The 57,671-nt window shown below is 44.8% G+C and carries 57 protein-coding genes (1 of these 57 only partly in view); 23 read left to right on the top strand and 34 right to left on the bottom strand.

From position 1 onward, the window contains the following. On the bottom strand, positions 1-613 hold the start of the coding sequence (locus tag QQ041_RS14895; protein ID WP_146492113.1) for a DUF2066 domain-containing protein. 644 nt of this gene lie to the left of the window's left edge; 613 of the gene's 1,257 nt are visible here — the first part of the coding sequence; the start codon lies at positions 611-613; its stop codon lies beyond the left edge, outside the window. A gap of 277 nt (positions 614-890) precedes the next feature. Here QQ041_RS14895 and QQ041_RS14890 point away from each other — a divergent pair, with 277 nt between their 5' ends. Continuing rightward, positions 891-2,129: a uracil-xanthine permease family protein gene (locus QQ041_RS14890; RefSeq protein WP_146492112.1), complete on the top strand. Its 1,239-nt coding sequence runs from the start codon at positions 891-893 to the stop codon at positions 2,127-2,129. A gap of 162 nt (positions 2,130-2,291) precedes the next feature. Here QQ041_RS14890 and upp read toward each other — a convergent pair whose 3' ends face one another. Beyond that, complete coding sequence (gene upp, locus QQ041_RS14885) at positions 2,292-2,918, bottom strand: uracil phosphoribosyltransferase (RefSeq protein WP_017060716.1); 627 nt, start codon at positions 2,916-2,918, stop codon at positions 2,292-2,294. A 169-nt stretch (positions 2,919-3,087) separates the two neighbouring features. Between upp and purM the strand changes: the two genes are divergently transcribed. After that, positions 3,088-4,128, top strand: coding sequence for a phosphoribosylformylglycinamidine cyclo-ligase (gene purM / locus QQ041_RS14880; RefSeq protein ID WP_102464690.1), 1,041 nt, complete (start codon positions 3,088-3,090; stop codon positions 4,126-4,128). A 132-nt stretch (positions 4,129-4,260) separates the two neighbouring features. Further along, on the top strand, positions 4,261-4,935 hold the full coding sequence (gene purN, locus QQ041_RS14875; RefSeq protein WP_285954324.1) for a phosphoribosylglycinamide formyltransferase: 675 nt from the start codon (positions 4,261-4,263) through the stop codon (positions 4,933-4,935). A gap of 125 nt (positions 4,936-5,060) precedes the next feature. Here the strand turns inward: purN and QQ041_RS14870 are convergent, their stop codons facing one another. Beyond that, positions 5,061-5,906 carry a class II glutamine amidotransferase gene (locus QQ041_RS14870; RefSeq protein WP_108156394.1) on the bottom strand — a complete coding sequence of 282 codons (846 nt, stop codon included), beginning with the start codon at positions 5,904-5,906 and terminating at the stop codon, positions 5,061-5,063. A gap of 67 nt (positions 5,907-5,973) precedes the next feature. After that, the gene (gene lpcA / locus QQ041_RS14865) at positions 5,974-6,549 is read right to left on the bottom strand and encodes a D-sedoheptulose 7-phosphate isomerase (RefSeq protein ID WP_017063379.1); all 576 of its coding nucleotides are present in this window, start codon (positions 6,547-6,549) and stop codon (positions 5,974-5,976) included. 329 nt (positions 6,550-6,878) lie between these two features. On the opposite strand from lpcA, the gene fadE reads away from it, so the two are divergent. Continuing rightward, positions 6,879-9,344 (top strand): acyl-CoA dehydrogenase FadE, encoded by a 2,466-nt coding sequence (gene fadE / locus QQ041_RS14860; protein WP_285954323.1) that lies wholly within the window; start codon positions 6,879-6,881, stop codon positions 9,342-9,344. A gap of 111 nt (positions 9,345-9,455) precedes the next feature. Here fadE and QQ041_RS14855 read toward each other — a convergent pair whose 3' ends face one another. Together QQ041_RS14855 and dnaQ are read right to left on the bottom strand one after the other, a co-directional pair. Further along, positions 9,456-10,703, bottom strand: a complete 1,248-nt coding sequence (locus QQ041_RS14855; protein WP_285954322.1) for a TIGR03503 family protein — start codon at positions 10,701-10,703, stop codon at positions 9,456-9,458. 9 nt (positions 10,704-10,712) lie between these two features. After that, a complete protein-coding gene (gene dnaQ, locus QQ041_RS14850; protein ID WP_017060722.1) occupies positions 10,713-11,480 on the bottom strand; it encodes a DNA polymerase III subunit epsilon in 768 nt (255 codons plus the stop codon). Positions 11,481-11,536: 56 nt separating this feature from the next. Here dnaQ and rnhA point away from each other — a divergent pair, with 56 nt between their 5' ends. Beyond that, positions 11,537-12,001, top strand: coding sequence for a ribonuclease HI (gene rnhA / locus QQ041_RS14845; protein WP_017069372.1), 465 nt, complete (start codon positions 11,537-11,539; stop codon positions 11,999-12,001). Between the two features lie 118 nt (positions 12,002-12,119). Here the strand turns inward: rnhA and QQ041_RS14840 are convergent, their stop codons facing one another. Further along, positions 12,120-12,902, bottom strand: a complete 783-nt coding sequence (locus QQ041_RS14840; protein WP_146492106.1) for a class I SAM-dependent methyltransferase — start codon at positions 12,900-12,902, stop codon at positions 12,120-12,122. Positions 12,903-12,955: 53 nt separating this feature from the next. Between QQ041_RS14840 and gloB the strand changes: the two genes are divergently transcribed. The 3 genes from gloB to QQ041_RS14825 all read left to right on the top strand — a co-directional run bounded on the left by gloB (position 12,956) and on the right by QQ041_RS14825 (position 16,039). After that, on the top strand, positions 12,956-13,714 hold the full coding sequence (gene gloB / locus QQ041_RS14835; protein WP_146492105.1) for a hydroxyacylglutathione hydrolase: 759 nt from the start codon (positions 12,956-12,958) through the stop codon (positions 13,712-13,714). Between the two features lie 70 nt (positions 13,715-13,784). Beyond that, positions 13,785-15,356 carry a LysM peptidoglycan-binding domain-containing protein gene (locus QQ041_RS14830; RefSeq protein WP_285954321.1) on the top strand — a complete coding sequence of 524 codons (1,572 nt, stop codon included), beginning with the start codon at positions 13,785-13,787 and terminating at the stop codon, positions 15,354-15,356. Then, a complete protein-coding gene (locus QQ041_RS14825; RefSeq protein WP_061018600.1) occupies positions 15,353-16,039 on the top strand; it encodes a YIP1 family protein in 687 nt (228 codons plus the stop codon). Before QQ041_RS14830 ends, QQ041_RS14825 begins: the two co-directional genes overlap by 4 nt. Before the next feature lie 40 nt (positions 16,040-16,079). On the opposite strand, the gene QQ041_RS14820 is transcribed toward QQ041_RS14825, so the two are convergent. The 21 genes from QQ041_RS14820 to rpsB form a co-directional block, all read right to left on the bottom strand. After that, positions 16,080-16,922, bottom strand: coding sequence for an endonuclease/exonuclease/phosphatase family protein (locus tag QQ041_RS14820; protein ID WP_146492103.1), 843 nt, complete (start codon positions 16,920-16,922; stop codon positions 16,080-16,082). A gap of 61 nt (positions 16,923-16,983) precedes the next feature. After that, positions 16,984-17,322, bottom strand: coding sequence for a nitrogen regulatory protein P-II (gene glnB, locus QQ041_RS14815; protein ID WP_004738609.1), 339 nt, complete (start codon positions 17,320-17,322; stop codon positions 16,984-16,986). A 130-nt stretch (positions 17,323-17,452) separates the two neighbouring features. After that, positions 17,453-17,764, bottom strand: coding sequence for a cytochrome c (locus QQ041_RS14810; protein ID WP_285954320.1), 312 nt, complete (start codon positions 17,762-17,764; stop codon positions 17,453-17,455). A gap of 58 nt (positions 17,765-17,822) precedes the next feature. Beyond that, positions 17,823-19,160, bottom strand: a complete 1,338-nt coding sequence (tilS, locus tag QQ041_RS14805) for a tRNA lysidine(34) synthetase TilS (RefSeq protein WP_285954319.1) — start codon at positions 19,158-19,160, stop codon at positions 17,823-17,825. Between the two features lie 126 nt (positions 19,161-19,286). Then, the gene (gene accA, locus QQ041_RS14800) at positions 19,287-20,246 is read right to left on the bottom strand and encodes an acetyl-CoA carboxylase carboxyl transferase subunit alpha (protein WP_017060731.1); all 960 of its coding nucleotides are present in this window, start codon (positions 20,244-20,246) and stop codon (positions 19,287-19,289) included. A gap of 45 nt (positions 20,247-20,291) precedes the next feature. Next, on the bottom strand, positions 20,292-23,771 hold the full coding sequence (dnaE, locus tag QQ041_RS14795; protein ID WP_019821617.1) for a DNA polymerase III subunit alpha: 3,480 nt from the start codon (positions 23,769-23,771) through the stop codon (positions 20,292-20,294). Positions 23,772-23,913: 142 nt separating this feature from the next. Continuing rightward, entirely contained in the window at positions 23,914-24,534 is a 621-nt protein-coding gene (gene rnhB, locus QQ041_RS14790; RefSeq protein ID WP_048606660.1) for a ribonuclease HII, read from the bottom strand. A gap of 33 nt (positions 24,535-24,567) precedes the next feature. Continuing rightward, entirely contained in the window at positions 24,568-25,764 is a 1,197-nt protein-coding gene (lpxB, locus tag QQ041_RS14785; RefSeq protein ID WP_146492101.1) for a lipid-A-disaccharide synthase, read from the bottom strand. A 130-nt stretch (positions 25,765-25,894) separates the two neighbouring features. Further along, the gene (gene lpxA / locus QQ041_RS14780; protein WP_146492100.1) at positions 25,895-26,683 is read right to left on the bottom strand and encodes an acyl-ACP--UDP-N-acetylglucosamine O-acyltransferase; all 789 of its coding nucleotides are present in this window, start codon (positions 26,681-26,683) and stop codon (positions 25,895-25,897) included. Position 26,684: 1 nt separating this feature from the next. Further along, positions 26,685-27,137: a 3-hydroxyacyl-ACP dehydratase FabZ gene (gene fabZ / locus QQ041_RS14775; RefSeq protein WP_009847408.1), complete on the bottom strand. Its 453-nt coding sequence runs from the start codon at positions 27,135-27,137 to the stop codon at positions 26,685-26,687. A 93-nt stretch (positions 27,138-27,230) separates the two neighbouring features. Then, positions 27,231-28,262: a UDP-3-O-(3-hydroxymyristoyl)glucosamine N-acyltransferase gene (lpxD, locus tag QQ041_RS14770; RefSeq protein ID WP_285954318.1), complete on the bottom strand. Its 1,032-nt coding sequence runs from the start codon at positions 28,260-28,262 to the stop codon at positions 27,231-27,233. Positions 28,263-28,267: 5 nt separating this feature from the next. Next, positions 28,268-28,768, bottom strand: a complete 501-nt coding sequence (locus QQ041_RS14765) for an OmpH family outer membrane protein (protein ID WP_004734343.1) — start codon at positions 28,766-28,768, stop codon at positions 28,268-28,270. 27 nt (positions 28,769-28,795) lie between these two features. Continuing rightward, positions 28,796-31,201 carry an outer membrane protein assembly factor BamA gene (gene bamA, locus QQ041_RS14760; protein ID WP_060982524.1) on the bottom strand — a complete coding sequence of 802 codons (2,406 nt, stop codon included), beginning with the start codon at positions 31,199-31,201 and terminating at the stop codon, positions 28,796-28,798. 48 nt (positions 31,202-31,249) lie between these two features. After that, positions 31,250-32,608: a sigma E protease regulator RseP gene (gene rseP, locus QQ041_RS14755; protein WP_285954317.1), complete on the bottom strand. Its 1,359-nt coding sequence runs from the start codon at positions 32,606-32,608 to the stop codon at positions 31,250-31,252. Further along, a complete protein-coding gene (ispC, locus tag QQ041_RS14750; RefSeq protein WP_285954316.1) occupies positions 32,605-33,813 on the bottom strand; it encodes a 1-deoxy-D-xylulose-5-phosphate reductoisomerase in 1,209 nt (402 codons plus the stop codon). Before ispC ends, rseP begins: the two co-directional genes overlap by 4 nt. 51 nt (positions 33,814-33,864) lie before the next feature. Beyond that, positions 33,865-34,707: a phosphatidate cytidylyltransferase gene (locus QQ041_RS14745; RefSeq protein WP_146492096.1), complete on the bottom strand. Its 843-nt coding sequence runs from the start codon at positions 34,705-34,707 to the stop codon at positions 33,865-33,867. Positions 34,708-34,722: 15 nt separating this feature from the next. Beyond that, positions 34,723-35,475, bottom strand: coding sequence for an isoprenyl transferase (locus QQ041_RS14740; RefSeq protein ID WP_017063364.1), 753 nt, complete (start codon positions 35,473-35,475; stop codon positions 34,723-34,725). Positions 35,476-35,573: 98 nt separating this feature from the next. After that, positions 35,574-36,131 carry a ribosome recycling factor gene (gene frr, locus QQ041_RS14735; RefSeq protein WP_017060741.1) on the bottom strand — a complete coding sequence of 186 codons (558 nt, stop codon included), beginning with the start codon at positions 36,129-36,131 and terminating at the stop codon, positions 35,574-35,576. 97 nt (positions 36,132-36,228) lie between these two features. After that, positions 36,229-36,960 carry a UMP kinase gene (gene pyrH, locus QQ041_RS14730; RefSeq protein ID WP_017630771.1) on the bottom strand — a complete coding sequence of 244 codons (732 nt, stop codon included), beginning with the start codon at positions 36,958-36,960 and terminating at the stop codon, positions 36,229-36,231. Between the two features lie 150 nt (positions 36,961-37,110). Further along, entirely contained in the window at positions 37,111-37,956 is an 846-nt protein-coding gene (gene tsf / locus QQ041_RS14725; protein ID WP_017630772.1) for a translation elongation factor Ts, read from the bottom strand. Positions 37,957-38,094: 138 nt separating this feature from the next. Then, a complete protein-coding gene (gene rpsB / locus QQ041_RS14720) occupies positions 38,095-38,826 on the bottom strand; it encodes a 30S ribosomal protein S2 (RefSeq protein ID WP_009847420.1) in 732 nt (243 codons plus the stop codon). Positions 38,827-39,284: 458 nt separating this feature from the next. Here rpsB and map point away from each other — a divergent pair, with 458 nt between their 5' ends. The 3 genes from map to QQ041_RS14705 all read left to right on the top strand — a co-directional run bounded on the left by map (position 39,285) and on the right by QQ041_RS14705 (position 43,489). Beyond that, a complete protein-coding gene (gene map / locus QQ041_RS14715; protein ID WP_146492095.1) occupies positions 39,285-40,163 on the top strand; it encodes a type I methionyl aminopeptidase in 879 nt (292 codons plus the stop codon). Positions 40,164-40,302: 139 nt separating this feature from the next. After that, complete coding sequence (glnD, locus tag QQ041_RS14710; RefSeq protein ID WP_285954315.1) at positions 40,303-42,924, top strand: bifunctional uridylyltransferase/uridylyl-removing protein GlnD; 2,622 nt, start codon at positions 40,303-40,305, stop codon at positions 42,922-42,924. Positions 42,925-43,105: 181 nt separating this feature from the next. Further along, the gene (locus tag QQ041_RS14705; protein WP_004734354.1) at positions 43,106-43,489 is read left to right on the top strand and encodes a DUF3461 family protein; all 384 of its coding nucleotides are present in this window, start codon (positions 43,106-43,108) and stop codon (positions 43,487-43,489) included. Between the two features lie 126 nt (positions 43,490-43,615). On the opposite strand, the gene truC is transcribed toward QQ041_RS14705, so the two are convergent. After that, entirely contained in the window at positions 43,616-44,365 is a 750-nt protein-coding gene (truC, locus tag QQ041_RS14700; RefSeq protein WP_146492093.1) for a tRNA pseudouridine(65) synthase TruC, read from the bottom strand. Then, positions 44,365-44,679: a YqcC family protein gene (locus QQ041_RS14695; RefSeq protein WP_285954314.1), complete on the bottom strand. Its 315-nt coding sequence runs from the start codon at positions 44,677-44,679 to the stop codon at positions 44,365-44,367. The genes truC and QQ041_RS14695 overlap by 1 nt, the downstream gene beginning before the upstream one ends. 87 nt (positions 44,680-44,766) lie before the next feature. On the opposite strand from QQ041_RS14695, the gene QQ041_RS14690 reads away from it, so the two are divergent. Together QQ041_RS14690 and QQ041_RS14685 are read left to right on the top strand one after the other, a co-directional pair. After that, positions 44,767-45,807: a DUF3549 family protein gene (locus tag QQ041_RS14690; RefSeq protein ID WP_285954313.1), complete on the top strand. Its 1,041-nt coding sequence runs from the start codon at positions 44,767-44,769 to the stop codon at positions 45,805-45,807. A gap of 114 nt (positions 45,808-45,921) precedes the next feature. Beyond that, complete coding sequence (locus tag QQ041_RS14685) at positions 45,922-46,230, top strand: DUF3301 domain-containing protein (protein WP_017060748.1); 309 nt, start codon at positions 45,922-45,924, stop codon at positions 46,228-46,230. Here QQ041_RS14685 and QQ041_RS14680 read toward each other — a convergent pair. Further along, complete coding sequence (locus QQ041_RS14680; RefSeq protein WP_285954312.1) at positions 46,196-46,714, bottom strand: GNAT family N-acetyltransferase; 519 nt, start codon at positions 46,712-46,714, stop codon at positions 46,196-46,198. The genes QQ041_RS14685 and QQ041_RS14680 overlap by 35 nt on opposite strands. A gap of 747 nt (positions 46,715-47,461) precedes the next feature. Between QQ041_RS14680 and QQ041_RS14675 the strand changes: the two genes are divergently transcribed. From QQ041_RS14675 to QQ041_RS14660, 4 genes are all read left to right on the top strand, one after another. Continuing rightward, on the top strand, positions 47,462-47,749 hold the full coding sequence (locus QQ041_RS14675) for a hypothetical protein (RefSeq protein WP_017069390.1): 288 nt from the start codon (positions 47,462-47,464) through the stop codon (positions 47,747-47,749). Between the two features lie 55 nt (positions 47,750-47,804). Then, positions 47,805-48,254 carry a YaiI/YqxD family protein gene (locus QQ041_RS14670; RefSeq protein ID WP_060982534.1) on the top strand — a complete coding sequence of 150 codons (450 nt, stop codon included), beginning with the start codon at positions 47,805-47,807 and terminating at the stop codon, positions 48,252-48,254. 165 nt (positions 48,255-48,419) lie between these two features. Beyond that, positions 48,420-49,583, top strand: a complete 1,164-nt coding sequence (locus tag QQ041_RS14665) for a BamA/TamA family outer membrane protein (protein ID WP_285954311.1) — start codon at positions 48,420-48,422, stop codon at positions 49,581-49,583. Between the two features lie 9 nt (positions 49,584-49,592). Then, positions 49,593-50,522, top strand: a complete 930-nt coding sequence (locus QQ041_RS14660) for a hypothetical protein (RefSeq protein WP_285954310.1) — start codon at positions 49,593-49,595, stop codon at positions 50,520-50,522. 110 nt (positions 50,523-50,632) lie between these two features. Here QQ041_RS14660 and QQ041_RS14655 read toward each other — a convergent pair whose 3' ends face one another. From QQ041_RS14655 to QQ041_RS14645, 3 genes are all read right to left on the bottom strand, one after another. After that, positions 50,633-52,219 (bottom strand): AbgT family transporter, encoded by a 1,587-nt coding sequence (locus QQ041_RS14655; RefSeq protein WP_146492087.1) that lies wholly within the window; start codon positions 52,217-52,219, stop codon positions 50,633-50,635. Positions 52,220-52,607: 388 nt separating this feature from the next. Then, on the bottom strand, positions 52,608-52,733 hold the full coding sequence (gene ykgO / locus QQ041_RS14650) for a type B 50S ribosomal protein L36 (protein ID WP_123301017.1): 126 nt from the start codon (positions 52,731-52,733) through the stop codon (positions 52,608-52,610). After that, positions 52,734-52,994 carry a type B 50S ribosomal protein L31 gene (locus QQ041_RS14645; protein WP_146492086.1) on the bottom strand — a complete coding sequence of 87 codons (261 nt, stop codon included), beginning with the start codon at positions 52,992-52,994 and terminating at the stop codon, positions 52,734-52,736. A 123-nt stretch (positions 52,995-53,117) separates the two neighbouring features. Here QQ041_RS14645 and tsaA point away from each other — a divergent pair, with 123 nt between their 5' ends. The 6 genes from tsaA to QQ041_RS14615 all read left to right on the top strand — a co-directional run bounded on the left by tsaA (position 53,118) and on the right by QQ041_RS14615 (position 57,632). Continuing rightward, positions 53,118-53,813: a tRNA (N6-threonylcarbamoyladenosine(37)-N6)-methyltransferase TrmO gene (gene tsaA, locus QQ041_RS14640; protein WP_285954309.1), complete on the top strand. Its 696-nt coding sequence runs from the start codon at positions 53,118-53,120 to the stop codon at positions 53,811-53,813. Positions 53,814-53,914: 101 nt separating this feature from the next. Beyond that, a complete protein-coding gene (locus QQ041_RS14635) occupies positions 53,915-55,630 on the top strand; it encodes a proline--tRNA ligase (protein WP_146492084.1) in 1,716 nt (571 codons plus the stop codon). 170 nt (positions 55,631-55,800) lie between these two features. Next, positions 55,801-56,496: a tellurite resistance TerB family protein gene (locus QQ041_RS14630; RefSeq protein ID WP_285954308.1), complete on the top strand. Its 696-nt coding sequence runs from the start codon at positions 55,801-55,803 to the stop codon at positions 56,494-56,496. 168 nt (positions 56,497-56,664) lie between these two features. Then, positions 56,665-56,868, top strand: coding sequence for a YaeP family protein (locus QQ041_RS14625; protein ID WP_008222923.1), 204 nt, complete (start codon positions 56,665-56,667; stop codon positions 56,866-56,868). Between the two features lies 1 nt (position 56,869). After that, the gene (locus tag QQ041_RS14620; protein ID WP_010436438.1) at positions 56,870-57,061 is read left to right on the top strand and encodes a DUF4250 domain-containing protein; all 192 of its coding nucleotides are present in this window, start codon (positions 56,870-56,872) and stop codon (positions 57,059-57,061) included. Positions 57,062-57,305: 244 nt separating this feature from the next. Further along, positions 57,306-57,632, top strand: coding sequence for a hypothetical protein (locus tag QQ041_RS14615; protein WP_060982543.1), 327 nt, complete (start codon positions 57,306-57,308; stop codon positions 57,630-57,632). Positions 57,633-57,671 lie beyond the last annotated feature (39 nt).

Genomic DNA, 57,671 nt, shown 5'->3' with positions numbered 1-57,671 from the left:
GACCTGAAGATTGAGCCTTTATCACCAACACAGCATCAACAGGGTAACGCTGACTTGCTTTACTGATTGGCGTAACAAAGCTGCCCCACAAATCAGAAGTCGCAATACCTGTAATATCGTCAAAATCACCAACAGGCAGCGTCAAAGGCAAACCTCGCTCCTTTGCGTTCGCTTGTAAGCCAGCGGCCAACTGTGAGTTAGAGTGTTCCCACACGATGTTCTTATCGTAGTTGTCCTCTTCCACCAGCCAAACAAGGATGTTTGAGCGCGTGTCAGGCCAGTACGGTAACTGCGCTTGAGTCAACAGAGAGCGGATTTGAGCACCGTTAAAACGCATGCGCAATGTTGATTGATCGTTGCTTTCGCCAAAACTCATTTGAGACATGTACTGCGCACTCTTGCGCATCGCCTTTTGAATTGTCTCATTCGAAGCGACATCAGTTTGGCCAGTCGCACGTATCAATACCTGCTCCATACCTGTATTTCTTGCCACTTGTTCTGGCTGTTTGTCTTCAGCGTTAATCGCAACTTCAGCACTAAAGATATCTACTTGAGTTAAGGCGTAACTCGGAGAGGCTAATAGTCCCATCAACAACAATGCTATATAGCGCATACTGATCCTAATATTCAAATCTTGTGCCTAGATGATAAGCAACTATGGATTGAGGGGCAAGGTCGATAACACCCACTCTGTTTAATAACCACAAAATATCACCTGGCCATGATAAATCGCTCACTTATAGGCTGAATTTCCGAGCCTTGATAAATATAAAACATCACTAAGATAAATAAATTTGATCTATTTGGTGCGGCAATCGATTGCTAAGTGATAGAATCCTGCGAATTTTATTTTTCACTTTTCATATAACGACCATTTTTAAGGACATAACATGAAGAATGCTCTGCAAGGTGCACAAATGCTGTTCGTAGCTTTTGGTGCGCTTGTACTCGTGCCGCTACTGACTGGACTCGATCCTAACGTTGCACTCTTTGGCGCAGGTATCGGTACCCTTTTATTCCAACTTATTACACGCCGTTCAGTGCCAATCTTCTTAGCGTCTTCTTTTGCATTCATCGCGCCTATCATGTTTGGTATTCAAACTTGGGGTGTAGGTGCAACCATGGGCGGTCTTATGGCGGCGGGTGTTGTGTATGTATTAATGGGTGCGTTGATTAAAGTACGTGGCGTAGCCTTCATCCACAAGTTACTTCCACCTGTGGTCGTTGGCCCTGTAATCATGGTTATCGGTCTAGGCCTTGCGCCTGTGGCGGTAAACATGGCGCTAGGTAAAACAGGTGATGGCGCAGTTCAACTTGTTGATGCAGACGCAGCACTGTGGATCTCTTCGATTTCACTGTTAGTGACAATTGTCATCAGTGTGTTCTCTAAAGGCTTCCTTAAGCTACTACCAATCTTCGGTGGTATTGTTGCGGGATACATAACAAGCCTGGTTTATGGCGCAGTCGACTTCGCACCTGTTGCACAAGCGTCGTGGTTGGCACTGCCAAACTTCACTATGCCTGAATTCAACATCAACGCTATCTTCTTCATGGTGTTTGTCGCGATTGCACCAGCCGTTGAGCACGTAGGTGACATGCTTGCGATTTCCAACGTGACGGGTAAAGACTACCTTAAGAAGCCAGGCCTGCACCGCACAATCACAGGCGACGGCGTGGCAACGATTGCTGCATCGATGCTGGGCGCTCCACCAAACACAACCTATAGTGAAGTAACAGGCGCGGTAATGCTGACTAAAGCATTCAACCCGGTGATCATGACTTGGGCTGCGGTAACAGCCATTGTTCTTGCATTGGTTGGCAAGCTAGGCGCACTACTCCAAACAATTCCGGTTCCTGTGATGGGCGGCATCATGATTCTACTATTTGGTTCTATCGCAACCGTAGGCTTGAATACTCTAATTCAGAACAAAGTCGATCTACACAAATCACGTAACCTTGTGATTGTGGGCATTACGTTAGTCTTCGGTATTGGCGGCATGGCATTTGGCATCGGCGACTTTAGCCTACAAGGCGTAAGCTTATGCGGTATCGTCGCGATTCTACTTAACTTAGTACTTCCAGATGAGCTAGGTGACAACACTGTGGTAGATAAAGCGCAAATCGACTAACTGCAAATCAACGAACTAACTAGAGGCTTGTGATACTCAGTAAAGAACATCACAAGCTAGCAAGATCAAAAAAGGGAGAGCATTGAATGCTCTCCCTTTTTATTAATACGGCTAATTCAGCGAGTTAAGAAACGGTTTAGAGTCACTTAAGCTGAAACCGAATTACTTAGTACCGAAGATCTTATCACCAGCATCGCCAAGACCAGGAACAATGTAGCCCTTGTCATTTAGCTTCTCATCGATTGCAGCAGTGTAAAGCTCAACGTCTGGGTGCGCTTTTTCTAGAGCAGCGATACCTTCAGGAGCAGCAACAAGCACAAGAATCTTAAAGTGCTTACAACCTTTCTCTTTCATCAGGTCGATAGTCGCGATCATAGAACCACCTGTCGCAAGCATTGGATCTACGACTAGAGCAATACGCTCGTCGATGTTAGATGCAAGCTTGTTGAAGTATGGTACTGGCTCAAGCGTTTCTTCGTCACGGTAGATACCAACAACACTGATACGTGCACTTGGGATGTGCTCAAGAACGCCGTCCATCATGCCTAGACCAGCACGTAGGATTGGCACTACAGTTACTTTTTTACCTTTAATTTGGTCAACTTCAACTGGACCGTTCCAACCGTTAATCGTTACGCGCTCAGTTTCAAAGTCTGATGTCGCTTCGTATGTTAGAAGGCTACCCACTTCTGTCGCTAGCTCACGAAAACGCTTAGTGCTAATCTCACCTTCACGCATCAGGCCAATTTTATGTTTTACTAGCGGGTGTTTCACTTCAACAACTTTCATTTCCAACTCCGGCAATATTTAAACAAACCTGTAGATTATACACGAACTTTGTGGTTATTTCAGAATCTTTATTCTAATAAAAAAAACCGCGCAAACGTTTGCTCTTGGTAATCAAGCCCTGTTAGAATAGCGCCGTTTTCACATCCAACTTAAGTTCGAGGACTATCCCGTGAGTGGTAATACTTCTTCTCTAAGCTACAAAGACGCTGGTGTTGATATCGACGCAGGTAATGCACTAGTAGACCGTATTAAAGGTGCTGTTAAACGCACTCGTCGCCCTGAAGTAATGGGCGGTATTGGTGGCTTTGGCGCCCTATGTGAACTTCCAACGAAATACAAAGAGCCAGTACTTGTTTCAGGTACTGATGGTGTTGGTACTAAACTTCGCCTTGCTTTGGATCTGAAAAAACACGACACCATTGGTATCGATCTAGTGGCAATGTGTGTGAACGACCTAATCGTTCAAGGTGGTGAGCCGCTATTCTTCCTAGACTACTACGCAACAGGTAAGCTAGATGTAGATACAGCAGCAGACGTTGTTTCTGGTATCGCTGAAGGTTGTGTTCAAGCTGGTTGTGCACTAATCGGTGGTGAAACGGCTGAAATGCCAGGCATGTACGAAGGCGACGACTACGACGTAGCTGGCTTCTGTGTTGGTGTTGTAGAGAAAGCTGACATCATCGACGGTACTAAAGTAGCAGCAGGTGACGCACTTATCGCTGTTGGCTCAAGTGGTCCACACTCAAACGGTTACTCTTTAATTCGTAAAGTTCTAGAAGTTTCTGGTGCTGATAAGAGTGAAGAACTAGAAGGTCGCACTATCGGTGAGCACCTACTAGAACCCACTAAGATTTACATCAAATCGGCACTTAAGATGATTGCAGAGCATGACATTCATGCTATCTCGCACATCACAGGTGGTGGTTTCTGGGAAAACATCCCACGCGTACTTCCTGAAGGTACTAAAGCAGTCATTGATGGCAAAAGCTGGGAATGGCCTGCTATCTTCAACTGGCTACAAGAGAAAGGTAACGTGGAGACATTTGAAATGTACCGCACTTTCAACTGTGGTGTAGGCCTAGTTGTTGCTCTACCTAAAGATCAAGCAGACGCTGCTGTTGAACTACTAAAAACTGAAGGCGAAAACGCTTGGGTTATCGGTGAGATCGCAAACGCTGAAGCTGGCGAAGAACAAGTTGAAATCAAATAAGTGATACGCGCACTTACTTAGTTAATCAATGAGGACCTAATGGTCCTCATTTTGCTATTTAGCCCGCAGAAAACCTTAGTTTATGTAGGTACATTGTAAACAGTCCCGTTAATCAATCGTATGACCCACTCTATGAAAAACAATCACTCAAATAAAACCAGTCACTCTAAGAAAAACATCGTTGTGTTAGTTTCAGGAAGCGGAAGTAATTTACAGGCAATTTTGGATGCCTGTGATAGCAATATGATTGATGCTTCAGTTAAGGCGGTCTTCTCGAACAAAGCAGAGGCTTTTGGATTAGAACGAGCGAAAGCCGCAGGTGTTGACGCACATTCAGTGAATCCAAAAGACTTTGGTTCACGTGAAAAGTTTGACCATGAATTGATGATTCAGATCGATGCCTACCAACCCGATTTAATCGTACTAGCAGGATACATGCGTATCCTAAGTTCAGAGTTTGTTCGTCACTATGTGGGTAAAATGGTCAACATCCACCCTTCCCTGTTACCTAAATATCCAGGTCTACACACCCACCAGCGTGCTATTGATGCGCAAGACAAAGAACACGGTACTAGCGTCCACTTTGTTACCGAAGAACTTGATGGTGGCCCTGTGATCTTAAAGGCTAAGGTTCCAGTATTTGAAGATGATGATGCTAATATGCTGGCAAGCCGAGTGCTTACTCAAGAACACTGCATTTACCCTATGGTCTGCAAATGGTTCGCGGAAGATCGTTTATCAATGCTAAATGGGCAGGCTGTCTTAGACGGTAAGGCATTGGGCAAACACGGTTACGCAGAAGAGTAATATCAGAGTGATCCGCTAAACAAACCGACAATCACTCAAATAGAAAACAAAAAGGCCGCTTACTGACTTATTAGTGCAGTAAGCGGCCTTTCCATGTTCTGGTTAAAGCAATATGATTTATAGCATTAACTTAATGGCTCTGTCGGTGCTTGGCTCGCGACCTTTTTCGGCGCATAAGCAACATCTTCCAACGCTTGATGGTTGTTACCAATCAGCTCACCAAAATGAAACAGGGCGTATTCGCCTGGCTTCATTCTAAACCACTCTTCATTGCATGTTAGAGGCTGCGTTGCGACGACCGTAACCACATCATTTGGCGTAGTCTCTTCTTGGAAGTTTATCTCAACATCTTCGTCAATCAGGCTCGCATTACCAAAAGGCGCACGTCTTGTTATCCAGTATAAGTGATTCGTACAGTAGGTCATGACGTACTCACCATCACTGAGTAGCATGTTAAAGACACCTTTCTCACGCAGCTGGTCACAACACTCTGCAACAAAGCGAAACATGCCTTCCATGTCCTGTGGTGGTTCAGGAAAACGATCTTCTAATTGTTTCACTAACCAACAGAAAGAAAGTTCACTGTCCGTCTCACCGACAGGCCTGAAACGACCACTAACCAGATCATCGTAATCCGTTAATTGGCCATTATGAGCGAAGGTCCAGTATCGTCCCCAAAGCTCACGAGTAAATGGGTGAGTGTTTTCTAGATTAACGCCACCACGATTGGCTTGACGGATATGACTGACAACGGCTTGGCTTTTAATTGGGTAGTTTTGAACTAACTCAGCAATCTTTGATTCACAGCTAGGGTTAGGATCTTTGAACGTTCGAAAGCCCTTCCCCTCATAAAAGGTGATTCCCCACCCATCACGATGCGGTCCGGTATTACCTCCACGCTGCATCAGGCCGGTGAAACTAAAACAAATATCAGTTGGCACATTCGCGCTCATACCGAGCAATTCACACATGGTTTAATCTACTCCCTATTAAAACCAATAGAGCCACAAACCTAGGCTCTAAATATCTGTAAAATTATTATTCCATCTCTTTTTCGACAAGCTGAATCACAATATGAATGATCTTAATGTGAATCTCTTGGATACGGTCTGCGTAACCAAAATGTGGCACTCGGATTTCGATATCAGCACAACCAGCCATTTTACCGCCATCTTTACCCGTCAATGCAATCGTCTTCATGCCTTTAGCTTGAGCGGCTTCAATCGCTTTTAAAATATTGGCCGAGTTACCTGAAGTCGACAGACCGAACAACACATCACCTTTACGACCTACCGCTTCTACATAACGCGAAAATACGTGGTCGTAGCCAAAATCATTACTCACGCAAGACAGGTGGCTTGGGTCTGAAATCGCAATGCCAGCGTAACCTGGGCGGTTTTCACGGTATCGGCCAGTAAGCTCTTCCGCGAAGTGCATTGCATCACAGTGTGAACCACCGTTGCCACAAGAAAGCACTTTGCCCTCTTGCTTGAATGAATCAGCAATCAGTTTTGCCGCCGCTTCAATTTGAGCGATGTTATGGTCATCACTCAGGAACTTATTCAGAACGTCAGCAGCTTCGTTCAATTCACTTTTGATTAGGTCTTGGTACATAAGGCTTATCTCTTATATTTTTTTACGCAACTTAAAGTACGTGAAATGAGAGCTGAGGGTTTTCCCCTCTTTATATCTGAGTTTACCCACAAACATGAAATAGTGTCGACACTTAAGCCCAAAGATTGCCACCTTAATTAGGGTCTCACTGTAAATCCGTCCAAATATTCGCCACCAACCTCTCACAATTAGAACTTTAGCTCTATTGAGATCACTTTTTATTCACTTTGGAGTTTTACAAATATTTAATATTCTGTTTACACTTGACTGGTTAGACCTCTTACCTAAAACTTAATAACAATAAGTGATCTCTGAAAAGGAAATCGATCATGAACATATTGCTCTCCCTACTCGGCATGACAGCCATCTTAGGCGTCTGTCTTTACCATAGAGTTAGTCTGGTACGTGCGTTAGTTGTATTAACCGGCGCAATGGTAGCATTAACAATGTTTGGTGGCGTGGCAGTCACTGGCTGGCTTTGTTACTTGTTAGCCGTTGCGATCTTTGCTGTACCGACCATTCGTCAGACCCTAATCAGCCAAAAAGCGCTCTCTTTATTTAAGAAAGTTCTTCCGGCGATGTCTCAGACAGAAAAAGAAGCACTAGAAGCTGGCACTGTATGGTGGGAAGCAGAGCTGTTCAAAGGCAAACCTGAATGGAAGAAGCTTCAGAACATTGCTGACCCGAAACTCTCTGAAGCCGAGCAAGCGTTTTTAGATGGTCCAGTGAATACCGTGTGTGAAATGGTCAACGATTACCAAGTGACACATGAGCTTGCTGATTTGCCACCAGAAGTATGGCAATACCTGAAAGACCATAAATTCTTCGCCATGATCATCAAGAAAAAATACGGCGGTTTAGAATTCTCGGCTTACGCTCAATCTTTGGTTCTTCAGAAGCTAACCGGCGTTTCTAGCGTATTGTCATCAACGGTTGGCGTACCTAACTCATTAGGCCCTGGTGAGCTATTACAACACTACGGTACTGAAGAACAAAGAAACCACTACCTGCCGCGCCTAGCGGAAGGTAAAGAGATCCCTTGTTTTGCCCTAACCAGTCCAGAAGCCGGTTCAGATGCAGGTTCAATCCCAGATTACGGTGTTGTATGCAAAGGTGAATGGCAAGGCGAAGAAGTATTGGGGATGCGCCTAACTTGGAACAAGCGTTACATCACCCTAGCACCTGTCGCGACGGTATTAGGCTTGGCTTTTAAACTGCGTGACCCTGATGGTCTGCTTGGTGATCAAAAAGATCTAGGCATCACTTGTGCGCTTATCCCAACAGATTTAAAAGGCGTAGAAATTGGCAACCGCCACTTCCCGCTAAACGTACCTTTCCAGAACGGTCCAACGCAAGGCGACGATATCTTCGTGCCTATCGACTTCATCATTGGTGGCCAGAAAATGGCAGGCCAAGGCTGGCGCATGCTGGTTGAGTGTCTGTCGGTTGGTCGTGGTATCACACTGCCTTCAAACTCAACAGGTGGTATTAAATCAGCAGCGCTTGCAACAGGTGCTTACGCTCGTATCCGTCGTCAGTTCAAACAACCGATTGGTCGCATGGAAGGGGTTGAAGAGCCACTTGCACGCCTTGCAGGTAACGCTTATGTAATGGACGCTGCGAGTAACCTAACCGTTGCAGGTATCGACCTTGGCGAAAAGCCTTCAGTTATCTCTGCAATCGTTAAGTACCACTGTACTCACCGTGGCCAACGCAGCATCATTGATGCGATGGATATCGTCGGCGGTAAAGGCATTTGTTTGGGCCCCTCGAACTTCCTAGCTCGTGGTTACCAAGGTTCGCCTATCGCGATTACGGTTGAAGGCGCAAACATCCTAACTCGTTCAATGATCATCTATGGTCAAGGGGCGATTCGTTGCCACCCTTATGTTCTTAATGAAATGGAAGCGGCTTATTCTGAAAGTAGTGATGCGCTTGATAAGTTCGATTCAGCGTTAGCAGGACACGTTAGCTTTACTATGAGTAATCTAGTCCGCAGCTTGTGGTTTGGTTTAACCGATGGTCGTGGTTCAGATGCGCCAACACCTTCAAATAAAACAGATAAACAGACACAACGTTACTACCAACAGCTAAACCGCTACAGTGCAAACCTAGCGCTACTGTCTGATATCTCAATGGCAGTTCTAGGTGGCTCACTTAAGCGTAGAGAACGTTTATCAGCAAGACTGGGGGATATCCTGAGTCAACTTTACCTCGGATCAGCAACGCTGAAACGCTTTGAAAGCGAAGGCAGCCACGCTGAAGATCTGCCGTTAGTACATTGGGGTATGCAAGATAGCTTACGTCAGACTGAAGTGGCGATTGATGAGTTCTTAGCTAACTTCCCTAACCCTGTGATTGGTCGTCTACTTCGTGTTGTGCTAATGCCATTTGGCCGTATCCGTCGTGCACCAAACGACAAACTGGATAGCAAAGTCGCGCACATTCTACAAACACCAAGTGAAACACGCTCTCGTATCGGTCGCGGCCAATACCTGGAAGCAACGGAATACAACCCAGTAGGTAAGATTGAAAAAGCGCTAGAAGTGATTCTTCAAGCTGAACCTCTGTTCGACAAAGTCTGCAAAGAGACACATCAAAAACGTGCCTTCTTACGACTTGATCTTGTTGCTCAATTAGGACTTGAAAAAGGTATCTTAACGCAAGAAGAAGCGAACCTTCTGATTAGCGCAGAGGAACATAGACTGTACACGATTAACGTGGATGACTTCTCACCAGAGGAGCTTGCAGCAAAGTCTCAGTACCCAGAACAATCGATTGATAACGTCGCCTAGGCTCTGGACTAGAACAAAAACGGGACTCCTATGAGTCCCGTTTTTTTATTCTCAGCACTATTATGTGCACGAATGTTTTTAATCTCCGAATAGCTCAATGACGCGAACGAATTACTTTGGTGCCTTGAGCTGCATCTCAGGTAGCGCTCTTTTCTTGGCTGTCACTTTACGAATTACAAACCAAATCAGTAAACCCAATAGAATCGCGACCACATTACCCACCGCAATAATGATCATACTTCGTTGTCGGTCATCTTCACGTTTTTGAAGGATCATCAACTCTGTTGCGATACGCTTCTGTTCAGCAAGTGCTTCTTCTTGAAGACGTCGTGACTCTGCTAAGTCGATATCTTCAACAACGCTGTACGACTGCTCGGTAATTGGAAAGGTCAGTGGGCGCTGACTTGAAGTATCAGTGGCATAAACCATCCCTGACCAATTATATATCCCTAAATCGCCATTGTAAGGCACCTCTAAAGCGACTTTCATTGCGTCAACTTCAGCTTGCCCCTGCTTGTACATCACATACTCATCAGGAGCCTTGTGCTCAACATGAACCGCTAACGAGCTCGGTGCGATCATCCCCTGCTCACCAGACACCACAATAGTATGAGGTAAGCCCTCTTTTCGTGACTGAATGAAGGTGGTAGTAATTGGTGTTGGGTAAACCAAGACTTCTTGCTCTTGCGCTCGCAGGAAAACGCCATTGCCAGAAGTAATACGCGCTCTGTATTTACCAGGCTCGATATCAATTGGTAAAGAGACAGTGAACACACCATCTCCGGCTTTTTCATCAAGATCAGCGCCATCATCGGCAAACTCGCCCATCACAACAGGCACCGGGCGCGCTTCTCTTACTAAAGACTCTTCGTTTTCAACAAACTTAGTAAAGGTGACTTTAAGCTTCACGCGATCGAGAAAATCGCGTAGCACAAGCGGCTTACCATCAGAAGTCAGTCGAGCGGTAAATTTGATGCGTTCTGTCTGATACAACTTGTCGGGAAACTCATTAGCATCTAAAACTAGGTGAGATAGGAGCTTGATATTGTTCTTAGGTGAGACATTACCTATTGCTTGCCAAGGGCCGGGCATCGGGTTGTCGATAGAGATAATGTCCATGGACGATTCTTCGTACCAACGGACATTATCAGCATTGCGCCAAGAGTAGTATTTCTTGCCATCCGGGCGAACCAAAACGACAGATTTAGAGTTATCGGCTCGATAAATCACAAAGGTGACTTGTTCAATACTGGGATCAACTCGAAAACGGTTGTCCAATAAACTCATTACGGATTCTGTTGCTGCATGTAAGCCAAAGCTTAACAGCAATAAGCAACCGGTAGCCAATACCCTTAACATACTTTCTCCCTACTGACGCCAGAGGCAGCTTCCGCTTTTCTCGACGAGATCTAAACGACTTTGATGCGCTTCTACTTCATCGGCCGTAGCTCGTAAAACCTTTAGGGATTTTCGACCACTTTCTACTCTTCGTATGCTTTCCGCTTCGCCTTCCTGTTGACCAGCGTTAAATTGCAGCGAAGTTTGACCACCCGTCATCAATAAGTAGACGTCGGCTAGGATCTCCGCATCGAGCAATGCGCCGTGAAGAGTACGGTGCGAGTTATCAATACCATAACGGTCACATAAGATATCTAGGTTATTTCTTTTACCTGGGAATATCTTCTTCGCCATCGCCAAGGTATCGGTAACTTTACAGTAGTCATCCGTTTTACCTATCGCTGGATTAAGCTTCTCAAACTCATAGTCCATAAAGCCCGTATCGAAGGGCGCGTTATGAGCCACCAGCTCAGCACCTTTGATAAAGTCGAGAAACTCTTTATGTATGTCTTGGTACTCAGGCTTATCAATCAAGAATTCATCGGTAATACCGTGAACGCCAATCGCCTCTTCTTGAATCGCACGATCAGGCTTGATGTAGACGTGAAAGTGACGCCCGGTCAACCTACGGTTGATGATCTCTACTGCACCAATTTCAACGATGCGGTGCCCCATATAGTGAGGACCACCTTCTGTATTCATACCGGTGGTTTCGGTATCGAGTACAACAATGCGCTTATTTTCGTTCGAACTGTTTTTTTCGTTCGTGCTTTGTTCTGGAGTGCTACTGGTATTCATAAGGATAACTGTGTCAGACTATGCCGATAATGTGCTTGAGGTAATAGTATCAAATCATGACGAAACAAGTTGAAATTTTCACTGATGGTTCTTGTTTAGGCAACCCAGGTCCCGGCGGCTATGGCATCGTACTTCGCTACAAAAAAGTCGAGAAGACGCTAGCAGAAGGCTTCACGCTAACAACCAATAACCGTATGGAAATGCTCGCCGCTGTCGTTGCTCTCCAAGCCCTCAAAGAACCTTGCTCTGTGATTCTGACCACAGATAGCCAATACGTGCGTCAAGGCATCACACAGTGGATTCACAACTGGAAAAAGCGTGACTGGAAAACAGCCGATAAGAAACCGGTTAAAAATGCCGATCTGTGGCAAAGGCTCGATAAAGAAACCGCTCGCCATAGCGTGGATTGGCGCTGGGTAAAAGGACACGCCGGACACAGAGAAAACGAAATGTGTGATGATTTAGCAAGAAACGCAGCGGAAAATCCGACTCAAGAAGATACGGGCTATCAACCAAGCTAACATCTTTTGAAATTAGACGTACATTTCAGAAAACGATTTATTGTTCCTGGAACTAATTGATAACGCCTTAAACTATTGGATAGTTTCTTAACAGAACTAATAGATGAAAAGCCGACAACTAGTCGGCTTTTTCTGTTTTTAACGGATATGAAGCTTTAGCTGAATCCATTGTACGGCGCGTGTTGGTTCTAAAACTCGCTCCAACGGGCGAGAAGCGTCGCTTAAGGTGCCAATGCGGCTTGATAGGTTTGAGCGGGTAAGTACGCTTGCGAGCAACAATAAAGTATTGGCTGCCAGCAAAAGAGGCACAGCCACCTAAAGCGTTCTCCAACCACGTCCACATCGCTTGATACTTACTCATCGGAAACAACGCGTAGGTATCACAATGAATCACTTCATAATTAAGCACACCGAGCCAGTCTTTAATTCGATTTGGCGTGTACATGCGCCCACTCCAAGGCAAGCTGTTCTTTCGCCAAGGCATCAAACTGGCGAGCCCCGTCACACTGAAAGGGTTGAAGCCAGTAATGATGATATAGCCATCGTCCATCATCACTCGGTCGACTTCTCTCAATAATCGATGCGGGTCATTGCTATAATCTAATTGATGACTGAGCACCACAACATCAAAGCTTTTCTCCAAAAAGGGTAAATTATAGCCATCTGCTATCACATTATGTAATGGGTTCTGGATATCTAGGTTTACTTGATGTTGAATGTTGCATGTGCAGCTAGAAATCTCACTACTGAGGCCGCCGAGCTTGAGCATATGGTAACCAAATAGCTTTGGGCACCACTCATCGAGTCGAGTTTGAATAGATTCTCTCAACCAGTCCCCATTGTGCAACTGTGCCCAAGTGTAGGGATGTTCAAACTTCTTTCTGCTACGTGCTGGCTTCATCAATAATCTGTCTCACTTATTCTGTCGCACTGAAAGTGACTGGAGAACCAATAATGTTACATATCAAAAGCATACCTGCATTTAACGACAATTACATCTGGCTGATTGAAAATAGCGATCGCCGTTGTGCTGTCGTCGACCCTGGTGATGCGGCTCCAGTATTAGAGTACTTAGCGAACCATGAGCTAACTTTAGATGCAATCTTGATTACACACCACCACCACGATCACATTGGTGGCGTTCCAGAGTTGGTAAGACAATTTCCCGGCGTCGATGTTGTTGGCCCTCGAAATGAACCTATCCCGACATTAACGCATCCGGTTGATGATGGTGACCAGTTAGAACTGTTTGGTGAAGTCTTCCTCGTGTTAGGACTAAGCGGACACACTGCGGGTCATATTGGCTATGTGGGTGATGCCAAACTATTTTGTGGTGATGTCTTGTTCTCAGCAGGCTGTGGCCGAATCATGGAAGGCACACCACAACAGATGTTCGATGCGCTGAATAAGATCACAGCGCTGCCTCAAGAAACCGAAGTGTATTGTGCGCATGAATACACTGCAGCCAATATCGCTTTCGCATTAGCGGTTGAGCCTGATAACCAACATTTGCAGCAATATCGCGACCAAGTGAACCGACTGCGAGCCCAAAATAAGTCGACCATCCCCACAAATTTGAGACAAGAGAAGTTTGTTAACCCCTTCTTGCGCTATACCGAGCCAAGTGTAGTGAAATCAGTGTCTAATCGTACTGAGCAAACTGATCCTTTATCAGTATTTACCGCTTTACGTGCGTGGAAGAACGAATTTTAACAAATACAGACTTGTCACTCATAGGGGGTGGCAAGTATTATCATCGGCCGTTTATTAAAAAGGCTGTAACATGCGAGTTAAGTACAGCTGGGCTTTGGTATTACTACTTTCTGGTTGCCAATTAACTCAGTCAGAGAATCCAGACCAAGCTTCCAAGCAAACCAACACCTCTCCTACTAAAGAAGTTTCTCAAACGAACGTTTCACCAGATGCGACCAACAAAGAGCCAAAAGTTGAAGCACCTGTCGTTACTCCACAAACACAAGAAGATGTTTGGAAACGTATTGCTATGCAACTTGAAATGGAAGTGCCCGACCAAAAGAAGGTCGACTACTACCGAACTTGGTATCTTAAACACCCTAGTCATCTAAAAACCGTATCAAAACGTGCTGAGCCTTTCCTTTATTTGATCACCACCAAGATCGAAGAAAGAGACCTGCCTTTAGAACTGGCACTGTTGCCCGTTGTTGAAAGCTCATTTGATGCATTTGCGTATTCTCACGGTAGCGCCGCTGGCTTATGGCAGTTCATTTCAGGCACCGGTGAAGCTTACGGGCTAGAACAGAACTTCTGGTACGACGGCCGCCGAGATGTTGCCGCTTCAACCGATGCTGCATTGGATTTCCTAACCGACCTAAACAAACGTTTTGATGGCAACTGGCAACACGCAATCGCTGCCTACAATAGTGGTGGTGGACGTGTAAACAGCGCAATCCGCAAGAACAAGAAGCTTGGTAAGCCAATCGACTTCTTCTCACTGGACCTGCCAAAAGAGACTAGCAGCTACGTACCTAAGCTGCTGGCACTGGCCGACGTAATTGCCAACCAAGAAAAATATGGCATTGATATTCCTGCAATTCCAAACAAGCCGGTGCTGACTCTAGTTAACCCGGAAGAGCAACTGGATTTAGCAATCGCAGCTAACTACGCAGGCATTCCAGTAAAAGAGCTGCAAGGCTATAACCCTGCCTATAACCAGTGGGCGACGGCACCAGAAAAACACCAACAATTACTGCTTCCCTTAGATTCAGTTGAAAAGTTCAACAGAGAAGTCACGGCCAATAAAGGCAAAGGCATGAAGCTAGTACGTTACAAGGTTCAATCTGGCGACAGCATCAGCGTACTGGCAAATAAATACAACACCACCAGCAAAGTGATTCGCTCAGCGAACGGTTTGACCAACAACAATATTCGTATTGGTCAGCACCTACTGATCCCTACTTCGACTAAAGATGATAAAGCTTACGCTCTCAGCGCTTCAAACCGTCTAGCAAACACACAGTCAAAGAGTCGCGGTCAATATAAGCTAACCCACAAAGTAAAAAGTGGTGACAGCTTATGGACGATTGCACGCGCAAATAAGGTATCTCACCAATCACTTGCTAAGTGGAATGGTATGGGGCCACGCGACACGTTACGAGTTGGTCAAGAGTTGGTCATTTGGAAGAACGGTTCTGACGGTGCCATCATCCGCACCATCTTCTATAACGTAAGATCAGGTGACACAGTCAGCGGTATTGCATCAAAGTTCAAAGTAAAAAGTGCAGATGTTGTAAAATGGAACGCTTTGCAGAACAAGAAATACCTACAGCCAGGACAAAAACTGAAGCTGTATGTTGATGTAACTAAGGTAAGTGTATGAATCCGTCAAGTAACCCACTCGTCATGCTGTTGGATATATTCCGTTCACCAACAGCGTGTTTCTTAGCGCTTTATCAACGAAGTGCTTGGGGATGGCAACCCTACGTCGTATTAATGCTCAGCCCCTTTTTGTTTTGGGGTGCTTATTTTTCGAATGTAGATTTTGCATGGCTAAGTGCTGAATTGTCACAACAACTGGCTCAAACTAACCCTGACCAATTGGCGTTACTCGACAGCAACACCCTACTCGCAAGTGAAATCATCAACGACGTATTTAGCCGAACGCTAACCATCGTTTTGTTGGCATTCTGGTTTAACCTCGCAACTAAGCCAAGTCAACATCAACATAGCTTTTGGCGATGGTTTGCAGCGGCATCCGTTATCATCTTCCCTGCAGTTTTAGGCGACATTGCGAGCTACGCAAGCCTGATACTTAAGCATGGGCATGTGATGAACTACGCTGCTGACTTGAACAGCTTAAACGGCTTAATTAAGTTACCACTAACCAATGAGTGGTCACAGTTTGCTAGCTCGTTGCCACTATTATTACCATGGTACATCGTACTGGGTTATGCAGCGGTATTAACTTGGACTGAGTTTGAACGTGGTCAAGCATTGGTAATTTCTGGCTTACCATGGATTGGCTACTACCTAATCTGGGCGCTCTACATTTTAATCTTCTAAGCTGAAGAGATAAAAAGAAGGCTGGCGAAAATTCACTCGTCTATTTAGCCTTAAACGTCACTCGCATTGGGTTATGATCAGAAGCGTCCGTAATGGGCGCTTTTGCTTTTTCTACCTCGAGCCCTCGATAGAACACATGGTCTAGCACTAAACCCGTAATAAATTGAGTGCGATCATCTGGATCAAAAGCAACCTCTGTCAAACCAACCTTTTCCAACGCATCTTTCAATACAGCGAAGCGAGCCTCACTCCAACTATTAAAATCCCCAGCAAAAATAACAGGCCCACGATACTTTTGCAGATTGTCAGTTAAGCTCTTGAGCTGAGCCTCGTAATCTTCGGTACCAAAGGTAAAGTTCACAGCATGAATATTAATCACCGCCAGTTCTTCGCCATTACTGAGCAGGTAACGAGACCAAAGCGCGGATTTAGGCAATTGAAGCCAAGGTTCTTCATGAGTATAAGCACAAGCTTCGATCGGTAAATGCGTCGCTAAGTTAAGTACACCAGCACTTTTCTCAAAGGCTTCAAACGCATTAACTCGTGTACTTCCCCACTGACCACTTGTCACCCATTGGCGAAGCCCTTCTGTCATACTCGCTTCTTGCAGCAAAACTAAATCGCTACCTGCTGACAGCTTATTCAACTCACTCTGCCAATTACTGCGGTTTTGCTTGTAGATATTCCACACGGTAATATCTAAGCCGTCAGACACATCAATCGCTTTCGGTGCAGAGTTTTGGTAACAGCTGTAGATGTCGTTGCTGGTACTTTGAGAGGAAGTGATCAGGTTGGGTTTATTCGGTATCACAAAGATAAAATGAAAACTAACGACAACAAGCGTTATCAGCAGTGTGATAACAATGATGGTTTTCTTAAACATACAGCACCCTACCAGAAATGAAAAAGGAGCGATAAACGCTCCTTTTAGGGTAATAGTTTTTTTATACGGCGTCTTCGTCTTCTTCGCCAGTACGAATACGTACCACACGTTCAACGTCAGTAATGAAGATCTTACCGTCACCAATTTTACCTGTTTGAGCCGTCTCGATGATGGTATCAACACATTGGTCAGCCACTTCGTCGGTCACAACGATTTCTAATTTCACTTTAGGTAAAAAGTCGACCATGTACTCTGCGCCACGATATAGCTCAGTATGACCTTTCTGACGTCCAAAGCCTTTAACTTCAGATACTGTCATACCCGTAATACCCACTTCTGCAAGTGCTTCACGTACATCATCAAGTTTGAATGGCTTGATAATGGCTTCAATCTTTTTCATGTTCATCCCTTAAACTGTGCGAATGGCTCATTATCGGTTAGCTATAGTAAACATTCAATGAAAAAAGCCAGAGCATTAAAGCTCTGGCTCGAAATTTATCATCTTGTTTAATCAGCGCTTTAAGAAGGTTTTACTTAAGGCTTGCGTAGTAAGCGGCTAGGTTAGCAATATCTGCATCATTCAGCATTGAAGCTTGAGCCTTCATTACAGCGGCCAAACCGCCGGTGCGCTGGCCGTTCTTATATGCGTTAATTGATGAAGCGATGTATTGCTCGTTTTGACCTTTAAGGTTTGGGTAGCCTGGGATCACTGCGATACCGTCAGCACCATGACATGCTGCACAGATTGCTGCTTTAGCTTGACCCGCAGCAACATCACCCGCCAGAGCGTTACCACTCAATAGTCCAAATCCAAGAACTAATCCTAGTGTAATTTTCTTCATTGCATATTCCATTAATTATTTTTATTAAAGTGACGGTGAATTGTGACACAAACTTTTTCTACTTGCTCCAAAGCGCTTCACAATCTTGACCTTCGTAGTTTTTATCTACGAATAAGCCTAAAACAGCGATCACTCGATCACCATCCATTAATATCGGCGTTCTGCGTCTTAACCAACTGGGTACTTGGTACTCTTGAAACAACTTTTTCAGCTTCCTGCTATGACCGCGCCCAACAGGGTGAGCCGATAATCCTTCGGGGTTAAAGGTAACACGTAATACCGCATTTTGGTTTGGTAAGCTGAACGTTTGTACACGACGACCAGGTTCGGACTCAGGTCCCCCCAGTTGCAAGCTGACACCTCCCAAGCCATCAGGCAGAACCAACCTTCCTCCAACAGAAACGTCACCTTGCCAGCCCGATAGATCTTTAGTCTCTCGAACCAAATAGAGTGTTTGATTAAAACGCCTAACTTCAACGCCGTTTAACACCAGCTTAGGGTTAGCATCAAGCTGAGCACACGCCACTTCCTCCCAGATAAGCTGGAGTTGCTTTTGACTCGGCATCGGTTGATTACAATGGTTAAGCCACATTCTTAATAAACGTGCGCGTAGTAAACCAGAGTGCTGGTATAACGCTTCGATGCTTAAGCTTTGGTTCTGGTTGCCACCTAAAGCTTGCTGTAAGTGGGATTCTAACAACTCATCCAACAGTAACTCTTGCTCTGCACATAGCTGAGCGCTGCGACTGACCGACTCTCGGAAACTAGGCCAACGCTCGGTCAGAGCCGGAGTGACTTGATGACGAATAAAATTGCGGTCAAAGCGAACGTCTTGATTACTCTCATCTTCTACCCAAGTTAAAGCCATATCGCGCGCCGCCCCTTCAATATCCGTTCTCGTCACCGACAGCAGTGGGCGAACGATATAAGCATTAGCAAACGGCATCACTTTCGCCATTGAAGAGAGCCCTTTCGGACCACTGCCACGCTTCAACGCCAACAAGAAAGTCTCGACTTGGTCATCGATGTGTTGACCTGTAACTAATACATCACCTTGTCTAATATGCTTTTTAAAGGCTTGGTATCGCGCGTCTCGAGCCAACTTTTCAACGCTTTCTCCACTGCTGATATCTAGCGAGACTCGTTCAATGAACAAGGAAACCGACAAAGCATCACACCATGCTTGGCACTGCCCTGCCCAGTAATCAGCATTGTTGCTTAAGCCATGATGAACATGTACCGCACAGCACTCAATGTGATGGGACTTAGCGTATTGTGAAGCTAGCTCCAACAAAACTCGTGAATCGACACCACCACTAAAAGCAACCACCAACCGACAAGGTTTGAGCTCGCTTTGGCTAAGTACAAATGTGAAGGTATCAATTAAGTGTGTCATGAGACTAATAAACCAAGAAATCGTGTGTGACGGGATAATGTCTTAATAATAAAAAAGGGTTGGCACTGAGTCCAACCCTTTCATCATTTGTTCGTATAGCTAGAGCCTTATCGCTAAGGCAACTTATCAGCAGTAACCGTAGCTCATTAGGCGCTGGTAACGACGCTCAAGCAACGTTTCGTTGTCGAACTGCTCTAGCTCTTCTAGCTGTTTAACTAACATGTCTTTCATGTTCTGAGCCGTTTGTGCAGGGTCACGGTGCGCGCCGCCTAGAGGCTCTGGAATGATTTCGTCGATAAGCTCAAGCTCTTTAAGACGAGGAGCAATCAGGCCCATCGCTTCAGCTGCTTGTGGTGCTTTATCTGAATCGCGCCATAGGATTGAAGCACAACCTTCTGGAGAGATTACTGAGTACGTAGAGTACTGAAGCATGTTCACGTAGTCACCAACACCAATCGCTAGTGCACCACCAGAACCGCCTTCACCCACAACGTTACAAATAACAGGAACTGAAAGGCCAGCCATCACTTTTAGGTTTTTAGCGATAGCTTCAGATTGACCACGCTCTTCAGCGCCAACACCTGGGTATGCGCCCGCAGTGTCGATGAAAGTAATAATAGGCATGTTGAAACGCTCAGCGGTTTCCATTAGACGAAGCGCCTTACGGTAACCTTCTGGCTTTGGCATACCAAAGTTACGGATCACTTTCTCTTTAGTCTCACGACCTTTCTGGTGGCCAATAACCATAACAGGACGGCCATTTAGACGAGCCATACCACCCACAATAGCTTTGTCGTCAGCGTAAGCGCGATCGCCCGCCATCTCTTCAAACTCTGTGAATGCATGCTCCAGGTAATCTTTGGTGTAAGGACGTTGAGGGTGACGAGCAAGTTGAGCTACCTGCCATGCACCTAAGTCACTAAAGATTTTCTGTTTAAGCTCTAAGCTTTTTTTCTCTAGTTGTTCGATTTCTTTGTCTAGATCTACCGCTGTGTCACCACCGTGACGCGAAACGTCACGTAGCGCTTCGATTTTTGCTTCAAGTTCAGCGATAGGCTTTTCAAATTCTAGAAAGTTCAGGCTCATCTATGAATCCTTGTTGATTCAGCTCCGCATTCGCGAAGCTAAATTTTAGTTAAATTCGAGTTCTACTTGGCTATTTCCAAGCAGCTGTTTTAATTCGTCTAGTAATGTATCACTTGGCGTCACACGCCATTCTGTGCCCAATGTTAACCGCGCTCTAGCGTCGGCACGCTGGTAGTATACATTGACTGGGACCGTTCCGGCTCTATAAGGTTCTAAGATTTGACTAAAGCGTTCAAAAAATTGACCGTTAATTTGGGATTGGTCGATAGATATCGACACCCCACGAGCATATTTCTCACGGGCGCTTCCTAAGTCCATGACCTCGCGCGCGGACATTTTAAGCCCGCCATTGAAATCATCAAAGCTGACCTGTCCGGAAACGACCACAATTTTGTCTTTTTCGAGCAATTCTGCGTAGCGATCGAGCGCATCCGAGAACAACATCACTTCCATTCGGCCCGAACGGTCATCAAGTGTCATCAAACCGATTCGCGTACCGCGCTTTGTCGTCATCACTCTCGCAGCAATCACCAAGCCAGCAATCGTTAGTGATTGGTCACGACGCGTTGGCGTGGCATCTTTTAAGCGACAGCTGGTGTATTTCGCTAACTCTTTGATGTAAGCATTAACCGGGTGACCCGTTAAATACAAACCAAGCGTTTCACGTTCACCCTCAAGCCAAACCTTCTCAGGCCATTTAGGCACTTGGGTATACTTGTGCTCAACCTCTTCCGGAGCGTCGGTCAACACACCAAACATATCAGATTGACCAAAAGACTCGGCATGGTGATGTTGGCTCGCCGCCTTCACCGCATCTTTCAAAGATGCCATCATCGCCGCTCGGTGAGGACCTAATCTATCTAAGGCTCCGGATAGAATCAACTTTTCGATAACACGTTTGTTGACCTTCTTCAGATCAAGGCGTGCACAGAAGTCGAATAAGTCTTTAAAGTAACCGCCTTTGTTTCGCGCTTCAATGATTGCTTCAATAGGGCCTTCACCGACCCCTTTGATCGCACCGATGCCATAAACAATCGCGCCATCTTCATCGACGTTAAAGCGGTACAGACCCGAGTTGATATCTGGTGGCAAAAGCTTGAGCTTCATACGGAAACATTCATCAACAAGGCCGATAACCTTCTCGGTGTTATCCATATCCGCCGTCATTACCGCAGCCATAAATTCCGCTGGGTAGTGCGTTTTCAGCCATAGCGTTTGATAAGAAACCAGTGCGTATGCAGCCGAGTGAGATTTGTTAAAGCCGTAGCCCGCAAATTTCTCTACCAAGTCAAAGATCTTCATGGCAAGTTCGCCATCAACACCGTTGGCTTCAGCGCCCTCTTTAAAGGTACCACGCTGTTTCGCCATCTCTTCTGGCTTTTTCTTACCCATCGCACGACGCAACATATCCGCGCCGCCAAGCGTATAGCCTGCCAGAATCTGTGCAATCTGCATTACCTGTTCTTGGTACAGGATGATGCCGTAGGTAGGTTCTAGTGTCTCTTTCAGTGATTCGTGTTGCCACGTTTCATCAGGGTAAGATACCGCTTCACGGCCGTGTTTACGGTCGATAAAGTTATCTACCATGCCTGATTGCAGAGGACCCGGACGGAACAGGGCTACCAATGCGATGATATCTTCAAAACAGTCGGGCTGTAGACGTTTAATCAGGTCTTTCATACCACGCGATTCCAGCTGGAATACCGCGGTGGTTTCAGAATTTTGTAATAGATTGAACGACGCTTGGTCATCAAGAGGAATCGACTCGATACGAACCGGCTCTTTACCCTCTTTCTTCAAACGTGGGTTCACTAGGCCTAACGCCCAGTCGATGATGGTCAGGGTACGCAGACCCAAGAAGTCGAACTTAACCAAGCCAGCTGTTTCAACGTCATTCTTATCGAATTGCGTTACTGGGAAGTTACCTTCAGCATCGGCATAAATTGGTGCAAAATCGGTGATCGTGGTAGGTGATATAACAACACCACCCGCATGCTTACCGGCATTTCGCGTACAACCTTCAAGGATGCGACACTTATCAATTAGCTCACGGACTTCTTCATCGCCATCGTAAAGCTCTGGCAATGCCGGTTCAGCAAGGAACGCTTTTTCGAGCGTCATGCCCGGATCTGGCGGTACAAGCTTTGAGATTCGATCGACGAAACCAAACGGGTGTCCCAGTACACGGCCTACGTCACGGATTACCGCTTTTGCCGCCATGGTACCAAAAGTGATGATCTGAGATACCGCATCACGACCATACATTTCAGCAACGTGATCAATTACTTGGTCACGTTTATCCATACAGAAGTCGATATCAAAATCGGGCATCGATACACGTTCTGGGTTCAAGAAACGTTCGAAAAGTAGATCGTACTCAAGCGGATCAAGGTCGGTGATATCAAGCGCGTAAGCCACCAAAGAACCGGCACCAGAACCACGCCCTGGACCTACGGGCACATCGTTGTCTTTTGACCACTGGATAAACTCCATTACGATCAAGAAATAACCTGGGAAACCCATGTTATTGACAACTTCGAGCTCGATCTTAAGTCGCTCATCGTATTCCGGCCTGCGCTCAGCACGAACTTTTTCATCTGGGAATAGGAACGCTAGACGTCGCTCAAGACCTTCTTCAGATTTCTTGATCAGGAAGTCTTCAATCGCCAAACCTTCCGTTGGGAAGTTAGGCAGGAAGTATTCGCCCAGACGAACCGTTACATTACAACGCTTGGCAATCTCAACACTATTCTCAAGTGCTTCAGGTATATCTGAGAACAACTCGCACATCTCTTCTTCGCTACGAAGATACTGTTGTGCGCTGTAATTTTTAGGACGACGAGGATCGACCATCGTGAAGCCATCATGAATCGCCACGCGGATTTCATGGGCATCAAAAAGGTCTTCTGTAAGGAATACTACTTCGTTGGTCGCAACAACAGGCAAGTCTTCTTGCTCAGCAAGCTCTAACGCGAAGTGCAGGTAAGACTCTTCATCCGGACGTCCAGTACGAATCAGTTCCAAGTAAAAACGATCGGCGAAGTACGTTTTGTAAAACTCGACGCTGCTTGCCACCAGCTCACGGTTGCCTTTCAGTAACGCCTTACCAATCTCACCTTCCTTCGCACCCGATAGGATAATTAGGCCTTCGGCATTCTCAATTAGCCACTCTTTATCAATAACAGGCTGATGCTGAACATGACCGCGAAGGTAGGCTTTTGAGATAAGCAGCGTTAGATTGTTATAACCTTTATTGTCGGTTGCAATGACGGTGAGCTTGGTCAACTCGTCACCGAACTCTGGAGACTGCATTAGGAAGTCAGCACCAATAATTGGTTTAACCCCGCACCCATGAGCAGTACCGTAGAACTTAACCAAACCACACAGGTTGGTAAAGTCGGTAAGTGCTAGAGCAGGCATACCCATTTCAGCGACTTTTTTAACTAATGGAGGCACCTTGGATAGGCCATCCACCATAGAAAAATCACTGTGTACGCGTAGGTGAACAAATTTTGGATCTGACATTATTTTTCCTGAGTTCTAGGTTTGAGCCTAGGATTACAACTGTGTGTATTCTATTTTTTTCTACCGCAAGTTAGCAACTTTATTCGAAGCCCAGCTCTAGTTAACGTAAGCTCTAGTCTATATAGAGCTTAATCAATACGCTCTAATCTATGCCAAGAATACGTTTTACTGGCTTAAAGCTCTTACGGTAGTGCTCGGTTACGCCATGTTTTTCAATCGCTTCGAAATGCGCTTTAGTCGGGTAACCTTTATGTTTAGCAAAACCAAACTCTGGATGAAGTTTATCAAGCTCTTCCATCTCTTGGTCTCGAACGACTTTAGCGATAATCGACGCCGCACTGATTTCAGCCACTCGCAAGTCACCCTTTACAATAGCAAGACCGTCCATTGGCAGTTCTGGGACACGGTTTCCATCGATTAGCGCCATATCAGGTTGAACGCTCAACCCTGCGATAGCTCGCTGCATAGCAACCATCGTCGCTTGTAGAATATTCAACTCATCAATTTCTTGTGGAGAACAACGACCAACAGACCATGCCAGAGCTTTCTCTTTAATTTCTGGAAGCAAAGCTAGGCGCTTTTTCTCAGATAATTTCTTTGAGTCGTTCAAGCCTTCGATTGGGTTGTTTGGATCGAGGATAACCGCAGCGGTCACTACATCGCCAACCAAAGGGCCACGGCCTACTTCATCCACACCAGCAAACAACTGGTAACCTTGCGGGTACTCAAAAGGAGGAAGCTCTTTTTTCTCTTTTACTGCCATAACTAATCTCTTAATGTTCTGTAAGTAAGCGCTTTATGCTTCAACAAAAGGTCGGTCAATCAACTTCAATACCGCGTTAGCGGCTTGTTTGTCTGCGTCTTTGCGGATCCAATGATGCATCTCAGTAAAACGTTCGATCAAGGCACTGTTATCGGCTGATAGCATCTTATCGACAGATGGGAACAAAAAGTCTGGGTGACACTCTTCAAGAATATGCTCTTTGACGATCTCTTCCCCAGCCAAGATATTCGGCAATGATACAAACTCAGTGATCGCCAACTTCTTAACAATGTAACCTGTCAGCTTATTTACTTTGTAACCAACCACCATAGGGCGCTTAAGTAACATACATTCAAGAGCCACGGTACCTGAAGCCAAGAGCACAGAATCAGCAGCGGTAATCACGTTGGTTGCCGTATCTTCGACTAACGTGAATTCAAGCTCAGGTGCAGTCGATTGCCAGATTTCAGTAAACTGCTTTTTACGCTGCTCATTAACGAGCGCAACAACAAAATTGATATCCGGATACTTATGCTTAATACGCTGGCAAGTTTCGATAAATGGCTGAGCAATCAAACCCATCTCACCACCACGACTGCCCGGCAATACGGCCAACCACTGCTTGTCTTGATCAAGACCTAAAAGCTCTCGCGCATTCTGTTTACTTGGCTCTAAAGGAATCGCATCTGCCAACGTATGACCAACAAACTCACAGGCAACGTTATATTTATCGTAGAACGCTTTTTCGAACGGCAAGAAAGCCAATACCAAGTCAGTTGCTTTATCGATTTTAAAGATACGCTTTGGACGCCAAGCCCATACTGAGGGGCTCACGTAATGCACCGTTTTGATACCAGCATTTTTAAGGTCTAACTCAAGCCTTAGGTTAAAGTCGGGCGCATCGATACCTACAAACACATCTGGCGGGTTTTGAGTGAAATACTTAACTAGCTCTGCTTTTACCTTCAACAAACGAGGTAAACGGCCAAGTACTTCAACTAAGCCCATAACGGCCAGCTCTTCCATCTCGAAAAGAGACTCACAACCGAGCGCCTTCATTTTTGGCCCGCCAATGCCAACGAACTCAGCATTTGGGTACTGTGATTTGATCGCTTTAATAAAGCCTTCACCAAGCGTGTCGCCAGAGAGTTCGCCGACAACAATACCTACGCGCAGTGGTTCATTCGAAACAAAGTCCGAGCTATTGGTTGCTGCTTCTTGCTGTGCCATAGTTTTCCAATTCCCTTCTTGCCTAAAACAAAAAAAGATCGCCTAACAAGTAGCGATCTTTTTGTTATACCATTCTGATGAAGTAATTATTGTCATACTCACATTGATTGGTACATAACCACATCAAATATTAACGAATAATACCGCGCTCAGAGCTCTCTAGCATTTCTAGCATAGGAGCTACCGAAGCAAACTCTTTTGCCATTTCAACTAAAGCCACTTTCGCTTCTTCAAGTGTTTTACCTGAACGGTATAACTCTTTGTACGCTTTCTGTAGTGCACGAATTTCTGGTTTCTCAAATCCGTTACGCTTCAAGCCCACTAAGTTAAGACCGAATGGAGCAGCATGGTTACCCTGTGCAAGCACGTACGGCAGTACATCTTGAACTACAGCAGAACAGCCACCAATGTACGCATAAGCACCAATAGAACAGAATGGGTGAATCGCAGAAAGCGCCATCACACCAGCGTAGTCGCCAACCGTAACGTGACCGCCAAGAATAGCGTTGTTACCAATATGAGTGTGGTTACCAACAATAACATCGTGTGCTACGTGAGCATTAACACAAAGTAAGTTGTCATCACCAATTACTGTGGTTGCTTTGTCTTGAACCGTACCACGGTGGATTTGAACCGCTTCACGGATCACGTTGCGATCACCGATCACAACTGTTGTCTCTTCACCACCGTATTTCTTGTCTTGGTTTTCTTCGCCAATAACAGCATGTGGGAAGATACGGTTTTCTTTGCCAATGGTTGTATGACCTTTGATCACAACATGCGACATCACTTCAGTGTCGTCACCAATTGTCACGTTACCAGCAATGTAAGTGAAAGGCCCAACTGTCACGTTAGCACCGATAGTTACATCACCTTCGATTACTGCTGCCGGGTGAATTTTCGCTGTTTCATGAATCATATTAAAACTCTCTACGAGCACATTTAAGTTCAGCTGAACATACAACTACGCCGTCAACTTTAGCAACACCGTTAAACGATGCGATGCCACGACGCTCTTTTAAGAATTCTACTTCGATAACCAGTTGGTCACCTGGCACTACTGGCTTACGGAATTTAGCTTTATCTACACTAGCAAAGTAGTACAGCTCGTTACCAGAAGGCGCACCGAAAGATTTAAATGCTAGAAGGCCTGTTGCTTGTGCCATTGCTTCTAAGATCAACACGCCTGGGAATACAGGAAGCTGAGGAAAGTGGCCTGTGAACTGAGGTTCGTTAACAGAGACATTCTTAATTGCAGTCAGTGTTTTTTCTTTTTCAAAGCTAGTCACACGATCAACCATTAAGAATGGGTAGCGATGAGGTAATAGTTCCTGAATTTCAGTAATGTTCATCGTTGTCTGTTCAGTAGTCAAAGTCGTATTCCTATGTATATTCTTTATTTAATTAGAAGGATTATAAACGAAAAAGACTCGCTGTACGCGAGCCTTTTATTAGAAATGCTGGAATTATGATTCCGCGCTCTTCTCGATAAGTTTTTCAACGGTTTTCAAACGCTTGTTCATTTCATCAATACGATGAACACGCGTTGCTGTTTTACGCCAATCTTTGTTTGGCTGTAAAGGAATACCCGAAGAGTACATGCCTTTCTCAGTGATGCTGCGCATTACCATCCCCATACCGGTGATTGTAACGCCATCAGTAACTTCAATGTGACCATTAATCACACTACCACCACCAATAATACAGTACTTACCTATCGTCGTGCTGCCTGCAATGATAGTACCACCAGCAATAGCTGAACCATATCCGATGTGAACATTGTGAGCAATCTGAAGTTGGTTATCTAGGATAACGTTGTCTTCAATGATTGTGTCATCTAATGCGCCTCGGTCGATGGTAGTACACGCGCCAATTTCTACGCGGTTACCAATGCGAACAGAACCAACTTGCGGGATCTTAACCCACTCACCTTTCTCGTTCGCATAACCAAAGCCGTCAGAACCAATAACAGTGCTTGATTGAATCAAACATGCTTCACCAATCACAACTTCATGGTAAACGCTTACGTTAGCCCATAGCTTAGTGCCTGTGCCAATTTTCGCATTCTTACCAATAAAGCATCCAGCACCGATGATCACATCATCACTTAGTACCACACCAGACTCAATCACAGCGTTCGCACCAATAGACACATTTTGCCCAATGGTTGCATCGCTAGAGATTGAAGCAGAATCAGCAATAGCCGCTGCGGGTGCAGGAGTAGTATCAAGCGCTTGAGCTACCTTAGCAAAAGCAACGTAAGGGTCACTAACCACAATAACGTTGGTCTTACACAGTTCGCGCTCACTCTCTTTAACCATAATAGCAGATGCTTTACAGTCACCTAGGTGCTTGCTGTACTTCACGTTAGAAAGGAACGTAATGTTACCTTCTTGCGCTTTATCCATAGGAGCGACTGCTGAGACGGTAATCGTACCGTCTCCGTGTAGCTCTCCCCCAGTAATCGTTGCCAATTCGGCTAAAGTCAGGTTCTTCATAAAACTTATTTCAGTGATTTAATTACTTGCTCAGAGATGTTGTATTCAGGCTTACCGTATTGTAGAGCTTGAATATCAACGATCATGTCGTAGCCTTCTTTCTCGGCAACTTTAGTTACAGCATCTTGAATCACTTTGAACAGCTTCTGCTTCTCTTGTGCTTCACGACGTTGACTTGCTTTTTCTAGTGCTTGAGCTTTGATTTTGTACTTGCTGTCTAGTTGGCCTACTTCAATACGAAGCTTTTCAACCTCGTCAGGGCCAAGTAGTTCGCCATCACGCTTAAGCTTTTCAATCTTAGTCTTTGCTTCAGCTTGAATGCTCTGTAACTCAGCCGCTTTATCTTTGAACTCTTCCTGCATTTTTTGAAGAACAACTTCACGCTGAGGTAGAGCCTGGAATACTTGTGCAGTGTTTACATAACCCACTTTTTGCGCAGCTTCGGCAGCTGTTGCAAAGAAAGAAGAGCTAAGAACTACAAGGCCTAAACCTGCTGCTTTAATCATATTTTTCAAAATATTGTCCTTTAAATATTAGAAAGTTCTACCAATGGTAAATGTGAAGAATTCCTCATCATCACCTTCGTAAATTTTAACTGGTTTCGCTAGAGAGAAAACCAGTGGGCCCATCGGTGACATCCATTGCAGGGCAGCACCATAAGATGAACGGTAATTTGTTGGATCAGAGTAATCGTAGTAGTACTGACTGCCACTGTTAGGTGCGCCACGGTCTACAAACTCTGTATCCCATACACTTGCCATGTCGAAGAAGACACTGGTTCGAATCTGGCTGCGCGCTTCATCAGAAGCAAACGGCGTTGGGACAATTAACTCTAAACTGGCCAAAGCAACCGCGTTACCACCAACTGAATCATCGGTTGCAGAACTGTACGTAGGGTTATTTCCTGTACTGCTTCCGTAAACGGCTTTCGGACCTGCTGAGTTAGAACCAAAGCCACGTAGGGTTGTAAAGCCACCCGCATAGTAGTTCTCATAGAACGGGAACAAGTTATCGTTACCATCCGTTTGACCATAACCATTACCATAGCCTAATCGGCCACGCATCAATAGTGTGAACTCATGCTTTTTGGTCAGCGGGATGTAATGTTTTACATCGTACTGTGCTTTGAAGTACTTAGCATCAGAGCCTGGTACTGTCATTTTAGCGAAAGCACGTTGGTGGTTACCCTCAGTTGGGAAGAAACCACGGTTCAAGTTGTTACGCGTCCAGGAAATATTGATATCGAAGTCATCAGTTAAGATGTGCTCGTCACCATATTGGTCAATACTTCTCGCGAACTGTTCAACTTGGATATAGGTTGGAACGTTACCGATTTTGTTGTGTGTATAACCAACACCAAACTCGATACGGTTCAGCTCATCCATAGGGAAACCCCATGTTAGGCTAGTACCATAACTTTGGTTGGTATAGTCGACAATACCCGCTTCAGAGGCTTCGAATTCGTTGTAGAAGATCTTACCGCCTAGACTCACACCATCAAGGTTCCAGTATGGGTCACGGTAGTCTAAACTCACGTTCTTTTGGTAATCGTTCATCATGGCACTTACACCAACACGGTTACCTGAGCCTGCAAAGTTGTCTTGTTGTAAACCAACTTGGAAACTGACACCTGATTCCGTACCGTAGCCGACACCAAAGTTGATGCTGCCTGAGTTAGCTTCCTTAACGTTGTAAACCAAATCAACTTGGTCTTCACTACCAGGAACACGAACTGTTTGTACATCAACCGTTTCAAAGAAACCTAAACGGTTAAGACGGCTCTTACCAGTATCAATTGACTTAGAGTTAAGCCAGCTGCCTTCCATTTGACGCATTTCACGACGAAGAACTTCATCTTTCGTTGAGTTATTGCCCGTGAATCGAATGTCGCGAACATAGATACGGCTACCCGCTTCTACATTGATAACTAACGACACTTCTTTGGTCTCATCATTGAATTCAGGAATCGTACGAACTTGTGGGTACGCATAACCAGATTCACCAAGAATTCGTTTTACGCTCTCTTCTAAAGACGTTACCGATGAACCGTTATAAGTATCACCGTCTTCAAATGGCACTAGCGCTTCAAAATCAGCCTCACGGCCGATAAGTTCACCACGAAATGCGACATCTTTAACGGTGTAGGCTTCGCCTTCATCAATACCAAGCGTGATATAAACGCCTTTCTTATCTGGAGAGATCGCAACCTGAGTAGAGTCTACCTTAAACTTAAGGTAACCACGGTCGAGGTAGTAAGATTTCAGCGCTTCGATATCACCCGCTAATACTTGCTTCTGATATTTTTCATCCGCAAGGAAGTTCCACCATGCAACATCAACGTTCAGATTAAAGCGGCTAAGTAGCTCAGCGTCTGAGAAGACTTCGTTACCGATAAAGTTGATTTGCTGAATCTTAGCAGATACGCCTTCAGTAAAGACAAACTTAAGGTCAGAACGATTACGAGGCAAAGGCGTCACAACCGCTTTTACTGTCGCGTTGTACTTACCAACACTGTAGTAAAAATCTTCAAGACCTTTCTCGATGTTGCTTAGCGTAGTACGGTCAAGGGCTTCACCTTCACGAACGCCAGACGCATCTAGGTTCTGTTGAAGTTGTTCTTCTTTGATCGCTTTGTTACCCGAGAATGAGATACTTGCGATAGTCGGTCGTTCTTTCACTTGAACAACTAAAACACCTTCATCGCGAAGGACTTTAACATCCTCAAAGTTACCCGAAGCATACAATGCACGAATGATCTCAGATACATCGCTTTCATCCACTTCATCGCCAATACGTACTGGCATTTTCAGTAGAGCTGCACCAAGTGCAACACGCTGTAAACCTTCAATCTTGATATCTTGAACTACAAAGTTTTGTGCTCCATTCGCTGCCACACTAGTGGCTAATAGACTTGCGAACAGAATTTGCTTAATCGCCATACTTATTCTAATTATTCCTTGCTACTACCAATGCCTGTGAGAAACCATTCACAGACGAGTAAAATCATTAAATATTGCCAGAGCCATCAAAGAGAAGAGGATTGCACCTCCCACTCTGTATCCCATTTCCTGAACTTTCTCAGGGACCGGTTTACGAGTAATGGCCTCAATAGCGAAAAAGAGCAAATGTCCGCCATCAAGCATAGGCAGCGGAACCAAATTAATAATACCCAAGTTAACACTAATCAGAGCCAAAAAGCCTAAGAAGTAAACCAAACCGTAATCGGCGGTTGTCCCTGCACCTTTAGCTATTGAAATCGGGCCACTCAAGTTATTTAAGCCAACATCACCAACGATGAGCTTCTTAAGCATTGTCAGCGTCAATCCAATGATTTGACCTGTTTTATCAAATGCTTTTCCTACAGACTCAATTACACCAAATTGTAACTCAAAGCGATAATCTTCTGGCCATTCTGCGACTTCTGGAGCAATACCTGCATAGCCAATTGTCGAACCATCAGAAAGCTCGCGACTTTTTGGCGTCATAACTAATGGCTGTTCAACCCCATTTCGCAATACGACCAAGTCCAATGATGTCATTGGATTTGCACGAATTAACTCAACAACCGACTGCCACTGTTCAATAGGCTGTCCATTAATCTCAACAATTTTGTCACCAGCCTTTACTCCGGCATCGTATGCCGCACCGTCATCAATGACTTGAGCAAGCACTGTCGATATCTCTGGAGAATACGGTCTAAAGCCCAGCGTTGTCATTGCAGATTCAGTTTCTGGGTTGAATGACCAGTCTGAAATATCCAATGCCATCTGCTGTTCAAAGCCGATATCGTCTTGAGAAGAAACCGTTACAGTCATGGACTGATCACCAATATGTGATATCAAACCCATATTGACTGATTCCCAATCTGCGGTTTTGATTCCTGAAATAGATTTAAGTTCCATTCCAGTTTCAATTCCGGCTTGTGCAGCAATAGATTGCGGAGTGACTTCACCGATTACAGGTTTAACCGCCGGCACGCCAATCAAAAATACTAGCCAATATGCAAAGACGGCAAAGATAAAGTTAAACGCAGGACCTGCACCAACTATCGCCGTTCTTTTCCACAATGGCTTCTTATCAAAAGCGTATTGTTGTTCATCTTCAGAAAGATCGTCAACACGACCATCAAGCATCTTAACGTAGCCGCCCAATGGAATGACTGACAAGCTGTATTCCGTACCATCACGGCCAACTTTGCTCCAGATTGATTTACCAAAACCAATCGAGAATTTCTCAACTTTCACACCACAGCGACGAGCAACCCAGAAATGTCCAAACTCATGAACAGCGACCAGAATGCCAAGCGCTACTATAAAGGATGCGAAGTTCCACAGAATTCCACTCATGCTAGCTGCTCTTTAATAAATTGATTGGCTAATTGACGAGACATATTATCTAGCTCGAGAAGGCTTTCCAAGCTATCTAAGCCCTCAGAGTTATGTTGTTCACATACTTTGCTCATAACATGTTCGTTAATGACAGCAATATCGGTAAACTTCACTCGATTGTTCAAGAAAGCATCGACGGCAATTTCGTTTGCCGCGTTAATTGCGGTTGTAGCATGCTGACCCAAGTAGCAAGCTTCAATCGCTAACCTTAAACATGGATAACGACTAAAGTCTGGTTCTAGAAAAGTAAGCTCGCCCACTTTAGTGAAATCCAGAGGCTTAACGCCCGCTTCTGTTCGCTCAGGGTAAGACATCGTTAAAGCGATTGGCGTCGCCATATCCGGCTCGCCCATTTGAGCAAGCACAGAGCCGTCCTTATACTGAACCATAGAATGAATCACAGATTGAGGATGAATAATCACTTTCAACTGTTCTTGAGAGGCATTAAATAACCATTTCGCTTCAATGTACTCTAAGCCTTTATTCATCATGGTCGCTGAATCGACAGAGATCTTAGGGCCCATAGACCAGTTAGGGTGTGCGATAGCGCGTTCAGGAGTCACTGATTCCAACTCAGCCACGTCGGTATAACGGAAAGGACCACCAGAACCAGTTAGTAGAATATGGTTAATACCGTTGGCTTCTAAATCACAGCGACCTAGATTGGTTTGGACGTTTTGCGACAAACACTGGAAGATAGCATTATGTTCACTGTCGACAGGAAGTAGCTCAGCACCGTACTTTTCCACGGCGTCTATAAACAACTGTCCAGACATCACCAAGGCTTCTTTATTAGCAAGCAAGATACGCTTACTAGCCTTAACCGCAGCCATAGTAGGAAGCAAGCCTGCTGCGCCAACAATCGCAGCCATAACAGTGTCTACTTCATCTAGGGAAGCGACCTGACACATGCCTTCTGAGCCTGAAAGCACTTTGATGTTTGGGTAATCCGAAGACAACACATCACTCAGTTGAGACGCTGCATCGGGGCAAGCCATCGCAACATAGCTTGGTTGCCACTTTTCAACTAGCGCCAGCATCTTTTCAACATTCGAACCGGAGGCTAGTGCCACGACCGTATAAAGATCTGGGTTTTGCTCAACGACTTTTAGTGTACTTGCACCAATAGAGCCGGTAGCGCCAAGGATAGTTAGATTTCGCATCACATATGACCGTAGAAATGTAATAAAGGGCAGAATCACTGCCCTTTTTTATTAGAATGCTAAATAAAGCAGAGCAAAGACAGGGAATGCAGCCGTTAAGCTATCTATTCTATCTAGTATACCACCATGACCAGGAATCAGATTACTGCTGTCTTTCACCCCAGACACACGCTTAAACATGCTTTCAACAAGGTCACCAAGAACAGAGATAACGACGGTCACAAGAGTAATAACAATCATGTGAAGAGGACTTGTGAATTGGATATCAAACAAGTCAGCAAAGATCCAAGCCACGATCACTGCAGTAATGATGCCACCAATAAGACCTTCAATCGTTTTATTCGGGCTTACCGCCGGGGCCATTTTGCGCTTACCAAAGCTCTTTCCTGAAAAGTAAGCACCGCTGTCCGCCGCCCAAACGAGCAAGCAAACAAACATCACCAATTTTGCACCGTGGTAGGGATCAACATCGATACCGTTAGCACGCAGGATAACCACACTCCAGAAGAATGGCAGCAGAGTCAGCACACCAAAGGCGTGACGAAGAAGAGAAGAATCTTTCCATGCAGGCATAGACTTAGGATAAGTCACCGCCATACCACTCGCTATTACCCACCAAATTGAGCCAATCGTTAGAATGGCGTAGTGAGCAGTAGACAAGTTATTAAGGCTAAATGCATCAAAAGGGATAAAAGCAAAACTTGCGGCACTAACCACAACCGTTGGAATCAACGCTAAATAACGCGATTTGCTTTCAATAAACTGAGTCCACTCCCAAAAACCTAATAGCGAGATCACCGCTAATGAAAGAATAAATGTAGGAAGTGATAACTCGAAAATGCCTAGAATAACTAGGGGAGCTAAAATCAACGCCGTAATAATTCGTTGTTTCAAACCAAAAAATCCTTATTAACTGTCCATCAGAGCTTTGATTTGCTCACCGGTGCATCCAAAACGACGCTCACGGTTTACAAACCAAGTCACAGCTTCTACTAAGCTGTCTTCATTAAAGTCTGGCCAGAATTGTTCAGTGAAATACATTTCGGCGTAAGCCAACTGCCAAAGCATAAAATTACTAATGCGGCATTCACCACTGGTACGGATAAGTAGATCGACTTCAGGAATATCTGCCATCGTCAGATGCTGTGTAATCATAGCTTCATCAATGTCATCTACATTAATATCACCAGACTTTACCTGTTGAGCAATAGAGGTCATTGCTTGCTGAATATCCCACTTACCGCCGTAGTTAGCCGCAATATTAATAACCATACCGGTATTGGTGCTAGTCAAAGCTTCCGCTTCTTCTATCTTCTTTTGTAGTCGATCATTGAAACGACTTTTATCACCAATAACACGAAGTTGTAGATTATTTTTATGAAGCTTTTTTACTTCACTCGATAGCACTGAAATAAACAGTTCCATCAAAATACCGACTTCTTCTTCAGGACGACGCCAGTTCTCGCTACTAAACGCAAAAAGAGTAACGGCTTTAATGCCAAGTCTGGCTGCAGAAGAGATAGTTTTACGAACGGCTTGAACACCGTTTTTATGGCCAAAGACGCGAGGCTTGCCCTGAGCTTTTGCCCAGCGACCATTACCATCCATAATGATAGCAATGTGTTTAGGAAGAGAGTCTGTGAACGCTTGAGAATTATGCATAAAAGAGTGAATCAAATTCTAATAGTCGAACAGAGTAGCATAAAAAAACGCTGCACCGTGAGTACAGCGTTTTTCCGGAAAGAAAAGAATAGGGAAAATTAAACTTCCATCAACTCTTTTTCTTTAACAGCTAGAACTTCGTCTACGTTCTTAACCGCAGCGTCAGTTAGCTTTTGAATTTCGTCTTGTGCTTTACGATCTTCATCTTCAGAGATTTCTTTATCTTTCAGAAGTGCTTTTAGATCGCCATTCGCGTCACGACGGATGTTACGGATAGCAACACGGCCACCTTCAGCTTCGCCACGAACGATTTTAACTAGGTCTTTACGACGCTCTTCCGTTAGCGGAGGAAGTGGAACACGGATAACTGTGCCAGCAGACATAGGGTTTAGGCCTAGGTCAGATGTCAGAATTGCTTTTTCAACTAGAGGAGTCAGTGTTTTATCAAACACTGTAATAGCTAGTGTACGTGCATCTTCAGCGATAACGTTAGCTACTTGAGTCAAAGGCGTTGGAGCACCGTAGTACTCAACAGTAAGACCAGAAAGTAGGCTTGGGTGCGCACGACCTGTACGAATCTTTTGCAGGCTGTTTTTTAGTGCATCAACACTTTTTACCATGCGCTCTTGAGCGTCTTTTTTGATTTCGTTAATCACAATTTCACCTTGATTATGTTCTTTCTTCAAGAAAGCTTTTTATTTGAGTGATAAGGATAAGCTTACCAAAGTCTAACACCTCAGTAAGCCCGAAAAATTAGTCAGCGTCGCTGATTAATGTACCTTCAGTTTCACCCATAACCACGCGACGTAGTGCGCCTGGTTTATTCATGTTAAATACGCGGATTGGCATTTTGTGATCACGTGCTAGCGTAAATGCAGCCAAGTCCATTACTTTAAGTTCTTTATCAAGAACTGTGTTGTAAGACAACGTATCATACAGCTCTGCGTCTGGGTTTGCTACAGGGTCAGAAGTAAATACACCATCTACTTTTGTCGCTTTTAGAACTACGTCAGCTTCGATTTCGATACCACGGAGACATGCAGCAGAATCCGTAGTGAAGAATGGGTTACCAGTACCAGCAGAGAAGATCACAACGCGACCTTGACGTAGTTGGCTGATTGCGTCTGCCCAGTTGTAGTCGTCACACACACCTTTAAGAGGGATTGCAGACATTACACGTGCGTTTACGTAAGCACGGTGAAGAGCGTCACGCATTGCAAGGCCGTTCATTACCGTTGCAAGCATACCCATGTGGTCACCAACAACGCGGTTCATACCTGCTTCAGCAAGGCCTGCACCACGGAAAAGGTTACCACCACCGATAACAACGCCTACTTGAACACCTAGTTCAACCAATTCTTTCACTTCTTGAGCCATACGATCAAGGATCGTCGGGTCAATACCAAAACCTTCTTCGCCTTGTAGTGCTTCACCGCTAAGTTTTAACAGAATACGTTGATACGCCGGTTTAGGGTTCGTAGTCATGGAGTTTACCTTCCAAAGAGTTGATGATTAACAGTCATGGATAAAAACTGAATAGCTCAGTTTGCATTCATAACAGCTAAAAAATAATTCACTATTCATAAAAAGACCGCAGCATTTGCCACGGTCTCTTTTCAAACAATACGCTAAGGATTAACCTTTTTGTACCGCTGCAACTTCGTCAGCAAAGCTCATTTCAGCTGCTTTCTCGATGCCTTCACCAACTTCTAGACGTACGAAGTTAGATACTGAAGCGCCTTTCTCTTTAAGGATAGCGCCAACAGTCTGCTTAGGCTCCATGATGAAAGCTTGACCAGTTAGAGAGATTTCGCCCGTGAATTTCTTCATACGGCCAACAACCATTTTCTCTGCGATTTCAGCTGGTTTGCCTTCGTTCATAGCGATTTCAACTTGAACTGCTTTTTCTTTAGCAACTACGTCTGCAGGTACGTCTTCTGGGTTTAGGAACTCAGGACGTGATGCAGCAACGTGCATTGCAACGTGCTTAAGAGTTTCAGCTTCGCCTTCACCAGCAACAACAACACCGATTTTCTCACCGTGACGGTAAGAAGCTAGTGCAACACCTGAAACGTACTGTACGCGACGGATGTTGATGTTTTCGCCGATTTTTGCAACTAGAGCAACACGAGTCTCTTCGAACTGTGCTTGTAGCTCTTCAACAGTTGCTTGAGAAGCTACTGCAGCAGCTGCAACTTCTTCTGCGAATGCTGTGAAGTTAGCATCTTTTGCTACGAAGTCAGTTTGGCAGTTAACTTCAAGAAGAGCAGCTACGCCGTTCTCTTCTTTGATGATGATTGCGCCTTCAGCAGCAACGTTACCAGCTTTCTTAGCTGCTTTCGCTGCGCCAGACTTACGCATGTTTTCAATTGCTAGTTCGATGTCAGCGTTTGCTTCTACAAGCGCTTTCTTACATTCCATCATGCCAGCGCCAGTGCGCTCGCGAAGTTCTTTAACTAGAGCTGCAGTTACAGTTGCCATTCTCTATTCCTCAGTAAATTCTAAAAAAGATAAAAAACAGGGGCCTAATTAATTGGCCCCTGATATTGACTGTATTCAGTCCGTTAAGCCACCGATTATGACCGCTTAATATGAACTAAATATGGCTCAGAGCCGCTATTATTCAGCTTCTACAAAACCGTCTTTTTCAGCAGCTACAGCAGCAACATCTTTGTTGCGACCTTCTTTAACCGCGTCTGCAGCAGCGTTTAGGTAAAGCTGTACTGCACGGATTGCATCGTCGTTACCTGGGATAACGAAGTCAACGCCGTCTGGGTTAGAGTTAGTATCAACTACAGCGTAAACTGGGATACCTAGGTTGTTTGCTTCTTTAACTGCGATGTGTTCGTGATCAGCATCGATTACGAATAGAGCGTCTGGAAGGCCGCCCATGTTCTTGATACCACCAAGAGATTTCTCTAGCTTCTCCATTTCACGAGTACGCATTAGAGCTTCTTTCTTAGTAAGCTTGTCGAAAGTACCGTCTTGAGCTTGCGCTTCAAGTTCTTTCAGACGCTTGATAGACTGACGAACAGTTTTGTAGTTCGTTAGCATACCGCCTAACCAGCGGTTGTTAACGTAGAACTGGTTGCTGTTGATAGCAGCTTCTTTAACAGCTTCAGATGCAGCGCGCTTAGTACCAACAAAAAGAACTTTACCTTTCTTCTCGCCAACTTTAGCGATTTCAGCTAGAGCGTCGTTGAACATTGGTACAGTTTTTTCTAGGTTGATGATATGTACTTTGTTACGAGCACCAAAGATGAATGGCTTCATTTTTGGGTTCCAGTAACGAGTTTGGTGACCGAAGTGAACACCAGCTTTAAGCATATCGCGCATTGATACAGTTGCCATTTTAAAATCCTCTATGGGGTTAGGCCTCCACATCCCCCATGAATCCGACCCCTAACAACTAACCACTTTTCAGCCGTTATTTGTGTTGTTGAGGCACCCCGGAACATGTGTCGGAATGTGTGTGATTTAAAGAAATAAGTTAGTGGACACAAAGCTTGTTTCGCCAATTGGAGAAAACACTCCTGATGTCCGGCGCGCTTTATACCATATTTTGTCTATCTATGGCTAGAAAAAAATCGAAAAATGGCGACTGCTATACTGACCTCATAAAGGCGAATTCCCTCTATAATTGGCATCCATATTAAGTTGCTTCTACATCTTTTAACCGAACATTATTTACTCAGGTTAAACAGTATCCATCGGTATTGTGCGGATATGGGAATGTTGCGCTAAAATGCTGCACTGATAGAATAGCCCCAATATGCACACTTAGGTGCTACCAAATTAAGAGATATGCAATGGCTGTAAAAATTAAAACTGCTGAAGAAATTGAAAAGATGCGCGTCGCCGGCAAACTGGCTTCTGAAATTCTAGAGATGATTGAACCTCATATCCAAGTAGGTACAACGACAGAAGAGCTAAACCAAATCTGTCACGAGTACGCTACGGAAAGAGGCGCATACTCAGCACCACTTGATTACCACGGTTTCCCTAAGTCAATCTGTACGTCTATCAACCACATTGTGTGCCATGGTATTCCAGCATCACAAGACGAAACTGGTAGCACAGGTCAATTCAAACCGGCTGTATTAAAAGATGGCGACATTCTTAACGTTGATATCACGGTAATCATCCCTGATGACGAAAACGCAGACCTAAGCGTTCGTCCACAAGGTTACCATGGCGACACCTCTAAGATGTTCCTTGTGGGTGAAGTTTCACCAGCAAACAAGCGTCTATGTATGGTTGCTCAAGAAGCACTTTACGAAGGCATGCGCCAAGTAAAGCCTGGTGTCCAGCTTGGCCAAATAGGTACTGCTATCGAGAAGTACATCAAAACAAACAATAAGAACAACCCACGCGCGAAATTCTCAATTGTTAAAGATTACTGTGGTCACGGCATTGGGGCTGAATTCCATGAAGACCCACAAGTCGTTCACTACAAAAACAACGACCGCACTGTATTAAAAGCAGGTATGTGCTTCACTATCGAGCCAATGATCAACGCAGGTAAATTTGGCTGCCGTCTTGATGACCAAGATAGCTGGACCGTTTACACAGCCGACAGCAAGAACTCGGCGCAGTGGGAACACACACTAGTTGTGACGGATACTGGTTGTGAAGTACTGACACTACGCAGCGACGATACGATTCCACGCATCATGAAGAACGCTTAGTTCGCCGAACTGAACGCATCAGCCTTTTAAAAATATCCTCGCATTATCGAGGATATTTTTTTATCCGCTCAATTTCGACTTTCCATCAGCTTCTGTTAAATTGTTTACTATTCTCATTTGCTTGCACGGATAGCAGACTATGCCTTATCAATGCCCTCTTACGTTCAATGACGAACAAATTGAAATCTGCGAATTAAAAAATCAGCTCGAGATCTTCACGCAGTATCAAAAAAATGAATTTCTGAATCACCACCCAGTTACCGACTTAGTTCTGTTGCGCTCCGAGTACATGGATTTGCTTCTCAGTCGATTATGGGATCACTTCGGATTCAGCAAACTGCCTCATATCTCACTGGTCGCAGTGGGCGGCTATGGCCGTGGCGAACTTCACCCCTTGTCTGACATTGATATCCTTATCGTCTCGCAGAAAGCATTGCCACCAGCACTCGGCGAAAAAGTCAGCCAGTTCATCACCCTACTCTGGGATTTGAGACTCGAAGTTGGTCACGCGGTACGTACCATTGCCGAATGTCTTGATATAGGCATTGATGATTTAACCGTTGCTACCAACCTGCAAGAGTCACGTTTATTGTGCGGCAGTGAAGACACCTTCCAAGAATTAAAACTGAAGATTCACTCTGATTCATTTTGGCCTAGTGAAACCTTCTACAAGGCTAAGATTCAAGAACAAAGAGAGCGCCACGCTCGCTACCACGACACCACTTACAATCTAGAACCCGATATCAAATCGACTCCGGGTGGATTAAGAGACATCCACACTCTGAGCTGGGTTGCGCGTCGCCATTTCGGTGCGACCTCTTTGTTAGAGATGAGCAAATACGGTTTTCTAACCGATGCGGAGTATCGTGAATTAGTTGAGTGCCAAGATTTCCTATGGCGCGTTCGTTTTGCGCTGCACATTGAACTGCGCCGTTACGACAACCGTCTCACCTTTGCCCATCAAGCCCAGGTAGCTGAACATCTGGGTTATACGGGCGAAGGGAATCGTGGCGTCGAGATGATGATGAAGGAGTTCTATCGAACACTTCGTCGCGTAGCTGAGCTTAATAAAATGCTTCTGAAACTGTTCGATCAAGCGATCATCAATGGCGGTCAGACCCAAGATGCGGAGATTCTCGATAATGACTTCCAACGTCGAGGGTCATTGATCGAAGCGCGTAAACCAGCTCTATTCCAAGCAAGACCAGAAACGATTCTCGATATGTTCATCCACATCGCGAATGACTCTTCCATCGAAGGTGTTAGCCCTCCAACATTACGACAACTGCGTACGGCGCGTCGTCGATTGAACCGATTCCTACATACCATTCCTGAAGCTCGAGACAAGTTCATGGCGTTAGTTCGCCACCCGAATGCACTGCACAAAGCCTTTAGCTTAATGCATAAACTCGGCGTGCTCTCAGCGTACTTACCGCAATGGAGTCAGATAGTAGGTCAGATGCAATTCGACCTGTTCCATGTTTACACCGTCGATGAACACAGTATTCGACTGCTCAAACACATCAACCGATTTGGTCAAGTCGAAAACCACGACAAGCACCCTATCTGCTGTGAAGTCTACCCTAGAGTGCAAAAGAAAGAGTTGTTGATCCTTGCAGCCATCTTCCACGACATAGGTAAAGGGCGCGGCGGAGATCACTCTGAGATTGGAGCAGTTGAAGCTTACTCTTTCTGTATCGAGCACGGGCTATCGAAACCTGAAGCAAAACAAGTCGCGTGGTTGGTACAAAATCACCTGTTGATGTCAGTAACGGCTCAGCGCCGTGATATCTATGACCCAGATGTGATCACCGAATTCGCCAAAAAAGTTCGTGATGAAGAGTCACTCGAACTATTGGTTTGTTTAACCGTGGCTGATATCTGTGCGACGAACCCTGAGTTATGGAACAGTTGGAAACGGACCCTACTCGCAGAGTTATTCCACTCAACTCAGCGTGCGCTGCGCCGTGGCTTGGAAAACCCGGTCGATGTTAGAGATCGTATTCGTCACAATCAACAAATGGCATCGGCACTGCTGCGTAAAGAAGGCTTCACAGCTCGTGAAATTGAAGTGCTATGGCAGCGTTTCAAGGCCGATTACTTCTTACGTCATACGCACAAACAAATCGCTTGGCATTGTGAGCACTTACTTCGCCTGGAAAATCCAAGCCAACCATTAGTACTGATCAGTAAGAAAGCGACACGGGGCGGTACCGAGGTGTTCGTTTACTGTAAAGACCAAGCGGCACTGTTTGCGACCGTGGTTGCCGAACTCGACAGGCGCAACTTTAACGTTCATGACGCGCAGGTCATGGTCAGCAAAGATGGCCATGTTTTGGATACCTTTATCGTACTAGACCAACATGGTGAAGCGATTGATGAAGCGAGACACAAAGCCGTTGCTAAACATTTGACTCATGTATTGGCTGATGGCCGCCCGACGAAGATAAAGACGCGTCGCACGCCACGTAACTTGCAGCACTTTAAGGTCAAAACCTTAGTTGAGTTCCTGCCAACCAAGAGCAAAAAGCGCACCTTGATGGAGTTAAGAGCCCTTGATACGCCGGGGTTATTGGCTCAAGTGGGTGCAACCTTTGCGGAACTAGACATCAACTTACACGGTGCGAAAATCACAACCATCGGTGAACGTGCAGAAGATTTGTTTATTCTGACCAGTGAAGCAGGGGGAAGGCTGTCTGAAGAACAAGAACAGGCGCTAAGAGAACGATTAACCGAGCACGTTTCGGAACTCGCACCTTAGAAAGCTAATGCAGGCTATCACCAGGTTTAATAACTAAATAAGAGTGGGTAAAGATAGAGAGCGATCTTGCCCACAACTTACAATCAATTCACAGATATCAACTATCTAGCTCGTCGTTAGGCTGCTACATTGATCAAGTCAATTACATAAAAGTATTACATTCATAACCTAGAGGTCGCTTATGTATCCAAACCTCACTGGCTTAGGTATCCACGAACCTAAACAGATTGAACGTTACTCCCTTCGCCAAGAAGCGCACAAAGATATCCTGAAGATTTATTTTCGTAAGCAGAAAGGTGAACTGTTCGCAAAAAGCGTTAAGTTTAAGTACCCACGACAAGTAAAAAGTGTGCTTGTTAGCGGTGGCAATAATCAATACAAAGAAGTGACCGAGATTAACCGCAACCTCACTCTTGTAATTGATGAGCTCAACAAAATCACCAAACCTACGCCAACGGCTGAGGTGGATGTGAAGCAGAAGATCCTTACCGACTTACGCCATCTAGAGAAAGTGGTATCAAGTAAGATCGCTGAGATCGAAGCCGATCTAGAAAAGCTAAAATGATCCCGAGAAAAGATAACTAACAACCACGATGAGTTGTTACGCTCAGATCACGCAGACATTAAAAAGGGCTGATATCACTATCAGCCCTTTGTTTTACTTTCTATGCTTACTTAGGTGCGTGTATTTTTACTTAGACGAACACGCTTTAGCATTGATTAAGTTGGTGTCCCACTCAAAAGTTTCAAACAACCTTAACCACGTTTCATCTAGGTTGGCCTTCATTACCAACTCTTCTTTAGTGAAAGGATGAATGAAACGTAATTCAGACGCATGTAGCAACAAACGGTGCGAACCTAAATCATCACGAAACAATCGGTTGTGCTTACCATCACCATGTGAAGTATCACCCACAATTGGGTGTCTTAGGTGAGCCATGTGACGACGCAGCTGATGTTTGCGACCAGTCTTTGGCATCATCTCAACCAAGCAGTAACGGCTCGTTGGGAAACGCCCCGTAGAATATGGTACTTCCACTTTTGCTAGCGGTTCATAAACTGTCACCGCCTCTTGCGCTTCTTTGTCTTCTTTCGCGAACTTATCTGCGATCTTATCCAGTTCAACCTTAAGCGCGTAATCGAGCGTATCACCCTCTTCTATCCATCCGCGAACAATTGCATGATAAGTCTTTTGCATCTCATGGTTAGCGAACATTGGCATCACCTCAGAGGCAACCTCGCTCGATAGAGCGAACACCAAGACGCCAGACGTTGGGCGGTCTAAGCGATGCAGAGGAAATACGTGCTGACCAATTTGATCACGCAGTGTTTGCATCACAAATTGAGTCTCGTGCTTATCCAACCATGAACGATGCACTAACATGCCCGCTGGCTTATTCACCGCGACAAAATACTCATCTTGATAAATGATCTCTAACATTACGCACATACCTCATCAATGCTCTGAATCGTCACTAGCAGTTCGAGTTTGTCTGCCTCATTTTTCCAAACTTCACCAAAATAAGGATAGATAGCAAAGCCCTTCGGTAGGGGCATTTTCGCATCCATCATTGCGTTGATCTTAACGATAAAGATCCACTGCAACCACTCTTCTGGCTGCAGAGAATCAATAGCAAAAGGCTCAACGCTCGCCAGAGCTTCGTCCGAAGGTGGAACATCACTCCACAGCGAACATTGGCGCATTTGTTGTTCTAATTGTTGAAGTAAAGGAGGTAACTTTGTGGCAGCTGTCATTTTTCACCAAGTTATTTATCTAGTGACCTTGAAATTGGGGCATAGAGTACCATCTATTTAGGAAAGAAAGTTAGGAGCTTTATTACTATGGAAACGATTCACACGCTCACTCAGTTACTAAAGAATAGCGGTTGCCAATACGATATCTACGACCTAGGTCGTCGCATTCAGAAGATCGACAACACCTTATTCTCTGATGTTGAGCAAGGGAAACAGCCGTACCCATTTCCACTTCAGAAACAAGCTCACTTAGCGATTAGTTACTGGAACGAACACAAGCAACCTTGGATTTGGTTCCTAAAGTTTAAACTGGACGAAAGAGGCCTATTGCATCAAGGCGATGTAGGCAACTTCCTTAAGTTTGTTATCGAAGCAATGGGCACACGTTTAAACGGCGAGATCAGCGAAGAGCAACAACAAAAGCTGTCTAACAACCCATACACGTTTAAGCCTTCAGAAGACAAGATGGCCGTGTTCCATAGCCAAGTAAGAGCCGGTTTAGATCTGGCGACGAGCCAATACTACGAACACGCTCAACGCTACTTCACTGGCGATCTAGGCTGGGACAACTGGAAAACTGTTGGTCTTCAAGGCATCACCGATATGTGTGCTCGCCTAGGCAGCCAGCAAAACGGTGTCGCGATTCGTAAAGCATTGAACAAACTGCCATCAGAACCTCTATACGCAACACTAGGGGCACTTGAACACACGCAAATCAATGACAAGCTGGCTCAACGCTTACAAGAGATGGCTGAAAGCGAGATTAATAGCCAAGAACCGGATCTGTTCTTGCTTTCAGCACTGGTACGTGCCCTTTCTGGCGCAGAGCAAAACACAACGAATGCCGTGATTAATCAAGTCTTGGCTAGCCCACGCCTAAGCCACCAAGAGGTGTTAATTGGTTTGGCTGGTCGCAGCTGGCACGCACTACAAGATCCAGCAATTGCTGAGCAATTCTTGTTGCGCCTCGCACAAACAGGCAACCAGAACCTGTTCAATCAGTTATTTGCAGATTTAGTGATGATTCCGACACTGAGAATGGTATTTTTACCATTATTGAACTCGAACCCATCACCAGAACTCGCCAATGCACTTGTTGAGTTACAACAAGCGGCTAAGTCGCAATAGTCGAATAAATCAAAAGCTGAACGACTTAATAGCAGTCTGGCTCAACCCCAATAGCTCGTAAGAATAAGCTCAAATCACGATTGGAATAGAGAGATAAAAGGAAGTATGGATTAAATGATAGATAACTTATTGGCTATTTTGATGCTGTGCTTCTTTTGCTTTCTATTTTGGCAGCAGCGCAGGCAATCAGAGCTTGCGAAGGCTGCCATTGCGAGAAAGTGTAAAGAGCTGGATTTACAATTGTTGAGTGTTGCTTTCAGTGGCCATAAGCTTAAGATGCGCCATGAGTTAACCACGATTTGGCGCTGGCATACAGTGTACCAATTTGAATTTTCAGCGTTAGGTGATGACCTGTACCAAGGCAAACTGACTATGGTAGGCTTCCGCTCTATGCGGTTTGAGCTACAGCCTCATAGAATGTAACGTCACAATACGCGGTATAGAGATATTCATGGTAAGGGCCAAACTGATCTTGTTTGGTCTCTTTAAATGCAAAGCCTAATTTTTCCAATAATTTAATTGATGGGTTATGGCCAACATTTACAGTCGCGACAACATTCGTTAGACGTTCTTCAAAACACACCAAACTAAAGAAAGGTTTTAGCACCTCACTAGCAAGACCTTGATTCCAGTATTCTTTATCCAAAATAAAACCAAGTTCATGCTTCCCCTCTTCCGATGAAACAAAGACATGCCCAAGATATTCACGGGTTTGGTTGTGGATGATCGCACGGCAGAAGCCGACGTTGTCTTGCAGTATCTCTTGAAATAAGTACTTAGCAGAGGCAATAGAGTGCGGCCCATTCATTTCAGCACGATTAATGGGGCAGCAATTCAACTTGATAAAGTCGTGTTGTAGCTGTTCGGTATAAGGAACCAACAGCGTTCTTGAGGTTGCTATCGTCATAAAACACTCCTTGTGTTGACCATTAGCAGAAAGCAGATGTAGTGCTCTTAAATAAAGAGCAGCGCCTAAATAAAACGCCAAGAAAAGAAAAGCCCCGACACCGAAGTGTCAGGGCTAGGGTCTTACTCGCAGCAGTCCGGCTACTAATTAATGCTCCATGCATCATCCATAATAGTGGCTGTAATCCTTCAGCTCTTTCCTTTACTTCGCCGTCCTAGCGGTGTCCAATCTTCCTGAAAGCTAACAATCCTAGTTAGCGCACATCACTTGTTCCGTGAGCGGTGTCCTTTACATCATCCTGATGCTAATCCAACCCTTTAATCCTAAAGGTGTCCATTGTCATTCCGTTGCAGCTAACTTCCTGTTAACTGACTGTATCCCTACAATATCCTTACGCTCCATGCTTGATCACTCAATCCTAAGTAACCAAATCTTCATCCTGAAGATAACCAAATCCTTGGTGCTTTCCTGTTCCGTGTCAGAATCCTTCCGACAAGGTTTAATTTACGCGATTTAGGGTTTCGGACAATAGATTTACATCACATTTTGAATCCGAAAAAGTTGTTAATTATATAAAACAAATAAAATTCAACACTTTAACTATATGCACATCAATCTCTCTAGCGATGTATTCGTGTTATCTCACAGCCTTTGTAAGAGATCTCTCACAAGCCATGGGCGGTTTTATGATTCGCTATCATTCACCAGAGCGAGTAAAATGACTGAAGACTAAAAATGGAGATCAACATGCTGACAAAAGATGTTTCTGAAGAGTTGAAATCAGTGCTTGAAGGACTGCAAGCGCAAGGCAAAGAACCGACAGTTGCTTTAGTTAAGGCTCGTATGAGCACATCCGTTCCGATGCCAGCTTTAATTACGACCATCAAGAGCTGGAAAAGCGCCAATCGCGTTCCTAAAGTTGAAGTCGCGACACAAGAAGAGCCTGCACTTGATCGTGTTAGCCAACTGGAAAAGCAAATCCTTGAACTCACTGCTCGCGTTGCCATGCTTGAAGCTAAACTAACTGATCAATAAGGCAACTGAGCAATAAGTTGACCGATAAATAAGCTAACAGAGAAATTAGAACACTATGAAGATATGGGTTGATGCGGACGCTTGTCCAAAGGTTATCCGAGAAACAATCGTACGCGCAGCTGAGCGCACAGGGGTTGAATGTACCTTTGTGGCAAACCATCTGGTTCCCGTTCCTAAACGCAATAACATTCACTCGATTCAAGTGCCAAGCGGATTTGATATTGCTGATGATGAAATCGTAAAACGCACTGAACCTGGCGACCTTGTAATTACATCCGATATCCCTCTGGCCGACGAAGTGATCACCAAAGGTGGGCAAGCACTCAGTTCTCGTGGCGAGCTTTATACCAAAGAGACCATCAAAGCACGTCTGAACATTCGTGACTTCATGGATACTATGCGCTCAAGTGGCATCCAAACTGGCGGACCAAGTACCCTTTCTCAAACCGATCGTCGAGAGTTTGCCAACCACCTTGATAAAATCCTCGCTAAGCGACCAAAATAGCCAATTTATTTTGTGTGCACCATTTTGAAGCCGGTCAAGATGGTGCTCCAAGCCTTATCCCAACAAAGATATACAGTTAACACATATCAGATATTGAAACTGATCATTACCTCCTCGTAGCACAGACATAGATACTCCCTCTTTTAGTGAACACATGAGTGCACCATGCTACATAAAACAACGACTATTTTTGGCTCGTTGCAATGGATCTGCTCCCTGCTCCTTGGATTCTCTTCTACTTCTTTAGCACAAGAAGATACAGTTCTCCCCTCGCCACCAGATAACAAAGATAACGGATTATTTTCACTGCTTGGGGGACCAGCTTACATGCCTGAAACTGGCTTTATGCTTGCCATCGGAGGATTGTACTCATTTAACACCACACCGGAACAACCGAGCAAAACTCAACGCTCTTCTATCACATTAGTGGGTATCGCCAATGAAATGGATAGCGGTGTAGGGTTTGGTGTTCGCTCTAAGCAAAAAATATTTTCTCCACAGAATCGACTTCGTTACTTCGGCCAATTATCGATGGGAAAACAAAGCTTGTACTATTTCGGTACAGGTTATCAATCGGGGGTAAATACCGGCAAAGATGAAGAGAACTTAGTCGACTATGATTTCGTCACTTACAATGCCGATCTAGGAATGCACTTAGGTAACAACATTTACCTAGGGCCAATACTTCGCCTGCAGTACAAAAAGGCCATCGAAGAGTCGATTTCATCAAACGTCGCTCAAGATGCCGATTTTGTCTACGGTCAAGATAATCCCTTCACTTTAGGGCTAGGGGTAGCCTTACAGTGGGATACTCGAGACATCGCAGTAAATGCACGTCAAGGTCAGTTTCTAAGCCTTGAATACGCGAGCTACCAGGACAACTTTGGCAGTGACTCCAATTTTGAAAAAGCCGAAGCCGATTACCGTCTTTATTGGACACCAATCAAAGGCGCCACCTTCGCTTTTCTCAATACTGCCAACCTAAGTACAGGCGATGTGCCCTATTACGAACTGCCGACCTTTGGCGGCCAAGATTCTATGCGTGGCATCTATTACGGACGCTACCGTGATATGCACAGCGTTGAGCACACCATGGAGTATCGCCAGTCATTTATGAACAATGGTGATTACACCAAACATGGCTTTACGATGTGGGCAGGTCTCGCTACAACAGCTGAAAACACCAATGACCTGTATCAAGATAAAATTTACAGCTATGGCGTTGGTTATCGCTATGAACTACAACCTCGTATGAATGTTCGTGTTGATCTCGGGTTTGGATCCAATGATGCCCAAGGCCTTTACTTGTCGATCAACGAAGCGTTTTAAGAGGCCATCATGACGAAATTTACAACGTTAGGTGCCGCTGTCGCATTGGCTATAGGCTCAACACCAAGTAAGGCAGAGGACGGTGCACGAGTCGATTTCCCTGATGCTGAAACACAGCAAAAGCTGAATAAAAAGTGGGAGCATGCTTTGCCCTTTCATGCCCAAAAAGCAATTGATCTAGGTTACGCTCTGCCTCTACCATTTTCTGTTTCATTTATAGGTAACGCTTCTAAGCAAAACATCGAAATGTATGATTTGGGCGTGCAAGTTGGCGATGTAGATTTAGGAGACAGATACGAGCTTTCTCAGGTGTCCTTTGGTACTCCTGAGATCGAGAGCAAAAGCATGCAACTGCGCGCTGCGGCTTGGGTGTTTCCTTTCTTACAAATGGGTGTGCATGTAGGCCGTTTCTCGGGAGGAACACAATTAACAGCCGAAATACCGACCTCACTCTTTAAAGCTTGCGACAATCATCCAAGATTACCCACTTGCGCTAAAGAATCCGTCAGCACTCCGGAGTTTTATCCCGATGTTGAAGGTTCGAATTGGGGGTTCTCAATGAATATTGTAGGTCAAGTTGGGGATTTCACTTATGTGCTTCCGGCCAGTATGACGCACTCTCGCACTGATGATGAGCGTACTAACACCAAAACAATGTTGTTCAGTCCACGAGTTGGCCAACTTATCCAAACTGAAAACTGGGGTAACATTTTCCCCTATATTGGTGCCGCTTACATGCATAGCGAAGGGCTAACCCAAGAAAACAACGCGCTAGGTGTGGATGGACTGTCTTACCAATTATCTCAACAGAGCGCTGAAGACTACTCTGCAATCATCGGAGCAAACTGGAATATCACGAAAACTTACGGAGCTAATTTAGAGTTTATCGGAGGCCCGGGTAGAAAAATCATCAATGTCATCATGACTTACTCCTACTAGTTCCCAATGGCATAACGAAAAAAACCTGCGATAAACGCAGGTTTTTTTGTTCTCTAATAGAGAACTGTCTATAAGAACGAACCGTCTATAAACAAATATAGTACTCAAGACTAAGGCGTGTAGTACGTTGCAGCGCCCGGACCTACTGGTAGGCCAAATACGAATACCCAAACGTAGAACATTAAGCTCCAACCAACCAAGAACACGATTGAGTATGGAAGCATAGTTGCAATCAGAGTACCGATACCTAGGTTCTTCATGTAACGCGTCGCTACCGCAAGGATAAGACCGAAGTAGCTCATCATTGGAGTAATGATGTTGGTTGTTGAATCACCGATACGGTAAGCCGCTTGAATCGTTTCAGGAGCGTAACCTACTAGCATTAGCATTGGAACGAAGATAGGCGCTGTTACTGCCCACTGAGCAGAAGCTGAACCGATCATCAGGTTAATGAAGCCACACATTAGGATGAATGCGAAGAACAACATTGGACCCGTTAGGCCGATATCTTGTAGGAAAGTAGCACCTGCAACTGCGAATACTTGACCAAAGTTAGTCCACTTGAAGAAAGCGACAAACTGAGCAGCAAAGAACACAAGTACGATGTACATGCCCATTGAAGACATCGACTTAGACATTGCCTCGATCACATCACGGTCTGTTTTCATTGTGCCGGTAACTTTACCGTAAACAAAACCAGGAACCGCGAAGAATACGAAGATGAACGCTACGATACTTTTCAGGAATGGAGAACCTGAAACCGTACCTGCGGCTGAACGTAGAACACCATCAGCTGGAACAATCGTCCAAGCAAGAAGCGCTGAAACCGCTAGCACTGCGATACCCGCAAGCTTAAGGCCTTTCTTCTCAACGTCTGTTAGCTTGCCCATTGAATCATTTGATAAATCTTCAGACGCTTCTTCGTCGTTGTACTTACCCAGTTTTGGCTCAACAATCTTCTCAGTTACAAATGCACCTGTAATAGCGATGAAGAAAGTAGAAACAAACATGAAGTACCAGTTTGATTCAGGACCAACGCTGTAAGTCGGGTCAATCATTTGTGCTGCTGTTTCTGTGATACCAGAAAGCAGTGGGTCAACCGTACCGATCAGAAGGTTTGCAGAGTAACCACCAGATACACCAGCAAATGCTGCCGCTAGACCCGCTAATGGGTGACGACCCAAAGAGTGGAAAAGCATTGCTGCAAGCGGGATAAGTACTACATAACCCAGCTCTGAAGCCGTGTTAGAGATGATACCGGCAAAAACTACAGTTACCGTAACCATGCGCTTAGATGCGCCCATTACCATGCCACGCATCGCAGCAGATAATAGACCTGAGTGCTCAGCAATTGCTACACCTAGCATTGCAACCAGCACGGTACCTAATGGCGCAAAGCCAACAAAGTTTTTAACTAGATTAGTTACGATGAGTTGTAAGCCTTCAGCATTCAGTAAGCTTACAACATAGATCATTCCGTCAGCAGAACGACCTGGAGCACCTTCTGGGCGAGGGTCCATAACAGACACTTCAAAATATCCAGCGATACCTGAAGTAACTAGAATAGCGACACAGAAGATTGCGAAAAGAGTGATTGGGTGGGGTAATAGGTTCCCCAAATATTCAACACCATCGAGAAAACGGGTAAAAATAGGTTTCTTTGGCGAGTTGTTTTTTATTGAAGCTGATGAACTCATCAGTTCCCTCCTTGTAGTAATTCCTATGCAATTGTGACAAAAATGTTCAAATTGCCAGCGAAGGGTACGCGACAAAATTATCAATTAGAAATTCAAAATGTTACAAAATGTGTAACAAGCGGTGATTTTTAACTCTATTTGAACAATTAATTAGCAAATAAATCTACATTAAATACAAAATCTAGATTTATAATTCACAACCACGCATTCACTACAAATATATCTAACGATATAACCTATTGATTCACTTAAAAATAAAACATATCGTACGCTAAATAAGCACTCTATCTTTAATCCGGTTCCTCTTGAGGGAAAAGAAAAGCAGTCAAATGAATGAAGTTTGACTTTCCCCTCGTTTTTTACACACGTGTCACATCAAATTGACGGCTTATTTCTGAACCGCTTTGAATCTCGGATTAGTTTTACAGATAACATAGTGACGGCCTCGGCGTTTTACTATCTGACAATCCGGGTGACGGTTCTTTGCACTTTTCAGTGATTTCACGACTTTCATTTATTTCGCTCCCTTACCTAATTGACCAAAACGACGAGTGAAGTTCGCAACACGTCCCTCTTTATGTAGCACTCTCTGTTTACCGGTATAGAAAGGGTGCGACTTTGACGATACTTCAATCGTGAAATAAGGGTAAGTATTGCCATCTTCCCATTCGATAGTACGTTCTGTTTTCAACGTTGAGCCAATCAAGAAGTACTCATCGACACTGGTGTCGTGGAACACCACTGTGCGGTAGTCAGGGTGGATATTCGGTTTCATTGTATTTCCCTAAACATTTAAATTAATACGTTATAACATACCAAATGATAATCATTATCAAAAGAAAAACAAGCGATTTTGTGATATTTTTCCGTCTTAACTGAAACCAGAGAACACCTTGCTATGTACACCATTAAACCTGTTGGCTTTATTGAGTCTCCTTATAAAGAGAAGTTCGCTGTGCCAAGACAGCCTAGGTTAGTACCCACTTCGACCTCAAGAGTTAGGCTAGTTGAAGCAGCGAACTGCCTTGAGTCTGTTCGTGATATTGAACAATTTAGCCATGTGTGGTTGTTATTTTTGTTCGATAAGAACCTTGAAGCAGGATGGAAACCAACCGTGAGGCCACCTCGCCTTGGCGGCAATGAACGTATTGGTGTATTCGCGTCTCGTGCCACATTCAGACCCAATGGAATTGGCATGTCTGCGGTTGAACTCAAAGGTGTGTCTCAAGAGAAAGGGCAAACTTGGTTGAATCTCGGCAGCGTCGACTTAGTAGACGGCACACCGATCATCGACATCAAACCTTATATTCCCTACTCGGATTCGATTCCAGATGCATTCGGAGGGTTTGCCGCCGAAGAGCCAGAGGTGCTAGAAGTTAGCTTTTCTCAGCAAGCACAAAGTAAACTAGCAAACCATCCACAAGCCCGTCATATCATTCAGGTGATCAAAGAAGTGCTTGGCCAAGATCCACGTCCGGCCTATAAGAAAGGCAAACCAGACAACAAGGAATATGCGGTAAATTTGTTCGATCTTAACGTAAAATTCGTTGTTGAAACGCTTTTCATCAATGTAACTGACATTGAGCGCTTTTGAGATCTCAAATAGGCTGATATTATATGCGGCTATATCAGATTTGCTGTAGTCACTAACCACAGCAAGTTTTCTTTTATCAATGATGAAACGGATACCATAGAATGCGTACCAGTAACTACCTTCTTTCTACTTTGAAAGAGACTCCAAACGACGCAGAAGTTATCAGCCACCAGCTGATGCTACGTGCAGGTATGATCCGTAAGCTAGCTTCAGGTTTATATACTTGGCTACCTACTGGTCTACGTGTACTGCGTAAAGTCGAAAATATCGTTCGCCAAGAGATCGATAATGCAGGTGCCGTTGAAATCTTGATGCCCGTAGTTCAACCGTTTGAGCTTTGGGAAGAGACTGGCCGTTCTGAAAAGATGGGCCCTGAGCTACTTCGTTTCACAGACCGTCACTCTCGTCCGTTCGTTCTCAGCCCAACAGCTGAAGAAGTAGTAACGAGCCTAGTACGTAACGAGATCAGCTCTTACAAACAGCTACCTCTAAACCTGTACCAAATCCAGACTAAATTCCGTGATGAGCGCCGCCCTCGCTTTGGCGTAATGCGTGCACGTGAATTCTCTATGATGGATGCGTACAGCTTTGATATCGACAAAGAAGGCTTAGAAAAGTCTTACCAAGCGATGCACGATGCTTACTGTAAAGCATTCGACCGCATGGGCCTTGAATACCGTCCAGTATTAGCTGACTCTGGCGCAATCGGCGGCAGCGGCTCTCAAGAGTTCCACGTTCTTGCTGAAAGCGGCGAAGACCTAATCGCATTCTCAACTGAGTCAGATTACGCAGCAAACATCGAAAAAGCAGAAGCACTCGCTCCTACTGAAGATGCTGCAGCACCAACTCAAGAGATGAAACTGGTTGATACACCAAACGCGAAAACTATCGCAGAATTGGTAGAGCAACACGGTCTAGCAATCGAGAAGACAGTTAAGACTCTATTCGTTAAAGCATCTGATGAAGTAGAAGCAGATATCATTGCTCTAGTCATCCGTGGTGACCACGAGCTTAACGAAGTGAAAGCAGAAAACCTTCCACAGGTTGCTTCTCCACTAGAGATGGCTTCTGAAGAAGAAATCCGTGCTCTTGTTGGTGCAGGTCCTGGTTCACTTGGCCCTGTTGGCCTAGAGCTGCCATTCATCGTTGACCGCTCTGTTGCTGTAATGAGCGACTTTGGCGCTGGTGCAAACGTAGACGGTAAGCACTACTTCGGTATTAACTGGGGTCGTGACGTAGAGCTTGCTCAGGTTGAAGACCTACGTAACGTAGTTGAAGGCGACCTTAGCCCATGTGGTCAAGGTACTATCCAACTTAAGCGTGGTATCGAAGTTGGTCACATCTTCCAACTAGGTAATACTTACTCTAAAGCAATGAACTGTAACGTGCTTGGTCCTGATGGTAAGAGCGTAATCCTAGAAATGGGTTGTTACGGTATCGGTGTTTCACGTGTTGTTGCATCTGCTATCGAGCAAAACCACGATAAATTCGGTATCACTTGGCCAGACGCACTAGCGCCGTTCCAAGTTGCTATCGTACCAATGAACATGCACAAATCTGAGCGCGTTAAAGAAGCAGCTGAGAAGCTATACGCTGAATTAACGGCTATGGGTATCGAAGTACTATTTGATGACCGTAAAGAGCGCCCTGGTGTTATGTTTAAAGATATCGAGCTTGTGGGTATTCCTCACACTATCGTTATCGGTGATCGCAGCATGGACGAAGGTAACTTCGAATACAAAAACCGTCGTACTGGTGATAAAGAAGCTATCGCAATGGACACGGTTATCGAGCACCTTAAAGCTCAACTAGCTTAGTAATCCGATTACTGACTAGATAAACATTGAAAGGCTGCCATTAGGTAGCCTTTTTTGTTCCTGCTATTAATCACCTAACGTAAAGAAATGTCAGTTAATCCTCTGTTCATCTAACAGTCCGTATATTGGTGTCATCAACTTTTTAGACATGCTCACTATTGGAGGTATCGATGGATATCAAAAGCTTACTTAACCAAGCACTTAAGTCAGATCTCGTTAAACAAGGTACTCAGAAGTTTTCCCAAGGATCTTCGAGTTTAAGCAACCTATCTCAAGACAGTAGCAGCAATGGCAAGGGTATCAACAAGAGCACACTTGGCGCCTTCGGTGCAGGCGCAGTTGGTGGTGGACTGTTAGGGGCGTTAATGGGCTCTAAGAAGACCAAGAAAATGGGTAAGAAAGCCGCTGGCATTGGTGGCGCAGCAGCACTGGGCGCTTTGGCTTATAAAGTCTACAACGACTACCAGTCCAAACAAGGCCAGACTCCCAATGTCGAACAGGCTAAGTTTGATGAAAATGATGCAAACCACAGCGTGCTGATTCTCAGATCGGTGATTGCAGCATCCAAAGCGGATGGTCATGTTGATGAAGAAGAGATGGCCAAGATTGAGCAAGCCGTCGAAAACATGGGTGCCGATTATCAACTGACTAAATTGGTGTCTGAAGAATTGCACAAGCCACTCGATCCAAGTGAAATTGCTCAGCTCGCGACCTCACCTCAACAAGCGAGTGAGATCTACTTAGCGTCTTTGATTGTAGCGGATGAGCAGAACTTCATGGAGAAGGCTTACCTCAAAGAGTTAGCCAAGCAACTCAACCTTGATGATGAAGTTACTTATCAACTTGAACAGCAAATCTCTGGTTAAGCAGTCAATATCCGGCTAATAAGCAAGCTAGCAAAGTGATACGTTGAGCATCAACAGAATGAGATATTGAGCAAGAACAAACTAACTCTGAACTTAATCAGATCCACTTTGTTTTTGCTTATCTCTATGTGTATATTGAGATCAGTTATCATTTGGTTAGGTATAAAAATGAAAGTATACGATTGTTGTGATTTGGTGCGTGAACTGTATTCTCAAATTGGCAGTGGCGACCAAGGCTATATCCCTAAAGCGATCACCTGCGCGGTAAAAACATTGAATGACCTTGCTGCAGATGAATCTCTTCCTAAAGAAGCGCGTGAGCGTGCAGCATTTGCCGCAGCTAACTTACTGATTTCAGATTTCGAGGACTAATATGAACCTCGCTAACTTTGAAAAAATGGATCCTGTGATGTTGATGAGCATCGTCAACATGAAACTGCGTGATGACTTCGGCGGTGATTTGGATCGAGTGGTCAACTTCTACGAGATCGACAAAGCAGCATTAATCGCGAAACTTGCGTCTGCTGGCTTTGAGTTCCTTCCAGAAGCCAAACAGTTTAGATAGTCATTTAGAACAAGCTTGATTTTGAGAGGCCAACCTTAGTGTTGGTCTTTTTATTTTTTGGCCGGAAGAAGGGTGCATAATAGGCCAAAGATCAATAAACCTATTATAAATTATCTGTTTGCGCCTATACTTTTATATCCTAGAGTCAACCTGCGATCCTTGAACCAAAGCGTGTTGTTGTATAGGCTACCCAGAACAGCATATAAAACTCATCACTAAGTTGGATGATATCGAAGGACTAACAATGAAAAGACTCGGACTATTAGCCGTTATCACAGCCGCACTCACCGCAGGGTGCTCTTCAAATACTCAGCAAGATAACTTTCGTGAAGCCTCTTTTGAACTGTGTAATACCGAAGTCGATATCTACTCAGTAAGCCATGATGAGCGAATTCGTATCGTCTGTTCTGATGGTTCTAAATTCGCTTTGAACAGCGAAGATACGCTAGAAGTAATGCGTGATATCAACATCGACTACTGCGATGGCGAAGGCTTAGGCAAATTCAATGAAAGCCGCAGCTACTACTCGTTCAAGTGTAAGTCAGGCACTTTACTGAGCATCAAAAAGTAAAATTGAGACCAGCAAACAACAAAGGGTTGATGTGCAAGC

The sequence above is a fragment of the Vibrio sp. TMPB1044 genome, from assembly GCF_030442075.1.
In the GTDB taxonomy this organism is placed as follows: domain Bacteria; phylum Pseudomonadota; class Gammaproteobacteria; order Enterobacterales; family Vibrionaceae; genus Vibrio; species Vibrio satsumensis.
Note: the sequence above shows the minus strand (reverse complement) of the source record. Positions and strands in the feature narration are given on the sequence as shown.

Excerpts from the sequence above, each read along its gene's own strand:
- QQ041_RS14890 (WP_146492112.1), top strand. The coding sequence starts at position 891 with ATGAAGAATGCTCTGCAAGGTGCACAAATGCTGTTCGTAGCTTTTGGT.
- upp (WP_017060716.1), bottom strand. The coding sequence starts at position 2,918 with ATGAAAGTTGTTGAAGTGAAACACCCGCTAGTAAAACATAAAATTGGC.
- purN (WP_285954324.1), top strand. The coding sequence starts at position 4,261 with ATGAAAAACAATCACTCAAATAAAACCAGTCACTCTAAGAAAAACATC.
- QQ041_RS14870 (WP_108156394.1), bottom strand. The coding sequence starts at position 5,906 with ATGTGTGAATTGCTCGGTATGAGCGCGAATGTGCCAACTGATATTTGT.
- lpcA (WP_017063379.1), bottom strand. The coding sequence starts at position 6,549 with ATGTACCAAGACCTAATCAAAAGTGAATTGAACGAAGCTGCTGACGTT.
- fadE (WP_285954323.1), top strand. The coding sequence starts at position 6,879 with ATGAACATATTGCTCTCCCTACTCGGCATGACAGCCATCTTAGGCGTC.
- QQ041_RS14855 (WP_285954322.1), bottom strand. The coding sequence starts at position 10,703 with ATGTTAAGGGTATTGGCTACCGGTTGCTTATTGCTGTTAAGCTTTGGC.
- dnaQ (WP_017060722.1), bottom strand. The coding sequence starts at position 11,480 with ATGAATACCAGTAGCACTCCAGAACAAAGCACGAACGAAAAAAACAGT.
- rnhA (WP_017069372.1), top strand. The coding sequence starts at position 11,537 with ATGACGAAACAAGTTGAAATTTTCACTGATGGTTCTTGTTTAGGCAAC.
- QQ041_RS14840 (WP_146492106.1), bottom strand. The coding sequence starts at position 12,902 with ATGAAGCCAGCACGTAGCAGAAAGAAGTTTGAACATCCCTACACTTGG.
- gloB (WP_146492105.1), top strand. The coding sequence starts at position 12,956 with ATGTTACATATCAAAAGCATACCTGCATTTAACGACAATTACATCTGG.
- QQ041_RS14830 (WP_285954321.1), top strand. The coding sequence starts at position 13,785 with ATGCGAGTTAAGTACAGCTGGGCTTTGGTATTACTACTTTCTGGTTGC.
- QQ041_RS14825 (WP_061018600.1), top strand. The coding sequence starts at position 15,353 with ATGAATCCGTCAAGTAACCCACTCGTCATGCTGTTGGATATATTCCGT.
- QQ041_RS14820 (WP_146492103.1), bottom strand. The coding sequence starts at position 16,922 with ATGTTTAAGAAAACCATCATTGTTATCACACTGCTGATAACGCTTGTT.
- glnB (WP_004738609.1), bottom strand. The coding sequence starts at position 17,322 with ATGAAAAAGATTGAAGCCATTATCAAGCCATTCAAACTTGATGATGTA.
- QQ041_RS14810 (WP_285954320.1), bottom strand. The coding sequence starts at position 17,764 with ATGAAGAAAATTACACTAGGATTAGTTCTTGGATTTGGACTATTGAGT.
- tilS (WP_285954319.1), bottom strand. The coding sequence starts at position 19,160 with ATGACACACTTAATTGATACCTTCACATTTGTACTTAGCCAAAGCGAG.
- accA (WP_017060731.1), bottom strand. The coding sequence starts at position 20,246 with ATGAGCCTGAACTTTCTAGAATTTGAAAAGCCTATCGCTGAACTTGAA.
- dnaE (WP_019821617.1), bottom strand. The coding sequence starts at position 23,771 with ATGTCAGATCCAAAATTTGTTCACCTACGCGTACACAGTGATTTTTCT.
- rnhB (WP_048606660.1), bottom strand. The coding sequence starts at position 24,534 with ATGGCAGTAAAAGAGAAAAAAGAGCTTCCTCCTTTTGAGTACCCGCAA.
- lpxB (WP_146492101.1), bottom strand. The coding sequence starts at position 25,764 with ATGGCACAGCAAGAAGCAGCAACCAATAGCTCGGACTTTGTTTCGAAT.
- lpxA (WP_146492100.1), bottom strand. The coding sequence starts at position 26,683 with ATGATTCATGAAACAGCGAAAATTCACCCGGCAGCAGTAATCGAAGGT.
- lpxD (WP_285954318.1), bottom strand. The coding sequence starts at position 28,262 with ATGAAGAACCTGACTTTAGCCGAATTGGCAACGATTACTGGGGGAGAG.
- QQ041_RS14765 (WP_004734343.1), bottom strand. The coding sequence starts at position 28,768 with ATGATTAAAGCAGCAGGTTTAGGCCTTGTAGTTCTTAGCTCTTCTTTC.
- bamA (WP_060982524.1), bottom strand. The coding sequence starts at position 31,201 with ATGGCGATTAAGCAAATTCTGTTCGCAAGTCTATTAGCCACTAGTGTG.
- rseP (WP_285954317.1), bottom strand. The coding sequence starts at position 32,608 with ATGAGTGGAATTCTGTGGAACTTCGCATCCTTTATAGTAGCGCTTGGC.
- ispC (WP_285954316.1), bottom strand. The coding sequence starts at position 33,813 with ATGCGAAATCTAACTATCCTTGGCGCTACCGGCTCTATTGGTGCAAGT.
- QQ041_RS14740 (WP_017063364.1), bottom strand. The coding sequence starts at position 35,475 with ATGCATAATTCTCAAGCGTTCACAGACTCTCTTCCTAAACACATTGCT.
- pyrH (WP_017630771.1), bottom strand. The coding sequence starts at position 36,960 with ATGACTACGAACCCTAAACCGGCGTATCAACGTATTCTGTTAAAACTT.
- tsf (WP_017630772.1), bottom strand. The coding sequence starts at position 37,956 with ATGGCAACTGTAACTGCAGCTCTAGTTAAAGAACTTCGCGAGCGCACT.
- rpsB (WP_009847420.1), bottom strand. The coding sequence starts at position 38,826 with ATGGCAACTGTATCAATGCGCGATATGCTTAAAGCTGGTGTTCACTTC.
- map (WP_146492095.1), top strand. The coding sequence starts at position 39,285 with ATGGCTGTAAAAATTAAAACTGCTGAAGAAATTGAAAAGATGCGCGTC.
- glnD (WP_285954315.1), top strand. The coding sequence starts at position 40,303 with ATGCCTTATCAATGCCCTCTTACGTTCAATGACGAACAAATTGAAATC.
- QQ041_RS14705 (WP_004734354.1), top strand. The coding sequence starts at position 43,106 with ATGTATCCAAACCTCACTGGCTTAGGTATCCACGAACCTAAACAGATT.
- truC (WP_146492093.1), bottom strand. The coding sequence starts at position 44,365 with ATGTTAGAGATCATTTATCAAGATGAGTATTTTGTCGCGGTGAATAAG.
- QQ041_RS14695 (WP_285954314.1), bottom strand. The coding sequence starts at position 44,679 with ATGACAGCTGCCACAAAGTTACCTCCTTTACTTCAACAATTAGAACAA.
- QQ041_RS14690 (WP_285954313.1), top strand. The coding sequence starts at position 44,767 with ATGGAAACGATTCACACGCTCACTCAGTTACTAAAGAATAGCGGTTGC.
- QQ041_RS14685 (WP_017060748.1), top strand. The coding sequence starts at position 45,922 with ATGATAGATAACTTATTGGCTATTTTGATGCTGTGCTTCTTTTGCTTT.
- QQ041_RS14680 (WP_285954312.1), bottom strand. The coding sequence starts at position 46,714 with ATGACGATAGCAACCTCAAGAACGCTGTTGGTTCCTTATACCGAACAG.
- QQ041_RS14675 (WP_017069390.1), top strand. The coding sequence starts at position 47,462 with ATGCTGACAAAAGATGTTTCTGAAGAGTTGAAATCAGTGCTTGAAGGA.
- QQ041_RS14670 (WP_060982534.1), top strand. The coding sequence starts at position 47,805 with ATGAAGATATGGGTTGATGCGGACGCTTGTCCAAAGGTTATCCGAGAA.
- QQ041_RS14665 (WP_285954311.1), top strand. The coding sequence starts at position 48,420 with ATGCTACATAAAACAACGACTATTTTTGGCTCGTTGCAATGGATCTGC.
- QQ041_RS14660 (WP_285954310.1), top strand. The coding sequence starts at position 49,593 with ATGACGAAATTTACAACGTTAGGTGCCGCTGTCGCATTGGCTATAGGC.
- QQ041_RS14655 (WP_146492087.1), bottom strand. The coding sequence starts at position 52,219 with ATGAGTTCATCAGCTTCAATAAAAAACAACTCGCCAAAGAAACCTATT.
- ykgO (WP_123301017.1), bottom strand. The coding sequence starts at position 52,733 with ATGAAAGTCGTGAAATCACTGAAAAGTGCAAAGAACCGTCACCCGGAT.
- QQ041_RS14645 (WP_146492086.1), bottom strand. The coding sequence starts at position 52,994 with ATGAAACCGAATATCCACCCTGACTACCGCACAGTGGTGTTCCACGAC.
- tsaA (WP_285954309.1), top strand. The coding sequence starts at position 53,118 with ATGTACACCATTAAACCTGTTGGCTTTATTGAGTCTCCTTATAAAGAG.
- QQ041_RS14635 (WP_146492084.1), top strand. The coding sequence starts at position 53,915 with ATGCGTACCAGTAACTACCTTCTTTCTACTTTGAAAGAGACTCCAAAC.
- QQ041_RS14630 (WP_285954308.1), top strand. The coding sequence starts at position 55,801 with ATGGATATCAAAAGCTTACTTAACCAAGCACTTAAGTCAGATCTCGTT.
- QQ041_RS14625 (WP_008222923.1), top strand. The coding sequence starts at position 56,665 with ATGAAAGTATACGATTGTTGTGATTTGGTGCGTGAACTGTATTCTCAA.
- QQ041_RS14620 (WP_010436438.1), top strand. The coding sequence starts at position 56,870 with ATGAACCTCGCTAACTTTGAAAAAATGGATCCTGTGATGTTGATGAGC.
- QQ041_RS14615 (WP_060982543.1), top strand. The coding sequence starts at position 57,306 with ATGAAAAGACTCGGACTATTAGCCGTTATCACAGCCGCACTCACCGCA.